Consider the following 40,649-nt stretch of genomic DNA (forward strand, 5'->3'; position numbering starts at 1 on the left):
CAAGGAGCTCCGCAACTCGAAGACGAAGGAAGAGCGCAAGGCCGACCGCGTCGCCCGCCGCGCCGACATGGATGCGCGCCGCGCCAAGATGATGGCGGGCGACGAGGCCTACCTGTTGCCCCGCGACAAGGGCCCGGTCAAGCGCTACGTCCGCGACCTCGTCGATTCCCGGCGCAACGTGCTGGGGCTGTTCATGCCGTCGGCACTGGTGCTGGTGTTCTTCATGATGGCGCTTCCGCCGGTGCAGACGCAGGGCCTGTTGTCGGTCGCGATGCTGGGTCTGATGGTGATCATGGCCATCGACGGTGTCCTGCTGAGCCGGCGCATCAACAAGCGGGTCGACGCCAAGTTCCCGGGCAACACCGAAAGTGGTTGGAAGCTGGGCTTCTACGCGTCCAGCCGGGCCTCGCAGCTGCGCCGCATGCGCGTGCCGAAGCCGCAGGTCAACCGCGGAGACAAGGTCGACTGAGCCCGGTGCGCACCCTGGTGCTCGGCGGCATCCGGTCGGGAAAGTCGCAGTGGGCCGAGGATTGGATCGCCCGTACGGCGGGTCCGAGCGGATCGGTGCGCTATGTCGCGACCGGGTCCGTCGACGGCGACGCCGACTTCGCCGCCCGGGTTTCGGCTCATCGGAACCGCCGGCCGGCGCACTGGTCGACCATCGAATCCGCTGACGTGGCAACCACTTTGCGTGCCGCCGGCGCCGCCACCATGGTCGACGACATCGGCGGCTGGCTGGTCGCCGCGATGGACCGGCGCGGCGCCTGGACCGGGGGCTCGATCCGGGCCGATATCGACGAATTGACCTCGGCAGTCAGCGCATTCACCGCGCCACTGGCCCTGGTCAGCCCGGAGGTCGGCCTGACCGTCGTCCCCGCCACGGAGTCGGGCCGCCGTTTCGCCGACGAACTGGGCTCGCTCAACCAGCGCCTGGCCGCGGTCTGCGACCGGGTGGTGCTCGTAGTGGCCGGCCAGCCTCTCACCGTCAAGGAGTCCTGATGAGCGATCCCCGCGCCCAGTTTCCCGATCTCAGCAAACCGGACGCCGACGTGCGGGAGGCCGCTCTCGCGCGCCAGAACACCCTGACGAAGCCGCCCGGCTCGCTGGGGCGCCTGGAGGAACTGTCGGTCTGGGTGTCGGCGTGCCAAGGCATCTGTCCGCCAAAGCAATTCGAGCGCGCCCGCATCGTGGTGTTCGCCGGCGACCACGGGGTAACGGCCTCGGGCGTCTCGGCGTTCCCGTCGGAGGTCACCGCGCAGATGGTGGCCAACTTCGACGCCGGCGGCGCTGCCATCAACGTGCTGGCCGAGGTGGCCGGCGCGACCGTGCGCGTCGCCGACATCGCCGTCGACGGCGAGGCCCACTCCCCCGCGATCGGCGCCCACAAGGTGCGGCGCGGCAGCGGCAACATCGCCGTCGAGGACGCGCTGTCGACGGAGGAGGCCGTCGCGGCGATCGCGGCGGGTCGCACCATTGCCGACCAGGAGGTCGACGCGGGCGCCGACCTCCTCATCGCCGGCGACATGGGCATCGGAAACACCACTCCGGCAACGACTCTGGTCGCCGCCCTCACCGCAACCGAACCCGTCGCCGTGGTCGGCCGTGGCACCGGCGTCGACGACGAGGGCTGGGCCCGAAAGACCGCGGCCATCCGCGACGCGCTGTTCCGCGCCCGTCAGGTCAAGGCCGATCCCGTTGCGCTGCTTGCCGTTTGCGGCGGCGCGGACCTGGCGGCCATGGCCGGCTTCCTGGCCCAGGCCGCGGTCCGGCGCACCCCCGTCCTGCTCGACGGCGTGGTGGTGACGGCCGCGGCGCTCGTCGCCGACCGGCTGGCCCCCGGCGCGAAGGCGTGGTGGCAGGCCGGCCACCTGTCGACCGAACCCGCTCACGCGGTGGCGCTGCAGCGCCTGCAGTTGACCCCGATCCTGGACCTGGGCATGCGCCTCGGCGAAGGCAGCGGTGCCGCGGTGGCACTGCCGGTGCTGCGGGCCGCGGTCGCGACGCTGGCGTCCATGGCCACGTTCGGCGAGGCGAACGTCAGCGACAAGCCGGCCGACAAGACATTGTGATCTCTTCCCTGGCTTCGGCTTTCGCATTCAGCACCGTCCTGCCGGTGCGCAGTAGCCTGCCGTTCGGTCGGGGCACACTGACCGCGCTGCCGGCGGTGGGCATCGTTCTCGGCGGTATCGCCGCGGCCGTCGTGTGGGGCGCGGGGCATGTGTACGTGACCGGCCCGCTCGCCGGGCTGCTCGCGGTGGCGGTGCTGCTCCTGCTGACCCGCGGACTGCACATCGACGGACTGTCCGACACCGTCGACGGCCTCGGCTGTTACGGCCCGCCCGAGCGAGCCCTGGCCGTCATGCGCGGCGGCACCGCGGGCCCGTTCGGGGTGGCCGCGATCGTGGTGGCGATCGGCGCGCAGAGCATGACGTTCGCTGCGCTGAGCCCGGTGGCGGTCGTCGTCGCCGTCACCGCCGGCCGGGTCGCCGCGCTGGCGGCCTGCCGCACGTCGGTACCGGCCGCGCCGGGCAGCACGTTGGGCGCGCTGGTCGCCGGTAGTCAGCCGGTGTGGGTGGTCGCGGCGTGGACGGTGGCGCTGGCCGCCGCGTCCGCGTGGGCGACGCCGCGACTGTGGCAGGGCCCCGTGGTCGTGCTCGTCGCGCTGGGAGTCACCGCGCTACTGGTGGCGCATTGCGTCCGCCGGTTCGGTGGGATCACCGGCGACGTACTGGGTGCGGCCGTCGAGGTCACGACGACACTGACCGCCCTGGGACTGGCCGTCCACTAGCCGCCGAATGTGAAGAAGATCGCGAGATTTCAGACTGGAATCTCGCGATCTTCTTCACGTTGGCCCTGGGTCAGCCCAGGCGGGTCATCCAGTTGTGGGTGTCGGCGAAGGTGCCGCGCTGAATACCGGTCAGGGTGTCGCGCAGTGCCATGGTGACCTCACCGGGCTGGCCGTCGCCGATGGTGAACTCGCCGGCCGATTCGCCGTGCCCGTACTTCACGTGCGCGACGGGCGTGATGACGGCCGCGGTCCCACAGGCGAACACCTCGGTGATCTCGCCCGCGGCGGCCTTCTTCTGCCACTCGTCGATGTCGATCTTACGTTCCTCGACGGCGAAGCCGGCGTCAACCGCCAACTGCAGCAACGAATCCCGTGTGATGCCGGGCAGCAGCGAGCCCGACAGCTCGGGGGTGACCAGGCGTGCCGAGCCACCGCTGCCGAACACGAAGAACAGGTTCATGCCACCCATTTCTTCGACGTACCGGCGCTCGATGGCGTCCAGCCAGACCACCTGGTCGCAGCCCATCTCGGCAGCCTGCGCCTGCGCCAGCAGCGAGGCGGCGTAGTTGCCGCCGAACTTGGCCGCACCGGTGCCGCCGGGGCTGGCCCGCACGTACTCGGTCGACAGGTACACCGACACCGGCTTGATGCCGCCCTTGAAGTACGCGCCGGCGGGCGAACCGATCACCAGGTAGCGGTACTCGTTGGCCGGGCGCACGCCCAGGCCGGGCTCGGTGGCGATGATGAACGGCCGCAGGTACAGCGACGCCTCGCCACCGGCGGCCGGCACCCATTCGTTGTCGACGGCGATCAGCTGGCGCAGTGACTCGACGAAGACGTCGCCGGGCAGCTCCGGGATGGCCAGGCGCCGGCACGACGACTGCAGCCGGGCGGCGTTGGCCTCCGGACGGAACGACACGATCGAACCGTCGTTCCAGCGGTACGCCTTCAGACCCTCGAAGACCTCCTGCGCGTAGTGCAGGACGATCGCCGACGGGTCCAGCTCGATGGGCCCGTATTCGGTGACCCGCGCGTCGTGCCAGCCACGGTCGACGGTGTAGTCGATGGCCACCATGTGGTCGGTGTGGAACCGCCCGAATCCGGGGTCGGCCAGTACCTGAGCCCTTACCTCGTCGCTCGCCGGGTTGCTCGCGCGCGAAACGGTGAATTCGAGGGGGCCATCGGTCATATGCCGATTGTATCGCCCGTGGCTAGCGCGTTTTCGCCGCGGCTAACGCGTCTTCGCCGCCACGAACGGCGGCGCCACGACCTCGCATTCGAGCGCCCGGCCGCGGACGTCGACGGTCACCCGCGCGCCGTCGGCGATGTCGGCCGCGGTGTCGAGCAGCGCCAGCGCGATGCCGACCTTGAGGCTCGGCGAGAAGGTGCCCGACGTGGTGATACCCACCGGGTTGTCGCCGTCCAAGACGGTGAGGTCGGCCCGCAGCACGCCACGGCCGACCGCCTTGAGGCCGCGCAGCGTCCGCTTCGGACCGGCTTCCTTCTCCGCGAGCAGGGCGTCGCGGCCCCAGAACGCATCCTTCTTCCAGCCGATGGCCCAGCCACAGCGGGCCTGCAGCGGCGAAATGTCCAGCGACAGTTCATGTCCGTGCAGCGGGTAGCCCATCTCGGTGCGCAGGGTGTCGCGCGAGCCCAGCCCGGCGAGTTCACCGCCGGCATCCTTGACCGCGGCGACGAGCGCGTCGAACACCACGCCCGCGCGGTCCCACTCGGGCAGCAATTCGTAGCCGTGCTCGCCGGTGTAGCCGGTGCGGCACACGCGGACCGGGACGCCGTTGTACTCGGCGTCGGCGTAGCCCATGTAGTCCATGTCGGTCGGCAACCCGAGCGCGGTGAGCACCTCGGTGGACTTCGGCCCCTGCACGGCCAGCACGGCGTAGGAGCGGTGCTCGTCGGTGATGGTCAGTTCGGGCGGGGCGACGCGCTGCAGCTCGGCGACCACCGCCGCGGTGTTGGCCGCGTTGGGCACCAGGAAGATCTCGTCGTCGGAGACGTAGTAGGCGATCAGATCGTCGATCACACCGCCGGACTCGTTGCAGCACAAAGTGTATTGCGCCTTGCCCGGGCCGATGCGGCGCAGGTCGTTGGTGAAGGCGGAGTTGACGAACTCGGCGGCGCCGGGGCCACGCACCAGTGCCTTGCCGAGGTGGCTGACGTCGAAGAGCCCGACGGTCTCGCGGGTGGCGTTGTGTTCGGCCACGGTGCCGGCGTACGACACCGGCATCAACCAGCCCCCGAATTCGGCGAAACTCGCCCCGAGTTCGCGGTGACGGTCTTCCAGCGGGCCCTGCAACAGTTCGCTCACGGCCGGAAAGCCTAGCTCGGCGGCCAGAGTTTCGGGGTATCGACGCTGGTTGTCATGGCTTCGGCGTCGATTGTGACGCCGTCAGCGGTCGTTCGATACGGAACCAAGACGTCGAGCGCCGGGCCGTCACGATGTTCGAGCCGAATGTTGATCGCGTCGCCATCGAATGGTGCGCGCACAGTGACATCCAAGACAGTGGCGCGTGCCCGCACCAGTTGAGCGTCGTCGTCGTTCTGGAGTGCCGACATGACGGCATCCGCAGTGTTACGGACGGACGTCCCCAAGGCGCGCATGGTGCGGTGGCCGCCAGAATCGATGACCAACATGAACGGCGCCAGGTTCTGAAAGCTCAATGCCGTGGCAGCCGCTTGTATGCTGGCCTGCAGCAGCTCGTTGAGATCAGCTTGGGTTGCAGGGCTGAATTGCGTATGCCAGTCCATCGGCGGATCTCGTACCTCGTGGGGGGGTGGGGATGGATAACAGTTTACGGGTGGATCCAGACGTACTGGATCACGGTGCGGCGCAGTTCCATGCGGCGCATAGCGCCATCCAAGCGGCATTGTCGAGGGCTCGCGACAGCCATGAAACGCTTCAGGGCGCGTGGCATGGCCGCGCCGCCGACGCGGGTGCACAAATCTGGGCCGATGTACACGACAAGTTCCGTCGGCACCTCGACGCGCTGGCGGACAACGCCACGAAACTGTCTGTCGCTGCTCGTCTTTACCGCGGTCAGGATGCGTCGTCTGGTGCCGACATCGCACAACGGATGTGAGACGACGTTGCCCACATACGAATACAACCTCGATGAGATGAACGAGTTCATCACAGCGCTTGACCGATCGATCGAGGAGATCACAACCCATTGCGACAACGCGAGATCCACGGTGGCGGCCGTACTTAATCACTACTCCGGTTCGGCTGCAACGGCTTTCACCGAGTTCCACGAGGGCTGGCAGGCCACCGCCCGCGAACATCTGGAATCGCTGAAGGCATACCGGACGCACGTGGCCACGGCGCGCGACAACTACGCCGAGGCGCGGCGCAAGAACATCGAAATGTTCCGATAGGGCGGGTCTGTTGACGAAGATCACGCCGGAGAACTACTACGCCGTGGCCGCCAAACTGTGTGCCGCATCCACGCAGCTCGCAACGGACGTAAAGAATCTCGACAACGCACTGGACGTCAGCCAGTCCGCGGGAACTTATGCCTCCGGAGGACCGACATGGGCCCAGAGTTTTGACCAGTCCGCCTCCGACGTCTTCGAACTTGGGTCAACCACTGCCATCGCTGCCCGCGAACTGGGTTACCTCGTTCATCAGGCTGGCCTCAACCACGCCCATGCCGAAAACGAATCTGGCGGTGGCGGGAACCAGCCAACCCCACCGACACCCCAGGGGTGCACGCTGGAGACAAATCTCCATCCGAGTCAGCATGCGGTTGGCGGAACGCACGAGAAGCCCGACCGATGGGAGTTGATTGCCGAGTACGTCACCAAGCAATGGGCTGACTGTGATGAAGGCCGAATCGACAGCGCCGGAAAACAATTCACGAGTTTTGCCAACAGCAAGGGCGCCACAGCCGTGCAGCTGTGGAACGACATCACCACAGTGTTCACCGACGACGCGCAACACCAGAGTCCCGAAGTCAACGGAATCGTTGACGAAGTCGCGGCCGTCTGCAGATCCTTGCGAGACACTGGCGACGCAGCCAGCGCTTTGGGCACGGCATGCTCGGAAGTTCACCGGGTTGCCAATATCGACAAGAGCACCGGCCGCACATCCCTGAAGATTCTCGATTTGATCATCAAGTCGTACGAGATCGACAAGATCGCCGCGCGCCGGCTTCCGTTCGGGTCCTGGATGGTCCGTCAGCTCGACGAATTGATCAAAACCAACAAGATCGCGTACGCCCGCGGTATGGACAAGCTGATCGAAGGCATCAACGGCACGGTCGACACTGCCGCGAAGTCCAATCAGGGCATCTATTCGCTCGCGACCGGCAGCACCCAGGGGCTGTCATCAATTCTGAACCGCACACCTCGGCAGACCAATCCGATTCGCAATCGGAACTGGAAGGACAACGACGCCGCCGGGAAACGCGGCGAAGATCGGGCCGGGGTGCCGGGGGACTATCCCAAGCGCCAGATCAAGGTTGTGGTCAACGGTCGCCAGGAAGTCGCGTTTCCCGACTACATCGACGACGCCAACCATAACGTCGTGGAAGTCAAGAACGCCAACGATCTTCGCGGTGATTACAAGCAGATCGCCGCGGAGGCCGAGTGGGCGCGCCAGCAGGGCTACACCATGACGTTGGTGGTCGACCATCGCACCGTGGTCAATGACCCGAGAATTCAGGCCATGATCGATTCTGGACAGATCCAATTGATCCGCAAAGAACTGGATGACAATAATGACCAATCGGTCGCCCGGCCCAGGTAACGCACGCGACGCCACCGTCGCCGCATTGCGCGAGGCCATCGGGGCAGTCGAGGCTACCAGCTCCGACTTGGTACGGAAGCCCCCGCAATTCCCCACGGCTCCCACACCAACCAAGCGACGGTCTCCACCCAAGAAGAATCCTGACGGTACCTGGGCACCCATCACTTACCCAGGCATGCCCGAGGGCGACGACTGGATGAAAAACCTGCCGGCGCGCTATCACGACGGCGAACGTGGATTCGACCGTAGAATCATGGAAGAACTCGCTGCCGTAGGCGTCCCCTGTTACACCCTCGGCGATCTATCGAACCGAGTACCGACCATCCCCCAAGGGATCCCCATCTTCGTAGACTGGCTCAACCACATTGAAGAACGGATCCCGGGACCGGAAACGAGCCACCGCACCGCAATCCGCGCGGGGCTCATCCGCAACCTCAACGACAGCGCCGCCCGCGGGAACCAAGCAGCCGTCGACGCTCTGGTAAACCAGCTTCGCAGGCAGCCTCCCCTCCCGAGGCCGCTCCCCGAGTACGCCGATTCCGCGCTCGGCCGCATCGCCACCAAGAGTGATTTCTCTACCATCGCCGCACTCATCAGAGATATGCCACCCGATTTCTCTCGATCGGGACTCATTTCATACCTCGGTCGAGTGAAGACTCCCGAAGCGCAGGCCATCGCGTTGGAATGGCTCGACACGGCGTACACCGGCTTTGCAATCAAGGCTCTTGTGGCCATGAAAGCCGCCGGTGTCCGCGACCGGATTGCCCCGTATGTCGAAGATGCCAACGCCTGGGTCAGGAAAAGCGCTCAGCGCGCCATGGAACGGCTCCCCGAATGACGTGCACCGCACCACCGCTCCAGAACTTCCGGGCACTCGACCGAGCTGCCCACCCGATTAAAGGAGAAATACGCCGATGACCTATGACGACGCTGGTTGGCACCAAGACACGGTCGGTGAACACGACCTGGACCCCGACTGCGCCGCCACCCACATCGGCATGTTCTTCGCATGGCTGGCCTACAACGATCTGGTCGACACCGGGAGAACGAATACCGCACCGCTCCTTGCCCGGTCGATCACTCCAGGAAAGTTCCTGATCGACCACTGCTGCGGAGAGATCAACTCGGCCGATGTCACCGCACGCGGCGCCGCGTTCTGCGAAGCGGCCTACCGTCAGTATCTGCGCGTCTACGACGCTATCCCCGAAATCGCCCGGTGCGAGGTCAGTTACGCCGCGCCAGACACGTGGGAGACGTACGACGCCGTGGCACCGGTAATTCAGGAGGCCTACGAAGTCTTCCGACATGGCGGCAACTGAGTACCCCTTGTCAATTCACGTCGAATGGTTACCCAAATGACCGACAACCGATTCATCGACATCGAAAGCCTTGAAGGCCAAGCCGAATTGATCGCACGTACTCGCCGAGCGGTCGACGAGATCGGCGAAGTTCAGGCCTGCTCCCCCGACGATTTGGTTCGCGTCACCGTCGCAGTCTCCGGTCTGGTAACTGATGTCGATCTGGCCGACGAGACCGTGCGCCTCGACCGCGAAGAACTCGGCCGACTGATCGCGGCCACCGCGCAGAAGGCCAGCCAACTCATGGCAGCCAAAGTCGCCGAGGCCATGGCCGAGGTCCATCGTCTTCAAGAACTGCTGCTCGCCGACTTCGACGGTGTCGACGCCTCTGCAGCTGAGGCTCTCCGCAGCATCGCTGCCAATTCTCGCGCTGACGAACTGCCAAACGACGTGGACCCATTCGACTTCTACGTCCCATACGACCAACCGTCGGACCAGGATCGAGACGACTGGTAACCACACATCCGCAAAGCCCAGTCCGCCCCATCACCGCCCGGTAGCTGTCAGACTCGTCTCGTGGTCGATTTCGACGCGTTGGAAGCCGCGGGCATCGCCGATGCGCGCCGGCGCGCGCCGCTCATCCAGTATCTGGACAGCCTGGGACTCACCGCTGAGCAGATGATCGAGGCCGAAAAACAGGGCCGGCTCTTCGGGCTGGCGGGCGACGTCGTGCAGTGGTCGGGGCAGCCCAGACACAGCTTGGCCGATGCCGCGAACACGCTCGGGGTACCGGTGGCCGACGTTCAACAGACGTGGGCGGTGCTGGGCCTGACAGCCTCCGACCCGACCGCGCCGACGCTCTCCGACGCCGACATCGAGGCACTGCGCACCTGGGCGGACCTGCGGACCACGATCGGCGACGATGCCGCGTGGGGATTCCTGCGGGTCGTCGGTACCAGCGTGGCACGGATGGCCGAGGCACTGGCGTCGATGAGCCGCACCGGTCTGCCCGACCTCGACCTGGCCCAGACCCACGACGAACTCGTCACCGCGCGCGCCTACCGGGCGGCGGCCCAGTTCATCCCGCGCATCGGCGGCATGATCGACGCCGTCCACCGCCACCATGTCGCCTCCGCCAGAGAGTATTTCGACGCGATCGACCACCGTGAAGCGTCAACGGTGGTGTGCGGCATCGGGTTTGCCGATCTGTCCAACTTCACGCAGCTCACGCAGCGCCTGACACCTGACGATCTGACCAGCCTGCTGAACGAGTTCAACGCCATCACCAACGATGTGGTGCACGCCGACGGTGGCCGGGTGATCAAGTTCATCGGCGATGCGGTGATGTGGGTCAGCGCGACACCCGAATCGCTTGCGCGGGTCGCGGTCGACCTGGTGCACCATCCCCGGCCGAAGATGGCCCACATCAGCGTGCGGGCGGGCCTGAGCTTCGGGCCGGTGGTGGCCACCGGCGGCGACTACTTCGGCAACGCCGTGAATCTGGCAGCCCGCCTGGTCGCCGCGGCCGAGCCCGGGCAGATTCTGGTGGCCGCGCCCTGGTACGACATGCCGGGCAAATGGCCGGTCGCGCCACGGGAGCCGTTGGTGCTCAAGGGCTTCAACGACCCCGTGACCGCGTTCGAGGTGTGCGCAGAGGCTGAGCAGGCGGCCCGACTGGCACAGTGACTAGGGTGGGCCTGGTGAGCAGCGCACCCGGTTACCAGTCCCCCGCCGTCACCGTCGCATCCGCCCTGCCGTCCGACCTGGACGCCGCGGTGCTGATCGTGCCGGTCATCACCGGCGACAACGACGAGGCCACTGTCCTGGCCAACCCCTTCCTCGACGCCGAAGCCACCGGCGAGATCGAGGTGGCGCTCAAGGCCCTGGGCGCGAAGGGCTCGACCGAGCAGGTGACCCGCGTGCTCGTCCCGTCGCTGCCGGTCGCCAGCGTGCTGACGGTCGGCCTCGGCAAGGACCGCGACGAGTGGCCGGCCGACGTCATCCGCCGCGCCGCGGGCGTGGCGGCGCGCTCCCTCAACGGCACCGAGACCGTCGTGACCACGCTGTCCGAGCTGGATGTGGCAGCAGCCGTCGAGGGCCTGGTCCTCGGCGCCTACCGTTTCTCCGAATTCCGCAGCGCCAAGACCGCCCCGAAGGAGGCCGGCCTGACGGCGCTGACGGTGCTGTCCACCGCTGACGACGCCGAGACCGCCGCGGCCCGGGGCGTCGACGTCGCGACCGCCGTGGCGACCGCCCGCGACTTCGTCAACACCCCGCCGAGCCACCTGTACCCGGGCGAATTCGCCAAGCGCGCAAAGGCTTTGGGCAAGTCGGCGGGCCTCGAGGTGGAGGTGCTGGGCAAGAAGGAACTGGAGGACGCCGGATTCGGCGGCATCGTGGGCGTCGGCAAGGGCTCGTCCCGCGGGCCGCGCCTGGTGCGGCTGACCTACCGTTCCGGCAAGAAGGACGCCAAGAAGGTGGCGCTGGTGGGCAAGGGCATCACCTTCGACACCGGCGGCATCTCGATCAAGCCGGCCGCCAACATGCACCACATGACCTCCGACATGGGCGGTGCCGCGGCCGTCATCGCGACCGTCGTGCTGGCGGCGCGCCAGAAGCTGGCGGTCGACGTCACCGCCACCGTGCCCATGGCCGAGAACATGCCGTCGTCGACGGCGCAGCGGCCCGGCGACGTCCTGACCCAATACGGCGGCACCACCATCGAGGTGCTCAACACCGACGCCGAGGGCCGGCTGATCCTGGCCGACGCCATCGTCCGCGCCTGCGAGGACAACCCCGACTATCTGATCGAGACGTCGACGCTGACCGGCGCGCAGCTCGTGGCGCTCGGCACGCGTACCCCGGGCGTCATGGGTAGCGACGAGTTCCGCGACCGGGTGGCCAAGCTGTCGCAGGGAGTCGGCGAGAACGCCTGGGCGATGCCGCTGCCCGAGGAGCTCAAGGACGACCTGAAGTCGACGGTCGCCGACCTGGCGAACGTCAGCGGCGCGCGCAACGCCGGCATGCTGGTGGCCGGGGTGTACCTGCGCGAGTTCGTCGCCGACGGCGTGCAGTGGGCGCACCTCGACGTCGCCGGCCCGGCCTACAACACCGGCGGCCCCTGGGGCTACACCGGCAAGGGCGGCACCGGCGTCCCGACCCGGACCATGTTCGCGGTCCTGGAGGACATCGCCGCCAACGGCTAGATCCGCCAAGACGGCGACAATGCGGTAGCTGGATCAGCTCCAGTTACCGCATTTTCGGCGCGCATGCCCGCTCAACGGCCCAAAATTCCTGCATGAATAAGTTGATTCAGGCGGCTGCCGTCACAGCCACCGTTATCGGCATGGAATTAGCCGGAGTAGGCGGCGCCGCGCAGGCGCTGGCCGATCCCGAAGACGAGGACATCATCGCCGACCAGTTGTGTCCCTTCCGGAACGTCATCGATCGGCTGGGCGGCGACGATCAGTGCGACCCCGGGTTCGACAACGGCGACAACAACGGTGGCGGGCTGTTCTACAACAACGGCATGCCGTGCGACAGCGTCGCGTTCCAGAACCCGGCCTGCAATCCCACCGTCAACGTGAACGTGAACCACGAGGGCGAGGTCACGCACAACGTCAACGTCAACGGCGACCACCCCTGACGCCGGCCGAACGGACCTAGCCGGCTTTGCTGCCGACCTGAGCCAGCTGCAGCTCCGGCGTGGGCGCGGCGCCGGTCACGTGCTCGGCGAGTTCACGGGCGGCGGTGGCGAGCAGCTCCGGATGCGACATCGGCGACCAGTGCCCCGACTCGATGTCCCGGCGCCACAGCTGCGAGACCCATTGGGGCGTCTCGTCGTACAGGTACGGGCGCACGAACTGGTCGCCGCGGTTGACGATCACCTGCACGGGAACCCTGACGTAGTGGTCGCGCCGGCCCTTGAACAGGGTGCGCCAGTAGTTGGCCGGGTACACCTTGAGGCTGTTCGCGGCGTCGGTCGCAAAGGTGTCCGAATGCCGAATCTGGTTGTCGGACATGCCATCGAGACGCTTGAGCAACTGGGGGATGATGGTCGGCACGCTGGCGCGCACCAGGACTCGAGCCACGAGCGGGATCGAGAAGAAACCCTGATACGTCAGCCGCAGGAACTGCGACACCGATTGCAGGAACCGCACCGGCCGATACGGGCGCTTGAGACCGTCCATGATGAAGCGCCGGGTGTGGTCGGCGCTCGGCCCCGAGGTCGAGGTGAACGACGCGACGCGGTCCACCGACTCCGGCCGCGACAGGTACTCCCAGATGCCGACCGAGCCCCAGTCGTGGGCCAGGACGTGGACCTTCTCGCCGGGCGCCAAGGCGGCGATGACGGCCGCGAAGTCGTCGGCGTAATGCGCCATGGTGTACGACGAAACCTTCTTGGGCACACCGGAATTGCGCGATCCGCGGTTGTCGTAGCGGATCACCCGGTACGTGTCGGCGAGGTGCGGCACCGTGGCGTCCCACATGTCGTGCGAGTCCGGCCAGCCGTGCACCAGCACCATCACCGGACCGTCGGGGTTGCCCTCTTCGTAGGTCGCGATCCGCGTCCCGTCGGCACTGTCCACAAACTCCATCGCCACACCTGCCTGACCTCAAAGTATCCCGTACCGCCGGTACTGGTTTGAATGCGACAGTAGCCTGCTCAGCGAGGGTGTCAACACAGCGGGACAAAGTCCCGACCCGCCCCTCCTCGACTGCGCGAGCATGACAGGATGGGCTCTGTAGACATTCGAAGTGACGAGCGACTTTTCGAGGAGTCAACGTAATGGCCATCTCCGTCCAGATGCCCGCACTCGGTGAGAGCGTTACCGAGGGGACCGTCACTCGATGGCTCAAGCAGGAGGGCGACACCGTCGCGGTCGACGAGCCCCTGCTCGAGGTGTCCACCGACAAGGTCGACACCGAAATCCCGTCGCCGGCAGCCGGTGTCCTGACCAAGATCGTCGCGCAGGAAGACGACGTGGTCGAGATCGGCGGCGAGCTCGCCGTCATCGGTGAGGCCGGAGAGGCCCCCGCACCGTCGGCCCCCGAGCCCGCCGCGGCGCCCGCGCCGGAGCCCACCCCGGCCCCCGCGCCCGCTGCAGCGGCTCCGGCTCCGGCCCCCGAAACTCCCGCTCCCGCGCCCGCTTCGGCTCCCGCCCCGGCAGCCTCCGACGCGACCGACGCCACCTCGATCGTGATGCCGACGCTCGGCGAGTCAGTCACCGAGGGCACCGTCACCCGCTGGCTCAAGAAGGTCGGCGACTCCGTCGAGGTCGACGAGCCGCTGGTCGAGGTCTCGACCGACAAGGTCGACACCGAAATCCCGTCGCCGGTCGCCGGCGTGTTGCTGTCCATCACCGCCGACGAGGACGACGTCGTGTCCATCGGTGGCGAGCTCGCCAAGATCGGTGCCGCCGGTTCGGCTCCGGCCGCCGCTCCAGCCCCGGCCGCTCCGGCGCCGGCTCCGGCACCAGAGCCCGCCGCCGCACCGACGCCGCCTCCGGCTCCCCCGGCCCCGGCCGCACCCACCCCGCCGCCGGCCCCCGCGCCCACTCCCGCCCCGGCTGCCCCGGCCCCCGCGGCCGCAGCTCCGGCCGCGCCGTCCGCCCCGTCCGACGACGCCAGCCCGTACGTCACCCCGCTGGTGCGAAAGTTGGCTGCCGAGAACAACGTTGACCTCGCTTCGGTGCAGGGCACCGGTGTCGGTGGTCGCATCCGCAAGCAGGACGTGCTCGCCGCGGCCGAGGCCGCCAAGGCGCCGGCCGCACCTGCCGCCGCCGCACCCGCTGCCGCCCCGGCAGCTCCGGCCGCCAAGGCCCCGGCCGCCGCGCCGGCACCGGCCCTGGCGCACCTGCGTGGCACCACGCAGAAGGCCACCCGCATCCGTCAGATCACGGCCAAGAAGACGCGCGAGTCGCTGCAGACCACGGCGCAGCTGACGCAGACCCACGAGGTCGACATGACGCGCATCGTCTCGCTGCGGGCGCGCGCCAAGAACTCGTTCGCCGAGCGCGAGGGTGTGAACCTGACCTACCTGCCGTTCATCGCCCGCGCGGTGATCGACGCGTTGAAGATCCACCCGAACGTCAACGCCAGCTACAACGAGGAAACCAAGGAGATCACCTACTACGACGCCGAGCACCTCGGCTTCGCGGTGGACACCGAGCAGGGCCTGCTGTCGCCGGTCGTGCACAACGCCGGTGACCTGTCCCTCGGTGGCCTCGCCCGCGCGATCGTCGACATCGCCGACCGTGCCCGCTCGGGCAACCTGCGGCCCGACGAGCTGGCCGGCGGCACCTTCACCATCACCAACATCGGCAGCCAGGGCGCCCTGTTCGACACCCCGATCCTGGTTCCGCCGCAGGCGGCCATGCTCGGCACCGGTGCCATCGTCAAGCGGCCGCGGGTCGTCGTGGACGAGGGCGGCAACGAGTCGATCGGTGTCCGGTCGGTCTGCTACCTGCCGCTGACCTACGACCACCGCCTGATCGACGGCGCCGACGCCGGACGGTTCGTGACCACCATCAAACGTCGTCTCGAAGAGGGTGCGTTCGAGGCCGACCTCGGTCTCTAGGCCGGGCTGTAATCGCATGCCGCACGCGGTCATAGCCATCGCGGGCTCGTCGGGACTCATCGGTTCCGCACTGGTGTCGGCGCTGCGCGCGACCGACCATCGGGTGGTGCGCATCGTGCGCCGCCAGCCGGCCAACGCCGACGAGGTGTACTGGAACCCCGACGCCGGAGACTTCGACTGGCGCGCACTGCGCGACGTCGATGCCGTGGTCAACCTGTGCGGGGTGAGCATCGGGTCCCGCCGTTGGTCGGGAGCGTTCAAGCAGAGCCTGCGTGACAGCCGGATCGTCCCGACCGAGGTGCTCACCGACGCCGTCGTCGACGCCGGGGTGCCCGTGCTCATCAACGCCAGTGCCGTTGGCTTCTATGGCAATACGCGGGACCGGATCGCCGACGAACAGTCCCCCGCCGGCACGGGCTTCCTGGCCCGGCTCTGCCTGGACTGGGAGGCCGCCACGCGGCCGGCCGCCGACGCCGGTGTCCGGGTCGTGCTCGCGCGCACCGGCCTGGTGCTGGCACCGGCGGGCGGCATGCTGGCCCGGCTCCGTCCGGTCTTCGGGCTCGGCCTCGGTGCCCGGCTGGGCAGTGGGCGCCAGTACATGCCGTGGATCACGCTCGAGGACGAGGTGCGGGCCTTGCTGTTCGCGCTGAATCACGACGACCTGTCCGGCCCGCTGAATCTGACGGGCCCGGCGCCGGTGACCAACGGCGAGTTCACCGAGGCACTGGGACGCGCCCTGCACCGCCCCACCCCGCTGCTGATGCCCGGTTTCGCGCTGCGCGCCGCGCTCGGCGAGTTCGCCGAGGAGGGACTGCTCGGCGGCCAGCGAGCCATCCCGGCCGCGCTGGAGGACGCCGGCTTCGAGTTCCATCAGCGGACCATCGGCGAGGCGCTGTCGTACGTCACCGCCCCCAACGCGGCCTGACTACGGCAGGCGTAGCGTCAATTCGGTGACGATCCGATCTGCCGGCGGCCCGATCGACGTGCGCCGCCTGGGCACCATCGACTACAACGACGCCTGGGACCTCCAGCGCGAGCTCGCCGCCGCCCGTTCCGACGAGCGCGGCAACGACACGCTGCTGCTGCTCGAGCACCCGCCCGTCTACACCGCCGGCCGCCGCACCGAACCGCACGAGCGGCCGGTCGACGGCACTCCCGTCATCGACACCGACCGCGGCGGCAAGATCACGTGGCACGGTCCCGGGCAGCTGGTGGGCTATCCGATCATCGGCCTGGCACAGCCGCTCGACGTGGTGAAATTCGTTCGGCTGCTTGAGGATGCGCTGATGTCGGTGTGTGCCGAGCTCGGTCTGGAGACCATCCGGGTGGACGGCCGGTCCGGCGTGTGGCTGGCGGCCGACGGCCTGCGGCCCGAACGCAAGATCGCCGCCATCGGCATCCGCGTCGCCCGCGGCACGACGCTGCACGGCTTCTCCCTGAACTGCAACTGCGACCTGCGCGCGTTCGGCGGCATCGTCCCGTGCGGCATCGCCGACGCGGGCGTCACGTCGCTGACGAAGGAGCTGGGCCGCGAGATCACGCCCGAGGACGTCATCGACCGGGTGGCATCGGCGGTGTGCGCGGCACTCGGCGCTACGTCCGACAAGGCGCTCGGCGCCGCGGCACTAACATCGACACCATGAGCGTCGATCCCGGTAACCGCAAGCTGCTCCGCCTGGAGGTCCGCAACGCGGAGACGCCGATCGAGCGCAAGCCGCCGTGGATCAAGACCAAGCTCAAGATGGGCCCCGAGTACAAGGACCTCAAGAGCCTGGTCAAGCGCGAGGGCCTGCACACGGTGTGCGAAGAGGCCGGCTGCCCCAACATCTACGAATGCTGGGAGGACCGTGAGGCCACCTTCCTGATCGGCGGTGAGCAGTGCACGCGCCGCTGCGACTTCTGCCAGATCGACACCGGCAAGCCCGCCGACCTGGACCGCGACGAGCCACGCCGGGTCGCCGAGAGCGTGCACACCATGGGCCTGCGGTACTCGACGATCACCGGCGTGGCCCGCGACGACCTGCCCGACGGCGGCGCCTGGCTGTACGCCGAGACGGTCCGCCAGATCCACGCACTCAACCCGAACACCGGTGTCGAGCTGCTGGCGCCCGACTTCAACGGCGTGCCCGCACTGCTCGAGGAGGTCTTCGACTCGCGCCCAGAGGTGTTCGCGCACAACGTCGAAACCGTGCCGCGCATCTTCAAGCGCATCCGCCCGGCGTTCCGCTACGAGCGGAGCCTGGGCGTCATCACCGCCGCCCGCGACTACGGCCTGGTGACCAAGAGCAACCTGATCCTCGGCATGGGTGAGACGCCCGAGGAAATCCGGGTGGCCCTGCAGGACCTGTACGACGCGGGCTGCGACATCGTCACCATCACGCAGTACCTGCGTCCGTCGCCGCGGCACCACCCCGTCGAGCGGTGGGTGCGGCCGGAGGAATTCGTCGAGCATCAGCAGTTCGCGGAGGGTCTCGGGTTCGCCGGTGTCCTGGCCGGACCGCTGGTCCGGTCGTCCTACCGGGCCGGGAAGCTGTACGCCCAGGCTGCCCGGTTACGGCCACCGGTTTCCTGAATCTATCCTGGTGGCATGGCGAAGACCACCAATCCTGCCGCTGTGAAGGCTGCGAAGGCCGAGGCGAAGGCGGCCCGCAAGGCCGCCTCGAAGCAGCGCCGCGCCCAGCTCTGGCAGGCGTTCCAGATTCAGCGCAAAGAGGACAAGCGGCTGCTGCCGTACATGATCGGCGCGTTCGTCCTGATCGTGGCGCTCGCCGTCGCGATGGCCGCGTACTCCGGCGGCATCTTCAGCTGGATCACGCTGCCCATCCTGGGTGTGCTGCTCGGCGCGCTGATCGCGTTCATCATCTTCGGCCGGCGGGCGCAGAAGTCGGTCTACAGCAAGGCTGACGGCCAGACCGGCGCGGCGGCCTGGGCGCTGGACAACATGCGGGGCCAGTGGCGCGTCACTCAGGGTGTCGCCGCCACCGGCAGCTTCGATGCCGTGCACCGGGTGGTCGGCCGGCCGGGTGTGATCTTCGTCGGCGAGGGTTCGCCGCAGCGTCTGAAACCGCTTCTGGCGCAGGAGAAGAAGCGCACCGCGCGGTTGGTGGGCGAGGTGCCGATCTACACCATCGTGGTCGGCAACGAGGAGGACCAGGTGCCGCTGGCCAAGCTGGAACGGCACCTGACCAAGCTGCCCGCCAACATCACCACCAAGCAGATGGACGCGCTCGAGTCGCGTCTCGCCGCCCTGGGTTCCAAGCTGGGCCCGGGCGGCCTGCCCAAGGGTCCGCTGCCCGCCGGCGCCAAGATGAAGGGCATGCAGCGCACCGCACGTCGTAAGTAGGGATTTGTGCACGATTTTCCGCGGTCAGCGCGGAAAATCGTGCACAAATCCCTCACCGGGAAGAGGCGGGACCGTGGACAAAGCAGCGCTGTGGCGGCACATCCACGCCGAGCGCGCGGCACTGGCGACGACGCTGGCGGAGCTGGACGACGGCGACTGGAGCCATGACACGCTCTGCCCCGGCTGGACCGTGCTGGACGTCGCGGCCCACGTGATCTCCACGCCGCAGATCGGCTGGCGCCAACTGGCCGAGATGACGATGCGCAACCTCGGCCGGAGCTACAACACCATGATCTTCCGCGAGGTGAAACGGCTGGGAGCCGAACAGACCGCCGGCAGCGTCCTGTCCGACTTCGCGACGTTCTCCTCGAGCACGCACCACGTACCCACGACGACAACGGTCGAGCCGCTCATCGACGCGCTGCTACATCACCAGGACATCGTCCGCCCGCTCGGCCGCTCGCGGGCGATGGATCCCGAGGCGGCGCTCGTCGCCACGGAGCGGGTGCGCCTGCTCGCACCGCTCATGGGCACGAGTCGGCTGCTCCGAAGCGTCCGAATGGAAGCGACCGACATCACCTGGTCGCGTGGCCGCGGCCCGACGATCCGCGGGCCGATCCAGGAACTGCTGATGATCGCGTCCGGGCGGCAGCCCGACCTGAGCCTGGTCGAGGGCGACGGTCGCGCGCTGCTCGATCAGCCGGGTTAACGGCGCAGGACGGCGGTGTTGGTCAGCCGGTCCTGCAGCCCGCGGCCGTCGGCGTCGGTGAGCAGCGCGGGCACGGCCAGCAGCACCAGCAGCATTCGCACGAAGGCGCGGCCGATTCCGACGTACTGGCTGCGGCCGACGGACACGACGCGCAGTCCCAGTGCGAACTGGCCCGGCGTGAAGGTGAAGAGCCGCACCGAAACCGTGCCGACGACGACCCAGGCGATCACCGCGGGCGTGCCGTGCCAGACGTATTGGTATTCGTATTCGCTGAGGCCGCCGAACACCACGCTCAGCGTGCCGAGGCCGTAGCAGATCAGCCAGTCCACCAACAACGCGGCGAATCGACGGCCGAATCGGGCGAGGGAACCGGGGCCGGATTCCGGCAGACCGAGGGCTTTACCCGGGTACGAAGACTCATCAACGGGGCGCTGCGATTCGGGCCCGGACAGCCACGAACCGAGCCGAAATTCATCAGCACCTGCCATGGTGTCAGGATAGGCGTGCGCGCTCGTGCAACCGAACCGCGCGGTGTGTGGTCGGAGGTTCCATGAACCACCGATCGCGTAACGTCCGCGAAACATACGGTTGATTGGCGTGCAACATCGTGTCCCTAGGTTCAACCGCGGGTAACACCAGTAAAGGAGATCACTTACGTGGCAGAAAAGACGTCTGACGACATTTTCAAGCTGATCAAGGACGAGAACGTCGAGTACGTCGACATCCGTTTCTGCGATCTGCCTGGTGTTGTCCAGCACTTCTCGATCCCGGCTTCGGCGTTCGACGAGAGCGTTTTCGAAGACGGCCTCGCGTTCGACGGTTCGTCCGTGCGCGGCTTCCAGTCGATCCACGAGTCCGACATGATGCTGCTGCCGGATGCCAACACCGCGCGCATCGACCCGTTCCGCGCCGCCAAGACGCTGAACCTGAACTTCTTCGTGCACGACCCGTTCACTCGCGAGGCGTACTCCCGCGACCCGCGTAACGTCGCGCGTAAGGCCGAGAACTACCTGAAGAGCACCGGCATCGCCGACACCGCGTACTTCGGTGCCGAGGCCGAGTTCTACATCTTCGACTCCGTGGCCTTCGACTCGAAGATCAACGGCACGTTCTACGAAGTCGACTCCGAGTCGGGCTGGTGGAACAGCGGCGAGCCCTTCGAGGCCGACGGCTCCCCCAACCGCGGTTACAAGGTCCGCCCCAAGGGCGGTTACTTCCCCGTCGCGCCGTACGACCACTACGTCGACCTGCGCGACGAGATGTCGACCAACCTGATCAACGCCGGGTTCACCCTCGAGCGCGGCCACCACGAGGTCGGCACCGCCGGCCAGGCCGAGATCAACTACAAGTTCGACACGCTGCTCGCCGCGGCCGATGACGTGCTGCTGTTCAAGTACATCATCAAGAACACCGCGTGGGCGAACGGCAAGACCGTCACCTTCATGCCGAAGCCGCTGTTCGGCGACAACGGCTCGGGCATGCACGCCCACCAGTCGCTGTGGAAGGACGGCAAGCCGCTGTTCCACGACGAGTCCGGCTACGCGGGCCTGTCCGACATGGCGCGCCACTACATCGGCGGCATCCTGCACCACGCCCCGTCGCTGCTGGCGTTCACCAACCCGACGGTGAACTCCTACAAGCGCCTGGTGCCGGGCTACGAGGCCCCGATCAACCTGGTGTACAGCCAGCGCAACCGCTCGGCGTGTGTGCGTATCCCGATCACCGGCAACAACCCGAAGGCCAAGCGCCTCGAGTTCCGTTGCCCGGACAGCTCGGGCAACCCGTACCTGGCCTTCTCGGCGATGCTCATGGCCGGTATCGACGGCATCAAGAAGAAGATCGAGCCGCTGGCCCCGGTCGACAAGGATCTCTACGAGCTGCCGCCGGACGAGGCCGCCAACATCCCGCAGGCCCCGACCTCGCTGGCCAGCGTCATCGACAAGCTCGAGGAAGACCACGACTACCTCACCGAGGGTGGCGTGTTCACCGAGGACCTGATCGAGACCTGGATCTCGTACAAGCGCGAGAACGAGATCCTGCCGGTGCAGATTCGCCCTCACCCGTACGAGTTCTCGCTCTACTACGACTGCTGAGTCGCGAGCACAAGAACTGCCCCTCTCCTCCGGGAGAGGGGCAGTTTTGCGTCTGTGGACTGTGCGGCCCGGCCGCACCCTTGCCCGACACCAACAAGTACGGTAGCCTAACCATCGCGAGCAGCACTGCTCGCGGTGCTGACAACCTCACAGGTCAACGGAGAGATTCGTTGGCCTTTTTCGTTTCTCTCCAGCCCTATTCACAAGCGAGAGAACGAGGTTCACCCATGTTCACGGTCTTCATGTTGGTCAAGACGAATCCCGAGTGGCTCGGTTTCCCGGTGGCCAAACGGTTCGACGAACTCACGCTGCACCTGCAGCCGATCCTCGACCGCCACCCGGCGGTCAACTTCAAGTGGATCGACACCGAGTTCTACACCGCCCGGGTCACCGACGTCTGGATATGGGAGGCTGCCGACCCACACCAGTACGAACTCGCGGTCGAAGAGCTCCGCGAATCACCCCTGTGGGACCGGTATTTCGCCGTCGTCGAGATCCTGCCCGGCGTCGCGAACGCCTACGCGGAAAACTACGGCAGGACCGCGGTCGGATAACCAAGGGCCCCAACAAAACTGTCCCTCTTCCGAAGAAGAGGGACAGTTTTGCGTCTGCTCACCAGTTTTCAGGCAGGCAACCGCTGCAGCAGCCGATCCATGGAATCGAGGAACGCGTTGTACCCCTGCTCCAGCGCGGCGCGACCCTCGGCGGGCCAGCCCGGCGTCGGCTGCACCAGGGTCAGTTCGGTGCCGCCGTCGGTCGGCCGCAGTGTCGCCGTGACCGGCAGCCGGTCCGGGTTCTCGGGTTCGTCGGTGAGGTCGAACACCACCCGGTTCGGCGCGTCGAGTTCGAGAAAGCTGCCCGCCCAGTGCTTGAGCGTGCCATCGGGCAGGTGCATGACGGCCCGCCACTGGCCACCGATCCGTACGTCCATCGTAAGCGTGTCCAGCGGCACGTCGACCTGGTCGGTGCCGAACCAGGTCGCGAAGTACTCGGGTGTGACGAACAGCGAATACACCTGCTCCGGGGGTGCAGCGAAGGCCCGGACGAGGGTCACCGCATCGGTCATACGTCTTCTCCTAGGTCGTGTCGGGTTTCGATACTGCCGCACGGGTCGGACACCAAACCGATGACGGTCCGATAACGCCACCGCCGCAAAGGCTGACGCACGTCGGCGCCACGGCGCGACGCCCCCTAGGATCAACCCATGGCTCAGACTGACATCGAATCCCGGCTCGACGCTGTCGCTCCCATCGTCCTGTCCGTTTTCCGGATAGTCATCGGCTTCCTGTTCACCATCCATGGCGCCACCACGCTGTTCAAATGGCCCGTCGACACGAATCCCGGCGTGGCCGCACCGGATTTCGGCAGTTTCCCGGGCTGGTACGCCGGCGCCATCGAGCTGATCGTCGGCATCCTGATCTTCACCGGCCTCGCCACCCGCATCGCGGCCTTCATCGGTTCCGGCGAAATGGCTTTCGCCTATTTCATGGCGCACCAGCCGAAGGGCCTGCTGCCCATCGAGAACGGCGGCGAGCCGGCAGTACTCTACTGCTTCGCGCTGTTCCTGCTGGTGTTCACCGGCGGCGGCGCGATCGCCCTGGACTCGCTGCGTAAACGCTAGTTACAGCCCCAGGTCCACACGAAACCGCTTGAGTCCCTCGATCTTCTCGGCCAGCGTGGCCGTGGGACCGCTGTAGAACATCCACGGCATCGTGACGTTGCCCGTGATGCCGGCCTGCGCGGCGCGCTCGAAATGCTCCGGCAGATAGGCATCGGCCAGCGGCGTCAGGATCTCGAAACCCTCCAGCGGTAAACCATTTTCGACGCGCAGTTCGCGCACCCGGGTCGCGGCGGCGACGGCCTGGTCGGTGGTGATCAGATCGCCGATCCAGCCGTCGTTGCGCGCGGCCCGGCGCAGGGCGATCTCACTGAGCCCGCCGACGTAGATGGGCACCGGCGGCGGCGTCGGCTCCATCTCGAGCCGCGGCACCTGGTAGAACTCCCCGTCGAACGATGTCCAGCCTGGTTGCCACAGCTGCCGGATCAGCTCCAGCATCTCGTCGGTGCGCGTGCCGCGACGCTCGAAAGGCTGACCCATCAAAGCGAATTCGTCGGCACACCAGCCCACGCCGACGCCGAACTCCACCCGGCCACCGGACAGACAGGCCGCGGTCCCGACCGACTTCGCGACCGAGAACGGGTCACGCATCCCCGGGATGTACACCGTCGTCACGAATTTCACCCGGCTGGTCACCTGCGAAAGAGCGCCGACCAGCACCCACGGATCCGGCCAGTGCGTGAACGGCTGCCACCGCCGCTGTCCGTCGGGGGTGTACGGGTAGGGCGTGCTCAGCGTCTCCAGGTTCACCACATGGTCCGGGATGGCGATGCCGTCGTAGCCGAGTTCGTCTGCAGCCCGGGCGATCTCGGTCAGCTCGCTGACGTCGAGGAACGCCAGGCTGACGTAGAACTTCACCCGCGCGCCCAGGAGGGCCTGATGAAGATGCCGTCGGCCTCGACGGTGACGCCGTCGGCATCCGACAGCGTGCCGCGGGCGAACGTCTTGACGCCGTCGACGCGGTCGATCCAGGCCTCGGCCCGCACCGGTCCCTGCTTGGTGCCCCGCAGGTACCGCAGTGTGATGGTGCCGGTGAAATGCGGCTTGGTCAGTCCGTCGCTGGCGGATTCGCCGAGAATGTGGTCGAGCACCAGCGCGCAGATGCCGCCGTGCACCAGGCCGGGCGGTCCTTCGTAGGGCAGGCCCAGTTCGAACTCTGCCCAGCACCGGCCGCCGGCCCCCTCCCCGCCCTCATGGTGGATCTCCATCGGCGGGGCGATCGCATTGCGCACGCCCACAGCAGGATTCGTGTAGGCAAGCGGACGTCCGGTGTCCGCGTTCCGCAGCGTCGAGGTGCTGTTGTGCTGCACCGTCACGAGCCGCTCGGTGACCCCTTCGATCGCCGCCTGCGCCTCGGCGATGGTGGCCTCGTCGACACCCGTCCGGATGCCGGCATCGATCAGCCGGCGCACCGCATCGGTGAACGGCCGGTAGACCGCCAGCTGACGCTCATATTCGGCATCGCTGATCACGTCGAACGGAAAATCACTCACGATGCCTACTCCCCAAACACCTTGCGCACCACGGTTTTGGCACGACGAGTCACGCGCAGATAGTTGTCCAGGAAGGCGCCGCCGTCGCCGCTCGGCCAGCCGGCCGCCACCGCGACCGCGTTGAGCTGACGGCCCGGCCCGGGCAGTTGGTCGGTCGGCTTGCCACGCACCAGCACCAAGGCGTTGCGCGCGCGGGTCGCGGTCAGCCAGGCCTGCCGCAGGATGTCCGCCTCGTCGCCCTCGATCAGCTGGGCCGCCTCGATGGCATCCAGCGCCTCGAGCGTCGAGGTGTTGTGCAGCGTGGGAACCTGGTGCGCGTAACGCAATTGGAGCAGCTGCACGGTCCACTCCACGTCGGCCAGACCACCGCGACCCAACTTCGTGTGGGTGTTGGGATCGGCGCCACGCGGCAACCGCTCGGCGTCGACGCGGGCCTTGATCCGCCGGATTTCGCGCACCGCGTCCGCCGAGAAGCCACTGGTCGGGTACCGGGTCTTGTCCACCATCAGCAGGAACCGCTCGCCCAGCTCCAGGTCACCCGCCACCCGGTGCGCCCGCAGCAGGGCCTGAATCTCCCACGGCTGCGCCCACTGGGCGTAGTACGACTCGTAGGACGCCAGCGTCCGCACCAGCGAACCGTTCCGGCCTTCCGGCCGCAGCCCGGCGTCGACCTCCAGCGGCGGGTCACTGCTGGGCTGTCCCAACAACGTCCGCACCTGTTCGGCGACCCCGATCGCCCAGCGCACGGCAGCGGACTCGTCCGCCCCGGCGGGGCCCTCGACGGGCTCGCACACGAACATCACGTCGGCGTCCGATCCGTAGCCCAGTTCGCCTCCGCCGAGCCGGCCCATGCCGATGACGGCGATGCGCGCCGGGGGGCCGTCCGGTCCCGAGCGCGCCCGGATCACCGCGTCGAGTGCGGCCTGCAGCACGGCGACCCACACCGAGGTCAGCGCCTTGCAGACGTCGACCACCGACAGCAGCCCCAGCAGGTCTGCCGATGCCACGCGCGCCAGCTCCCGACGACGCAGGGTGCGCGCCGCGGCGATGGCGCGGACCGGGTCGGCGTGCCGCCCGGCCGAGGCGACCAGCGCGCGGAACACCGCATCCGGTTCCACCTCAAGGAGTTTCGGCCCCTGCGGACCGTCGGCGTACTGCTGCAGGACCTCCGGTGCCCGCATCAACAGCTCCGGCACATAGGCCGACGTGCCGAGCACCCGCATCAGCCGCTTGGCGACGGCGCCCTCGTCACGCAGTGTGGACAGGAACCAGCGCTGGTCCCCCAGTTCCTCACTGATCCGCCGGTACGCCAGCAGACCCGCGTCCGGGTCCGGGGTGTCCGACAGCCAGTCCAGCAGTGTCGGCAGCAGCACCTGCTGCACCGTGCCGCGGCGGCCGCTGGCACTCGTCAGTGCGGCCAGGTGCGTCAGGGCGCTCTGCGGGCCTTCGTAACCCAGTGCGGCCAACTGTCTTTCGGCCGCGGCGGTGGTCAGGCTCGGGCCGAACTGGTTCCCCACTTCCAGCAGTGGCTGATAGAAGAGCTTGGCGTGCAGGCGGGACACCCGCATGTTCTGCCGCTTCAGGTCCTCGCGCAGCACGCCGAGTGCGTCGTGCTGGCCGTCGGGCCGGATGTGCGCCGCGCGCGCCAGCCAGCGCCACGCCTCGTCGTCGCCGTCCTCGGGCAGCAGATGCGTCCGCTTGAGTCGCTGCAACTGCAGCCGGTGTTCCAGCAGCCGCAGAAACTCATAGGACGCGGTGAGATTCGCGGTGTCGTCGCGGCCGATGTAACCGCCGGAGCCGAGCGCCGCCAGGGCGTCGACCGTCGAGGCGACGTGCAGCGACTCGTCGTTGCGGCCGTGCACGAGTTGCAACAGCTGCACTGCGAACTCGACGTCCCGGAGGCCGCCCTTGCCCAGTTTCAGTTCCCGGGTACGTACCCCGGCGGGCACGAGCTCCTCGACGCGACGGCGCATGGCCTGCACGTCGGGCACGAAATCCTCACGGTCACAAGCGGTCCAGACCATCGGCATCAGCGCGTCGATGTACTGCTCGCCCAGCTCGGCATCGCCGACGGCCGCCCGGGCCTTCAGAAGCGCCTGGAATTCCCAGGTTTTCGCCCAGCGCTGGTAGTAAGCGACGTGCGACTCCAGGGTGCGGACCAGCTGGCCGGCCTTGCCCTCGGGCCGCAGCGCCGCGTCGACCTCGAAGAAGGTCTCACCGGCGAACCGCATCATCTCGCCGGCCACCCGGGTGGTCACCGAGTCCGCCGCCTCCGCCACGAAGATGACGTCGACGTCGCTGACGTAATTCAGTTCGCGCGCACCGCATTTGCCCATCGCGATGACCGCGAGCCGGGGACCGGGTTCGTCGCCGCACACCGTCCGGGTGGCGACGACCAGTGCCGCCCCGAGCGCCGCGTCGGCCAGGTCGGACAGGTGCTCCCCCACCGTGACGTACGGCAGCACCGGCTCGTTCTCGACCGTCGGCGCGACGTCCAGCGCCGCCAGCACCAGGATGCGGTCCCGGTAGTAGGTCTGCAGTGTCGCGGAAGCCGTTGGGGTACCGGCGACTTCGGCCGCCAGCCGTTCGAAGTCCTCAAGCAGCTCGGCGCGCGATGGCAGCGTGATGTCGCCGCGCAGCAGTCGCCACGAAAGGGGATGCGCGACGAGGTGATCGCCCAGGGCCAGCGACGAACCCAGCACGGCGAACAGCCGGCCCCGCAGCGCCGTGTCGGTCACCAGCAGCGCGCTGAGTTCGGCCCAGTCGCCCTCGAGGGCGTCCGCGACCCGCACCATGGCGCGCAGGGCGCTGTCAGCGTCCGGGGCGCGCGACAGCGACCACAACAACGGGACGTGCGCGTCGGTGTTCCAGCCGAGCCGGTCGAGATCGGCCCGCGCCGTGGGCGCCACCAACCCGAGGCGCCCGACGCTGGGCTGTGTGGGGCGCTGCGTCGCGGGGTTGGGCACCACCCGACGTTAGCGCACCGTCACGGCGTTACAGCGACAGGTATTCCTTGAGTTCGAACGGCGTCACGTGGCTGCGGTAGGTCTCCCACTCGCTGCGCTTGTTCCGCAGGAAGTAGTCGAAGACGTGCTCTCCCAACGCCTCGGCGACGAGTTCGGACTTCTCCATCTCGGCGAGCGCCACACCGAGGCTGCTCGGCAGCTCCTTGTAACCCATCGCGCGCCGTTCCTCGGGCGTCAGGTTCCAGACGTTGTCCTCTGCCTGCGGCCCCAGCTCGTAGCCCTTCTCGATGCCGCGCAGGCCGGCAGCCAGCAGCACCGCGAACGCCAGGTACGGGTTGCATGCCGAGTCGGGGCTGCGCACCTCGATACGGCGCGACGACGCCTTGCGCGGCGTGTACATCGGGACCCGGACCAGAGCGGAGCGGTTGGCCGCACCCCACGACGCGGCCGTCGGGGCCTCGCCGCCGTGCACCAGACGCTTGTAGGAGTTCACCCACTGGTTGGTGACGGCGCTGATCTCACTGGCGTGCGTCAGGATGCCGGCGATGAAGGACTTCGCGACGTCCGACAGCTGCAGCGGGTCATCAGCGCTGTGGAAGGCGTTGGTGTCGCCCTCGAACAGGCTCATGTGCGTGTGCATCGCCGAGCCCGGGTACTGGCTGAACGGCTTGGGCATGAAGGTGGCCCGCACGCCTTCGTTGATCGCGACTTCCTTGACCAGGTACCGGAAGGTCATGACGTTGTCGGCCATCGACAGGGCGTCGGCGTACCGCAGGTCGATCTCCTGCTGGCCGGGTGCGCCCTCGTGGTGGCTGAACTCGACCGAGATGCCCATGGACTCGAGCGCCTCGATGGCGTGCCGGCGGAAGTTCGGGGCCGAGTCGTGCACGGCCTGGTCGAAGTAGCCGTTGTTGTCGGCCGGCACCGGCACCGAGCCGTCGTTGGGGCCGGGCTCCAGCAGGAAGAACTCGATCTCGGGGTGCACGTAGCAGGAGAAGCCGAGATCGCTGGCCTTGGCGAGCTGACGGCGCAGCACGTGCCGCGAGTCGGCCCACGACGGCGAGCCGTCGGGCATGGTGATGTCGCAGAACATGCGGGCCGAGTAGTGCTTGCCGGTGCTCTTGGTGGTCCACGGCAGCACCTGGAAAGTGGACGGATCCGGGCGGGCCACCATGTCCGCCTCGGAGACGCGGGCGAAGCCCTCGATGGCGGAACCGTCGAAGCCGATGCCCTCTTCGAAAGCGCCTTCCAGCTCGGCCGGCGCGATCGCCACGGACTTGAGGTATCCGAGCACGTCGGTGAACCACAGCCGGACAAAGCGAATGTCGCGTTCTTCCAGCGTGCGCAGCACGAATTCCTTCTGGCGATCCATGTCCGCAGCGTAGGCAGCAGCTGTTAAATCCGTGTTACCAAGTGGACTCTGTTCGGCATGTTTCACAGGTGAGACGCTCTGCTCAGCACCGCAACCCCGCGGCAGGCAGCACGGACTGCGTCAGGAACGCCACCACGGCCGTGTCGACGCACCGGTCGCCGTTGAAGACGACGGTGTGCTGGGTGCCCTCGTAGCTGATCAGTGAGGCGCCGAGTTCGCGCGCCAGGTTCACGCCGGCCTGATACGGCGTGGCGGGATCGTGCGTGGTCGACACGACGACGACCTTGCCCGGACCGGGCGACGCCGGTGCGTGCGGACGGGAGGTCGCGGGCACCGGCCACATGGCGCAGACGTCGCGCGGCGCGTAGCCGGTGTACTGGCCGTAGCTCATGAACGGCGCCAGCTGGCGCGCGCGCTGATCGGCGGCCGCCCACGTCGCGGGATCGGTCGGGAACGGCGCGTCGACGCACCGGATAGCGGTGAACGCGTCCTGCAGGGGCGCGTAGTGCCCGTTCTGATCACGGTGCTGATAATCGTCGGCCAGCAGCAGCAGATCGCCGGCGTCGCCGCCGCGCTGCAGTCCGATCAGCCCACTGGTCAGGAACTTCCAGTACTTTTTCGTATAGAGCGCGTTGATGGTGCCGGTGATCGCGTCGGAGTAGCTCAGGCCCCGCGGATCGGACGTCAGACCCGGGCGCACGGCGAGCGGATTGACCAGCTGCTGGTATCGCGCCACGAACTGCGTCGGGTCGGTGCCCAGCGGGCAGCCGACGGACTGCGCGCAGTCCGCCGCATAGTCGTTGAAAGCCGTTTGGAATCCGGCCAATTGGAGCAGGTTCTCGGTGACCGGATCGGCATTGGGGTCGACGGCGCCGTCGAGCACCATGGCGCGTACCCGGTCGGGGAACCGTTCGGCGTAGGCCGCACCCAGCTCGGTGCCGTAGGAGAAGCCCAGATAGTTGATCTGCGACTCTCCGAGCGCGGCCCGCACCACGTCCATATCCCTTGCCGCCGAGGCGGTTCCGACGTTGGCCAGGAAGCTGCTGCCCATCTGCTGCAGGCAGTCCTGCGCCGTGCGGCGGCTTACCGCTTCGATGTGCGCCACGCCGGCCGGGCTGTAGTCGACCATGGGGTCGCGGCGGTTGGCGTCGAATTCGGCGTCACTGCGGCAGCGCAACTGCGGCGTCGAATGCCCCACGCCGCGCGGGTCGAAGCCGACGAGATCGAAGCTGCGGCCGATCTCGGTGTCGGACAGGACAGCGCCCATACCCGCGACGGTGTTGACGGCCGACGCACCCGGACCACCGGGGTTGACCAGCAGCACACCGAGGCGCTGACCCGAGGCCGGGACCCGGATGACGGCCAGCTTCGCTTGCGGCCCTTGCGGATCCGCGTAGTCGACGGGGACGCTGATGTTGGCGCACCGCGCCGTCGGCAGGTCCGTGGTGTCACCGATGAAGGGTTCGCAGCCGGTCCAGGCCGGCGCCTGCTCGTAGAAGGACTGCAGGGATTCGGGGGCCGCGTGCGCGACCGATCCCGGCGCGGCGCTGATGGCCACCAGCAGTCCGACGACCCCTACCGCACGCCGTCGTCCACGACCGCCCACCCGCCACATGGCAAACATGGTCGCACGGCGCGCAGCCGAGCCGAAGCCCGGTTCCGGAGGGAGACAAGCCGGCAATCAGACGGTGACCGAACAGTTATCTCCCAGCGGCGCCGAGCTTTTCGCGACTCAGCATTTCGCGCCGGCCTCGGGCACGGTCCCGTTGACCAGATAGCCGGCCGCGTGCTCGTCGACGCAGCTGTTGCCCTGGAACACCACGGTGTGCTGGGTGCCGTCGAACGTCAGCAGGCTGCCACCGAGCTCCTTGGCCAGGTCCACACCCGCCTGGTACGGCGTGGCCGGGTCGTGGACCGTCGACACCACCAGTGTCGGCGCCAGGCCCTTGACCGAAATCTCGTGCGGCTTCGACGTCGGCGGTACGGGCCAGAACGCGCAGGTGCCCAGCGGGGCGTCGCCGGTGAACTGGCCGTAGCTCATGAACGGCGCCACCTCACGGGTGCGCTTGTCCTCCGCAATCACCTTGGCGCGGTCGGTGATCGGCGGTTCGTCGACACAGTTGACCGCCACCCGGGCATCGGTGGAGTTGTCGTAGTGGCCGTCGGCATCGCGCCCCATGTAGGCATCGGCGAGCCGCAGCATGATGTCGCCGTGGCCGCCCGCCAGCTCGGTGAGACCTGCGGTGAGGTCCTTCCACATCGCCGGCGAGTACAGCGGCAGGATGGTGCCGACCAACGCGTCGCTGTAGCTCAGACCACGCGGATCCTTTGTGGGAGCGGGCTTTTGGACCAGCGGGTCGACCAGGCTGTGGTAGACGTCGTTGACCTTGGCCGGGTCGGTCCCCAGCGGACAGTCCGGGCTGGTCGCGCAGTCGGCGGCGTAGTTGTTGAACGCGGTCTGGAACGCGGCGGCCTGGTTGATGTCGGCTTCGATCGGATCGGCATTGGGATCGACCGCGCCGTCGAGAATCATCGAGCGCACCTTGTCCGGATAGTCCTCGGCGTACTGGGCGCCGATCCGGGTGCCGTACGAGTAGCCCAGGTAGGTCAGCTTGTCGTCGCCGAGCGCGGCCCGGATGGCATCCAAATCCTTGGCGACGTTGGCGGTTCCGACGTTCTCCAGGAACTCCTTGCCCATCTTGTCGACGCAGCGCTGCACGAATTCCTTGGTCTGGGCCTCGATGTGGGCGACACCGGCGGGCGAGTAGTCGACCTGTGGGTCGGCGCGCTGCCGGTCGTTGTCGGCGTCGGAGTTGCACCACACCGCGGGCTTGGAGGACCCGACGCCGCGAGGGTCGAAGCCGACGAGGTCGAAGCGCTGGCGCACGGAGTCGGGAATGTTGTTGAGCAACGACACCGCCGCGCTGACGCCGGACTCCCCCGGACCGCCGGGGTTGATCACCAGGGAACCGATCTTGTCGCCGGTCGCCTTGATCCGCAGCAGCGCGAGCTGCGCGACGTCACCGTCGGGCTTGCTGTAGTCGACGGGCACCGACAGCATCGCGCACTCGGCGCCCTTGGGGATGCGCGACTGCGAGTCCGGGGACGTGGTCTGGCACGGCGACCATTGCAGGGGCGCACCCGGCTTCGGCACCGCGCGCGTGGCGCGTCCGTCGATCACCTGGCTGCAGCCCGACGCCAGCACCAGGACCATGGCCAATGCCGATGCGCGGGCGAGACTCCCCCGTCTGAGGTTCATGGTCGACCATGGTGCCATGTGGCCTGGTCTGACCTGATGAGGGCGTTGCCGCGCGCCATCAGACGGTCGCGGCGGCAACCAGTTCGTCCAACGCGGCGGCGAACTCGTCGGCCATGTCCCACAGGTCCGGGACCAGCTCCGGGCACGAGATCAGGCCGACGTCGAGCGTGCCGTTGAGCGACATCACGGTGATGTTGAGTCCGGAGCCGTGGAACAGCGGGCCGAGCGGGTACATCGCCTTGACCTCGGCGCCGAGCATGTACAGCGGATCCTGTGGGCCGGGCACGTTCGAGACGACGAGGTTGTGCACGGGCTTGGCCTCCGCCAGGCCGGACGCCGCGAAAACCCGCATCGCGGCCCCGAACACCGACGGCGCGGCGAACTGCGACCAGTCCTGCAATAGCGTCGCGCTGATGGCCGAACTGTGTTGTTTGGCAACGGTGCTCGAGTCGGCGATGGCGCGCAGGCGCTCGGCCGGGTCCTCGATGGTGGTCTCGAGTTTGGCGAACATGCCCGACACCTGATTGCGGCCCGGGCGGTCGGATTTGCCGTGTACCGACACCGGGCACATGGCCACGAGGGTGGAGTCCGGCAGCGCGTCGCGCTCGGCCAGGTAGCGCCGCAGCGCGCCCGACACCAGCGCCAGCACGACGTCGTTGACCTTGACGTGGAAGTGGTTCTTGACGGTCTTGATGTCCGCCAGGTCCAGCTGGGCGAAGGCCACGTTGCGGTGTGCGGTGACGTTGACGTTGAAGGCCGTCTTGGGCGCGGCGAACGGTGCCGCCATGGTCAGGCCCTTGGCCGCCCGGCGGACGGTGTCGATGACGGTCGTCGCCGTCGAGGGCAGCACGTTGGCCAGCTTCAGCGGCCGGGTGAAGTACTTGACCGCGCCGCCCACCGCGATCTCGAGTTCGGAGGCGGTGCCGGCGCCCGCGACGGGCTCGGGTGCCGGCGCGTCCGGCTCGAGCGTGCACAGCTGCGACATCAGGTTGGCGCCGGTGACGCCGTCGATGCCGGAATGGTGCATCTTGGTCATCACGGCGAGCCGGCCGCCGTCGTGGGCGTCGGTGCCGGCGATGTTCTCGATCACCCACATCTCCCACAGCGGGCGGCTGCGGTCCAGCTGCAGCGCGGCGATGTGCCCGCAGATCTCGGACAGCTCGACACGCCCGCCAGGGCCCGGCAGCCCGATCCGGTGCAGGTGCCGGTCGATGTCGAAATCCGGGTCCTCCACCCACACCGGGTGGTCGAGGTTCAGCGGCGAGTCCGCCAGCTTCTCGCGAAACTGCGGCATGGCGGCGATGCGCTCGCTCAGCATCTGCCGCATCTTGTCGAAGGTGTAGCCGCCCGGAATGGTGGCGGCGTCGAGTTCCAGCACGGCGCACACGTGCAGCGGCTGCGCGGCGGTCTCCAGATAGAGGAAGCTGGCGTCAAGTCCGCTGAGCCGTTGATATCCGGGCATGGGCGTGATCGTAGGCGGCTCTCTTTACCCAATGTGAGGCATTCCACTTCACGTGTCGTTCACCTTGGGGGTGTGGTGGTGGCAGACTTGACCCCGTCAAACGTCCCGGGGACCCGATATGGGCCTCGAGGTTCGTACCGACCAACACATTTGAGGACGACGATGTCTGATCAGGTTTACGGCGCTGCCCCGGAGTCTGTCTGTAAGACCCCGCGAACCAAGATTCGTACCCACCACCTGGCGAAATGGAAGGCCGAAGGCCACAAGTGGGCAATGCTCACGGCCTACGACTACTCCTCTGCCCGCATTTTCGACGACGCCGAGATTCCCGTCCTGCTCGTCGGCGATTCGGCGGCCAACGTGGTCTACGGCTACGACACCACCCTCCCCATCACCATCGACGAGCTGATCCCCCTGGCCCGCGCGGTCGTCAAGGGTGCCCCGCACGCGCTGGTGGTCGCCGACCTGCCGTTCGGCAGCTACGAAGAAAGCCCGCGGCAGGCCCTCGCGACCGCGACGCGCTTCATGAAGGAGACCGGCGCCCACGCGGTCAAGCTGGAGGGCGGTGAGCGGATGGTCGAGCAGATCGCCGCACTGACCCAGGCCGGCATCCCCGTCGTGGCCCACATCGGCTTCACCCCGCAGAGCGTCAACGGGCTCGGCGGCTTCCGGGTCCAGGGCCGCGGTGAAGCCGGCGACCAGACCATCCACGACGCCATCGCCGTCGCCGAGGCCGGCGCCATCGCCGTCGTCCTCGAGATGGTGCCGGCCGAGCTGGCCACCCAGATCACCGGCAAGCTGACCATCCCGACCGTCGGCATCGGCGCCGGCGCCAACTGCGACGCGCAGGTGCTGGTGTGGCAGGACATGGCAGGCATGACGGCAGGTAAGACCGCCAAGTTCGTCAAGCGCTTCGGCGACGTCGGGGCCGAATTGGGCCGCGCCGCACGGCAATACGCCGCCGAGGTGGCCTCCAGCGTGTTTCCCGCCGAGGAACACTCCTACTGAGTACGGACTGTGAGGGCTGTGCAGGCAATTCCGCGAAAATGCCTGCACAGCCCTCACACTCGTCGTCAAGCGAATTCCGGCTTGCGCTTGCCGACGAAGGCGCCGACGCCCTCTTTGCCGTCCGGTGACCCGGCGCACTTGGCGATCAGCCGGCCCTCGCGTTCGAGCTGGGTCTCGTAGTCGGCGCCGTAGGTCGTCAGCAGCAGCTGCTTGACGGCGGCATTCGAGCCGCGGGCCTGCGTGGCGACGTCGGCAGCCAGGGCGTCGAGCGCGGCGGGCAGGTCGGCGTCCGGCACGACGCGCGTCACCAGACCCCAATCGGCGGCCTCGGCCGCGGTGAGCACACGGTTGGTGATCATGAGTTCCTGGGTGCGGCGCAGACCGATCAGCCGCGGCAGGACGTACGACGATCCGCCGTCGGGGCTCAGACCGGCCTTGGTGTACGCCATGGTGAACGACGCAGACTCCGCGGCGAGCACCAGATCGCCCGAGACACCCAGCGGGAAGCCCGCACCGGCGGCGACGCCGTTGACGGCGGTGATCAGCACGGCGTCCATGCGGGCGAACGTCGACATGGCGCGGTGCAGGTCGTCGGCGATGCCCTTGACGAACGCGCCCGGATCCTCGGCGGCAGCCATCGCCTTGAGGTCGCCACCGGCGCAGAAGAACCGGCCGGCACCGGTCAGGGTGACGACCTTCACCGCGGCGGTGTCGCACAGCGCGGCAGCGGCCGCGAGGTCGCGGGTGAGCGCGTCGTTCATGCCGTTGGCGGCCTCGGGCCGGTCGAGCACGATATTCACGACGGCGCCGGACTGGGCGAACTTCAGGGTCTCGAATTCGGTCATGGGTCAAGACGTTATCGGCAGCCGATCACGCACAGCGATATGGCAGGCTGATGGCAGCGTTGGTACTGCCCGTCCCGGGTCGCAAATGAAGGTGAACATGGCCGCTGGCAAGCGTAAACCGTCCCGCCACACCGAGATTGAACGCAAGTTCGCGGTGGTCGACAGCACGGTGTCCCCGTCGTTCGACGGATTGTCCGCCGTCGGCCGGGTCGAGCAACTGCCCGTCGCGCATCTCGACGCGGTGTACTTCGACACCCCCGATCATGATCTGGCGGCACACAAGATCACCCTGCGCCGGCGCACCGGCGGCACCGACGCGGGCTGGCACCTGAAGCTGCCCGCCGGCGCCGACGCGCGCACGGAGGTTCGGCTGCCGATCACCGCGGCGCGCGAGAGCGTGCCCGACGAACTGCGCGACATCGTGCTGGCCATCGTGCGCGACCGCGCACTGCAGCCCGTCGCCCGCATCGAGACCCAGCGCACCGTCTCGATGCTGCACGCGCCCGACGACACCGAGCTGGCCGAGTTCTGCGACGACCGCGTGACCGCCACAGCGGGCGAGTCGCTGCAGAACTGGCGCGAGTGGGAGCTTGAGCTGGTCGGCGACGGTTCGGAGGGCGCCGAGTCGGGCCCCGAGCTGCTCGACCGGCTGGCCAACCGGCTCTTCGACGCGGGCGCGAAGCCGGCCGGGCACGGGTCGAAGCTGGCCAAGGTGCTCGCCGCGGCGCGGGGCGCGGATGCGCCGCAGCAGCAGGCCCCCGAGCCGACGGACAAGGTGCACCGGGCCATCGCAGCGCACGTGTCCGAGCTGATCGACTGGGACCGCGCGGTGCGCGCGGACACCTTCGACTCTGTGCACCAGATGCGCGTCACCATCCGCAAGATCCGCAGCCTGCTGCAGGAAACCGGCAATCTGGGCGACCGCGAGTGGGTGCTCGAGGAGCTCAAGCTGCTGGCCGCCGTGCTGGGCACGGCGCGCGACGCCGAGGTGCTGGCCCAGCGGTACGACGACGCGTTGAAGGGACTGGCGCCGGAGCTGGTTCGTGGGCAGGTGCGCGAGCGTCTGGTCGACGGGTCGCAGCGGCGCTACCAGTCCGGGCTGCGGCGGTCGCTCGCGGCCATGCGGTCGGAGCGGTACTTCCGGCTGCTCGACGCGCTCGACGCGATCGTTGTCGACAACACCCAACCGGCCACCGCCGACGAGGACAACCAGCCGGTGACCGTCGGCGGTGCCTACCGCCGCATCCGCAAATCGGTGCGGCGGGCCGAGGCCGCGGAGGCTGCCGGCGCCGAGGACAGCGAGGAGGCGCTGCACCGAATCCGCAAGGGCGCCAAGCGGCTTCGCTACACCGCCGCCGCCATGGGCGAGTCGAAGGTGGCCGACTGCGCCAAGGACATCCAGACGCTCCTGGGTGACCACCAGGACAGCTACGTCAGCCGCGGGCATCTGGTGCAGCAGGCCGAGGCCGCGCACGCCGCGGGCGAGGACACCTTCACCTACGGCATCCTGTACCAGCAGGAGGCCGAGGTCGCCGAGTACGCCCGGCTGCAATTGGACGCCTCGCTCAAGGCCCTCGCGCGGGCGATGCGCAAGGTGAAGAAGTAGCGGGGCGGACGAGCTGGCCTGTAAGCCGGATTCTGTTCCCCGCCACCATTACTGGTGGCGAGGCGGCGACCATCCATCTGGGTACACCGTCGCCGGGTACCTCGAGCGGCCTACCCGCAGGCTCGGGCGAGCAGCCCTCGGGCACCTGCGCGGGCCGCAACCAGGTTGCGGCCTTCTTGGCCTTGCTTCGGGTGGGGTTTACCTAGCCACTCCGGTCACCCGGAATGCTGGTGCGCTCTTACCGCACCGTTTCACCCTTACCGTCTGAGTCCTACGGCTCAGACGGCGGTCTGTTTTCTGTGGCACTGTCCCGCGAGTCACCTCGGATTGCCGTTAGCAATCACCCTGCTCTGTGAAGTCCGGACTTTCCTCGAAACCTCTCGGTCCCGCGGCCGCCCGGCCAACTCGTCCGCGCCGATACGATATCAGCTGGTCAGAGCGCCGCGACCAGCGAGTCCAGCACGACGACCGCGCCGTACACCAGGAGCACCTGCTTCAGCCAGCGCGGCCCGTCCCGATGGGTGCGGGCGACGGCCAGGGCCAGGCCGAACACCACGATCACCGGCACCGTGATCGCCCAGGCCGACCACACCTTCTGCGGTCCGTACACCAGCAGTGCCGCGGCCGGCCCCAGCGACCAGTCGCCGGAGGTGGCCAGTGAGTTGCCCATGGCGTCGGTCAGGACCTGCACCGCCTCGACGCTGCCCCACAGCAGGCACAGACAGGCGGTCACCAACAGCATCGACTCCGCGGCCAGTCGGATGTCGAGCCGGTGTTTGACCACCTGGTGACCTCCGATCAGTGCGTGCGGCGCAGGACGATCAGATTGTCCCGCAAGACGGCGGATTCGCCGGTAGGGCCGATCGCCTCGCGTTCCACAGTACCGACGTGCTGCGGCTGCCAGCCTTCGTCGGGCAGGCCGAGCTCGGCGACGACCTCGTCCGCGGACTGAAAGTGGTGGTCATGGATGTGCTGGGACGCCCAGGGCGGCGCCTCACCATGGTCGACGATCAGCAGCGTGCCGCCCGGAGCGACGGCCGCTGCCGCCTGCTGCAGTATTTGCCGGCGCTCCAGATGAACCGTGGAATGCAGGAACTGCGCCGACACCAGATCGAAGCTGCCCGCCGGGAAACTGTGCGACAGGTCGTGGTGCTGAAAGTCGATGCGCCCGGCCACTCCCCTGGCCTCGGCCGCGCTGCGCGCCCGGTCGAGGGCGTTGGTGGCGATGTCGACCGCCACCACCTCCCAGCCCTGGGTGGCCAGCCAGATCGCGTCGGCGCCCTCGCCGCACCCCAGATCCAGTGCGCGGCCCGGGGACAGCTCGCCGGCGATCTTCGCGAAGTTGGCGTTGACCCGGCCGCTCCACATCTGCGGCTTCTCGGCGTACCGGCTTTCCCAGTGCTCTTGCGGCGTTTCAGTTGCGGACATCGGACTCCTCCTGCTGATCGAAGACGGGCCAGGGCATGACGGGTAGGCCGAACTTGTCGTGCAGCAGACTCTGCACGATCGCGGCGGCCGCGGCGGAACCGGCGGCGATCGCCGAGGCCACCTGGGGCATCTGTGCGCAGACGTCGCCCGCGGCGAAGACGCCGGGGACCGAGGTGCGGCCGAACTGGTCGACCGTCACGGCGTCGACGACGACCGGGCCGGGCGGGGCGATCCGCACGCCGAGCTGTTCCGCCAGGTCGGTCCGCTGCCGCAGTGCGCTGACCACCAGCGCGCCCTCGCGTTTCAGTTCGTCGCCGTCGGCGAACACGATGGCCGCCAATGCGCCGTCGCGCGAGGCGAATTCGACGATCTTGCGCTCATCGACCTGCACACCGGCGTCGGCCAGCGCGCGGTACTGGTCGTCGTCCAGTCCGGAGGGACCGTTCGTGACGACGACGATGTCGTCGGTCCAGCCGCGCAGCATGAGGGCCATGTGCACGGCCCGGTCGCCGTCGGCGAGGACGGCCAGCGCCTGATCGCGCGCTTCCCAGCCGTGGCAGAACGGACAGTGGAACACCGACTGCCCCCAGTGGTCGTTCAACCCGGGGATGTCGGGTGCCTCGTAGTGCATGCCGCCGGCCAGGAGTATCCGCTGGGCGTGGTGCGCGGAGCCGTCGGCGAGTTCGAGCCGGAACGTCGTGCCGTCGTGCGCCGTTGCGCCGGTCACCAGACCGTCGACGACTTGGACCGACGGGTACTCGGCAAGCTCGCGGCGGCCGTCGGCGTACAGTTCCGCCGGCGGTCGTCCGTCGTGGCCCAGCAGTCCCCCGATGCCGTGTGCCGCGCGATTGCTCTGCTCGCCGGCGTCGATGACCAGCGTTCGTCGCCGGGCGCGGCCGAGCACCAACGCGGCGCTCAGCCCCGCCGCGCCGCCCCCGACGACGACGCATTCCCATTCGTTGTTCATGACACCGACCTTGCCGGGCGATGCCGAAAATGCCAAGCTGATTTGCCATGCAGGCAAACCCTGAGGACGACGACATCGAGGCGCGCGTTCGGCGGCGGCTGCGGGAACTGCGCACGCAACGCGGCATGACGCTGGAAGACGTTGCGCGCGCGGCCGATATCGACATCTCGACGTTGAGCCGTCTGGAATCGGGCAAGCGCCGGTTCGCGCTCGACCATCTGCCCCGGCTCGCCGCGGCGCTGTCGATCAGCACCGACGAACTCATGCGCGCACCCGAGGCCGAGGACCCGCGGGTTCGTGGGTCATCACACACCCGCGGCGGCATCACCTACTGGCCGCTGACCCGCGGCGGGCCGGCGGGCGGTCTGCACACGTTCAAGATCCGCGTGAGCGCGCGGCGGCGCACGCCACCGGCCGAGCTGCCGGTGCACGACGGCCAGGAGTGGCTCTACGTGCTGTCCGGGAACCTTCGGCTACTGCTGGGCGAACGCGACTTCACCATCAAACCCGGTGAGGCAGTGGAGTTCTCGACCTGGACACCGCACTGGTTCGGCACCGTCGACGGCCCGGTCGAGGCGATCGCCATCTTCGGGCCGCACGGCGAGAAGCTGCACGTGCGGAACTGAGCCAGATGGCCGAGGTGCGTTCCAGGACGCGAGGCGGCCGGCTGACGACCTCTCCCTACACAACTCTCGCCGGGAGCCGTCAACTTTCCTGGCTCTGTTGACGTATGTGTGGGTGATTTTGGGGTTTGAATAGCCGAACGCCGTTCTCGGTCTAGGTTTCTGGCTTGTCGAAGGTCAGTCACCAATAGAGCGGAGAACGGCGTGCGGGATGCCAGCTTATGGCGGGTCTTGTTGTGCGTCCAGAACACGGTCGTCGAGGACGTCGAGTTCGACGAGATGGCGCAGGTGTTGGTGGCCCATGTCCGGCCGCTGCGCGCCGCGGCGGGGCGGTGTGGCCTGTGCGGTGCGCGGGCCCGCTGGTACGACCAGGGCCGGGGCCGACGACGGTGGCGTTCACTGGATATGGGCACCACTGAGGTGTTC

Annotated in this window: 43 protein-coding genes and 1 other RNA gene (1 of these 44 cut by a window edge); 26 read left to right on the forward strand and 18 right to left on the reverse strand. The window is 68.1% G+C overall.

Annotation, left to right across the window (positions count from 1 at the left end):
* The 4 genes in view from BR47_RS0103385 to BR47_RS0103400 are tightly spaced (at most 5 nt apart) and all read left to right on the forward strand, a layout consistent with a single transcriptional unit that may run on beyond the window.
* Positions 1 to 469, forward strand: the 3' portion of a protein-coding gene (locus tag BR47_RS0103385; protein ID WP_029118576.1) for a DUF3043 domain-containing protein. It extends 212 nt beyond the left edge of the window; only the last 469 of its 681 coding nucleotides appear in the window; the start codon falls outside the window, past its left edge; it ends in the stop codon at positions 467 to 469.
* A gap of 5 nt (positions 470 to 474) precedes the next feature.
* The gene (locus tag BR47_RS0103390) at positions 475 to 999 is read left to right on the forward strand and encodes a bifunctional adenosylcobinamide kinase/adenosylcobinamide-phosphate guanylyltransferase (RefSeq protein WP_029118577.1); all 525 of its coding nucleotides are present in this window, start codon (positions 475 to 477) and stop codon (positions 997 to 999) included.
* Entirely contained in the window at positions 999 to 2,069 is a 1,071-nt protein-coding gene (gene cobT / locus BR47_RS0103395; protein ID WP_029118578.1) for a nicotinate-nucleotide--dimethylbenzimidazole phosphoribosyltransferase, read from the forward strand. Before BR47_RS0103390 ends, cobT begins: the two co-directional genes overlap by 1 nt.
* Positions 2,066 to 2,788 (forward strand): adenosylcobinamide-GDP ribazoletransferase, encoded by a 723-nt coding sequence (locus BR47_RS0103400; RefSeq protein ID WP_029118579.1) that lies wholly within the window; start codon positions 2,066 to 2,068, stop codon positions 2,786 to 2,788. The genes cobT and BR47_RS0103400 overlap by 4 nt, the downstream gene beginning before the upstream one ends.
* Before the next feature lie 70 nt (positions 2,789 to 2,858).
* Here BR47_RS0103400 and BR47_RS0103405 read toward each other — a convergent pair whose 3' ends face one another.
* Genes BR47_RS0103405 through BR47_RS32915 form a run of 3 tightly spaced genes read right to left on the reverse strand, consistent with a single transcriptional unit; the run spans position 2,859 to position 5,554 of the window.
* Positions 2,859 to 3,977 (reverse strand): branched-chain amino acid aminotransferase, encoded by a 1,119-nt coding sequence (locus tag BR47_RS0103405; protein WP_020103558.1) that lies wholly within the window; start codon positions 3,975 to 3,977, stop codon positions 2,859 to 2,861.
* 42 nt (positions 3,978 to 4,019) lie between these two features.
* Entirely contained in the window at positions 4,020 to 5,114 is a 1,095-nt protein-coding gene (gene gcvT, locus BR47_RS0103410) for a glycine cleavage system aminomethyltransferase GcvT (RefSeq protein ID WP_029118580.1), read from the reverse strand.
* Positions 5,115 to 5,125: 11 nt separating this feature from the next.
* Entirely contained in the window at positions 5,126 to 5,554 is a 429-nt protein-coding gene (locus BR47_RS32915; protein WP_051634574.1) for a hypothetical protein, read from the reverse strand.
* A 32-nt stretch (positions 5,555 to 5,586) separates the two neighbouring features.
* Here BR47_RS32915 and BR47_RS32415 point away from each other — a divergent pair, with 32 nt between their 5' ends.
* The 9 genes from BR47_RS32415 (at position 5,587) to BR47_RS0103460 (ending at position 12,497) form a co-directional block, all read left to right on the forward strand.
* Complete coding sequence (locus BR47_RS32415; RefSeq protein WP_081831176.1) at positions 5,587 to 5,886, forward strand: WXG100 family type VII secretion target; 300 nt, start codon at positions 5,587 to 5,589, stop codon at positions 5,884 to 5,886.
* A complete protein-coding gene (locus BR47_RS33440) occupies positions 5,849 to 6,181 on the forward strand; it encodes a WXG100 family type VII secretion target (protein ID WP_286154332.1) in 333 nt (110 codons plus the stop codon). The genes BR47_RS32415 and BR47_RS33440 overlap by 38 nt, the downstream gene beginning before the upstream one ends.
* 10 nt (positions 6,182 to 6,191) lie before the next feature.
* Positions 6,192 to 7,553, forward strand: coding sequence for a putative toxin (locus BR47_RS0103430; protein ID WP_029118582.1), 1,362 nt, complete (start codon positions 6,192 to 6,194; stop codon positions 7,551 to 7,553).
* Between the two features lie 175 nt (positions 7,554 to 7,728).
* The gene (locus BR47_RS0103435; RefSeq protein ID WP_090562335.1) at positions 7,729 to 8,391 is read left to right on the forward strand and encodes a HEAT repeat domain-containing protein; all 663 of its coding nucleotides are present in this window, start codon (positions 7,729 to 7,731) and stop codon (positions 8,389 to 8,391) included.
* A 76-nt stretch (positions 8,392 to 8,467) separates the two neighbouring features.
* Entirely contained in the window at positions 8,468 to 8,872 is a 405-nt protein-coding gene (locus BR47_RS0103440; RefSeq protein WP_029118584.1) for a DUF7832 domain-containing protein, read from the forward strand.
* A 36-nt stretch (positions 8,873 to 8,908) separates the two neighbouring features.
* The gene (locus tag BR47_RS0103445) at positions 8,909 to 9,367 is read left to right on the forward strand and encodes a YbaB/EbfC family nucleoid-associated protein (protein ID WP_029118585.1); all 459 of its coding nucleotides are present in this window, start codon (positions 8,909 to 8,911) and stop codon (positions 9,365 to 9,367) included.
* A gap of 60 nt (positions 9,368 to 9,427) precedes the next feature.
* Positions 9,428 to 10,537, forward strand: coding sequence for an adenylate/guanylate cyclase domain-containing protein (locus BR47_RS0103450; RefSeq protein WP_029118586.1), 1,110 nt, complete (start codon positions 9,428 to 9,430; stop codon positions 10,535 to 10,537).
* 14 nt (positions 10,538 to 10,551) lie between these two features.
* Positions 10,552 to 12,057, forward strand: a complete 1,506-nt coding sequence (locus BR47_RS0103455) for a leucyl aminopeptidase (RefSeq protein ID WP_029118587.1) — start codon at positions 10,552 to 10,554, stop codon at positions 12,055 to 12,057.
* 92 nt (positions 12,058 to 12,149) lie between these two features.
* On the forward strand, positions 12,150 to 12,497 hold the full coding sequence (locus tag BR47_RS0103460) for a hypothetical protein (protein ID WP_029118588.1): 348 nt from the start codon (positions 12,150 to 12,152) through the stop codon (positions 12,495 to 12,497).
* A 16-nt stretch (positions 12,498 to 12,513) separates the two neighbouring features.
* Here BR47_RS0103460 and BR47_RS29570 read toward each other — a convergent pair whose 3' ends face one another.
* Positions 12,514 to 13,449, reverse strand: coding sequence for an alpha/beta fold hydrolase (locus BR47_RS29570; RefSeq protein WP_051634575.1), 936 nt, complete (start codon positions 13,447 to 13,449; stop codon positions 12,514 to 12,516).
* A gap of 191 nt (positions 13,450 to 13,640) precedes the next feature.
* On the opposite strand from BR47_RS29570, the gene sucB reads away from it, so the two are divergent.
* The 6 genes from sucB (at position 13,641) to BR47_RS29580 (ending at position 19,483) form a co-directional block, all read left to right on the forward strand.
* Positions 13,641 to 15,431 (forward strand): 2-oxoglutarate dehydrogenase, E2 component, dihydrolipoamide succinyltransferase, encoded by a 1,791-nt coding sequence (sucB, locus tag BR47_RS0103470; protein WP_029118589.1) that lies wholly within the window; start codon positions 13,641 to 13,643, stop codon positions 15,429 to 15,431.
* Between the two features lie 16 nt (positions 15,432 to 15,447).
* Positions 15,448 to 16,356, forward strand: a complete 909-nt coding sequence (locus BR47_RS0103475; RefSeq protein WP_029118590.1) for a TIGR01777 family oxidoreductase — start codon at positions 15,448 to 15,450, stop codon at positions 16,354 to 16,356.
* A gap of 25 nt (positions 16,357 to 16,381) precedes the next feature.
* Positions 16,382 to 17,074, forward strand: coding sequence for a lipoyl(octanoyl) transferase LipB (gene lipB, locus BR47_RS29575; protein WP_036426557.1), 693 nt, complete (start codon positions 16,382 to 16,384; stop codon positions 17,072 to 17,074).
* Positions 17,071 to 18,003 (forward strand): lipoyl synthase, encoded by a 933-nt coding sequence (lipA, locus tag BR47_RS0103490; RefSeq protein ID WP_020103549.1) that lies wholly within the window; start codon positions 17,071 to 17,073, stop codon positions 18,001 to 18,003. Before lipB ends, lipA begins: the two co-directional genes overlap by 4 nt.
* 15 nt (positions 18,004 to 18,018) lie before the next feature.
* A complete protein-coding gene (locus tag BR47_RS0103495; RefSeq protein ID WP_029118592.1) occupies positions 18,019 to 18,774 on the forward strand; it encodes a DUF4191 domain-containing protein in 756 nt (251 codons plus the stop codon).
* A 73-nt stretch (positions 18,775 to 18,847) separates the two neighbouring features.
* Positions 18,848 to 19,483 carry a maleylpyruvate isomerase family mycothiol-dependent enzyme gene (locus tag BR47_RS29580; protein ID WP_036426558.1) on the forward strand — a complete coding sequence of 212 codons (636 nt, stop codon included), beginning with the start codon at positions 18,848 to 18,850 and terminating at the stop codon, positions 19,481 to 19,483.
* On the opposite strand, the gene BR47_RS0103505 is transcribed toward BR47_RS29580, so the two are convergent.
* Entirely contained in the window at positions 19,480 to 19,971 is a 492-nt protein-coding gene (locus tag BR47_RS0103505) for an RDD family protein (protein WP_029118593.1), read from the reverse strand. The two genes, BR47_RS29580 and BR47_RS0103505, sit on opposite strands and share 4 nt — an antisense overlap.
* A 168-nt stretch (positions 19,972 to 20,139) precedes the next feature.
* On the opposite strand from BR47_RS0103505, the gene glnA (BR47_RS0103510) reads away from it, so the two are divergent.
* Both glnA (BR47_RS0103510) and BR47_RS0103515 read left to right on the forward strand, forming a co-directional pair.
* Positions 20,140 to 21,576 (forward strand): type I glutamate--ammonia ligase, encoded by a 1,437-nt coding sequence (gene glnA, locus BR47_RS0103510; protein ID WP_020103546.1) that lies wholly within the window; start codon positions 20,140 to 20,142, stop codon positions 21,574 to 21,576.
* Positions 21,577 to 21,803: 227 nt separating this feature from the next.
* Positions 21,804 to 22,130: a darcynin family protein gene (locus BR47_RS0103515; RefSeq protein WP_029118594.1), complete on the forward strand. Its 327-nt coding sequence runs from the start codon at positions 21,804 to 21,806 to the stop codon at positions 22,128 to 22,130.
* Between the two features lie 68 nt (positions 22,131 to 22,198).
* Here the strand turns inward: BR47_RS0103515 and BR47_RS0103520 are convergent, their stop codons facing one another.
* Positions 22,199 to 22,642: an SRPBCC family protein gene (locus BR47_RS0103520; RefSeq protein WP_029118595.1), complete on the reverse strand. Its 444-nt coding sequence runs from the start codon at positions 22,640 to 22,642 to the stop codon at positions 22,199 to 22,201.
* Positions 22,643 to 22,780: 138 nt separating this feature from the next.
* Between BR47_RS0103520 and BR47_RS0103525 the strand changes: the two genes are divergently transcribed.
* Positions 22,781 to 23,197: a DoxX family protein gene (locus BR47_RS0103525; protein WP_020103543.1), complete on the forward strand. Its 417-nt coding sequence runs from the start codon at positions 22,781 to 22,783 to the stop codon at positions 23,195 to 23,197.
* On the opposite strand, the gene BR47_RS0103530 is transcribed toward BR47_RS0103525, so the two are convergent.
* The 7 genes from BR47_RS0103530 to BR47_RS0103560 form a co-directional block, all read right to left on the reverse strand.
* Positions 23,198 to 24,052 carry a TIGR03619 family F420-dependent LLM class oxidoreductase gene (locus BR47_RS0103530; RefSeq protein WP_029118596.1) on the reverse strand — a complete coding sequence of 285 codons (855 nt, stop codon included), beginning with the start codon at positions 24,050 to 24,052 and terminating at the stop codon, positions 23,198 to 23,200.
* Entirely contained in the window at positions 24,049 to 24,690 is a 642-nt protein-coding gene (locus BR47_RS0103535; protein ID WP_029118597.1) for a PaaI family thioesterase, read from the reverse strand. Before BR47_RS0103535 ends, BR47_RS0103530 begins: the two co-directional genes overlap by 4 nt.
* Positions 24,691 to 24,692: 2 nt before the next feature.
* Positions 24,693 to 27,653 carry a bifunctional [glutamine synthetase] adenylyltransferase/[glutamine synthetase]-adenylyl-L-tyrosine phosphorylase gene (locus BR47_RS0103540; RefSeq protein ID WP_036426649.1) on the reverse strand — a complete coding sequence of 987 codons (2,961 nt, stop codon included), beginning with the start codon at positions 27,651 to 27,653 and terminating at the stop codon, positions 24,693 to 24,695.
* 28 nt (positions 27,654 to 27,681) lie between these two features.
* Positions 27,682 to 29,025 carry a type I glutamate--ammonia ligase gene (glnA, locus tag BR47_RS0103545; RefSeq protein WP_020103539.1) on the reverse strand — a complete coding sequence of 448 codons (1,344 nt, stop codon included), beginning with the start codon at positions 29,023 to 29,025 and terminating at the stop codon, positions 27,682 to 27,684.
* 82 nt (positions 29,026 to 29,107) lie between these two features.
* Complete coding sequence (locus BR47_RS0103550; protein ID WP_051634576.1) at positions 29,108 to 30,649, reverse strand: alpha/beta hydrolase; 1,542 nt, start codon at positions 30,647 to 30,649, stop codon at positions 29,108 to 29,110.
* Between the two features lie 108 nt (positions 30,650 to 30,757).
* A complete protein-coding gene (locus BR47_RS0103555; protein ID WP_036421801.1) occupies positions 30,758 to 32,284 on the reverse strand; it encodes an alpha/beta hydrolase in 1,527 nt (508 codons plus the stop codon).
* Positions 32,285 to 32,342: 58 nt separating this feature from the next.
* Complete coding sequence (locus BR47_RS0103560) at positions 32,343 to 33,746, reverse strand: WS/DGAT/MGAT family O-acyltransferase (protein WP_036426560.1); 1,404 nt, start codon at positions 33,744 to 33,746, stop codon at positions 32,343 to 32,345.
* A 162-nt stretch (positions 33,747 to 33,908) separates the two neighbouring features.
* Here BR47_RS0103560 and panB point away from each other — a divergent pair, with 162 nt between their 5' ends.
* Complete coding sequence (panB, locus tag BR47_RS0103565) at positions 33,909 to 34,754, forward strand: 3-methyl-2-oxobutanoate hydroxymethyltransferase (RefSeq protein ID WP_020104426.1); 846 nt, start codon at positions 33,909 to 33,911, stop codon at positions 34,752 to 34,754.
* A 65-nt stretch (positions 34,755 to 34,819) separates the two neighbouring features.
* On the opposite strand, the gene BR47_RS0103570 is transcribed toward panB, so the two are convergent.
* The gene (locus tag BR47_RS0103570; protein ID WP_029118601.1) at positions 34,820 to 35,599 is read right to left on the reverse strand and encodes an enoyl-CoA hydratase/isomerase family protein; all 780 of its coding nucleotides are present in this window, start codon (positions 35,597 to 35,599) and stop codon (positions 34,820 to 34,822) included.
* 97 nt (positions 35,600 to 35,696) lie between these two features.
* On the opposite strand from BR47_RS0103570, the gene BR47_RS0103575 reads away from it, so the two are divergent.
* A complete protein-coding gene (locus BR47_RS0103575) occupies positions 35,697 to 37,205 on the forward strand; it encodes a CYTH and CHAD domain-containing protein (RefSeq protein WP_029118602.1) in 1,509 nt (502 codons plus the stop codon).
* Between the two features lie 5 nt (positions 37,206 to 37,210).
* Here the strand turns inward: BR47_RS0103575 and rnpB are convergent.
* The 4 genes from rnpB to BR47_RS0103590 all read right to left on the reverse strand — a co-directional run bounded on the left by rnpB (position 37,211) and on the right by BR47_RS0103590 (position 39,600).
* Positions 37,211 to 37,613: RNase P RNA component class A (gene rnpB / locus BR47_RS31890), an RNA gene on the reverse strand.
* A gap of 25 nt (positions 37,614 to 37,638) precedes the next feature.
* A complete protein-coding gene (locus tag BR47_RS0103580; RefSeq protein WP_029118603.1) occupies positions 37,639 to 37,989 on the reverse strand; it encodes a hypothetical protein in 351 nt (116 codons plus the stop codon).
* 14 nt (positions 37,990 to 38,003) lie between these two features.
* Positions 38,004 to 38,633 carry a class I SAM-dependent methyltransferase gene (locus tag BR47_RS0103585; protein WP_029118604.1) on the reverse strand — a complete coding sequence of 210 codons (630 nt, stop codon included), beginning with the start codon at positions 38,631 to 38,633 and terminating at the stop codon, positions 38,004 to 38,006.
* On the reverse strand, positions 38,620 to 39,600 hold the full coding sequence (locus BR47_RS0103590; RefSeq protein WP_029118605.1) for an NAD(P)/FAD-dependent oxidoreductase: 981 nt from the start codon (positions 39,598 to 39,600) through the stop codon (positions 38,620 to 38,622). Before BR47_RS0103590 ends, BR47_RS0103585 begins: the two co-directional genes overlap by 14 nt.
* 47 nt (positions 39,601 to 39,647) lie before the next feature.
* Here BR47_RS0103590 and BR47_RS0103595 point away from each other — a divergent pair, with 47 nt between their 5' ends.
* Both BR47_RS0103595 and BR47_RS0103600 read left to right on the forward strand, forming a co-directional pair.
* The gene (locus BR47_RS0103595; RefSeq protein WP_020104419.1) at positions 39,648 to 40,226 is read left to right on the forward strand and encodes a helix-turn-helix domain-containing protein; all 579 of its coding nucleotides are present in this window, start codon (positions 39,648 to 39,650) and stop codon (positions 40,224 to 40,226) included.
* Between the two features lie 201 nt (positions 40,227 to 40,427).
* Positions 40,428 to 40,649, forward strand: a 222-nt coding sequence (locus BR47_RS0103600; protein WP_029118606.1) for a transposase family protein, incomplete at its 3' end; no start/stop codon positions are given.

Source organism: Mycobacterium sp. UNC410CL29Cvi84 (genome assembly GCF_000686745.1).
GTDB lineage: Bacteria > Actinomycetota > Actinomycetes > Mycobacteriales > Mycobacteriaceae > Mycobacterium > Mycobacterium mucogenicum_B.

Excerpts from the sequence above, each read along its gene's own strand:
- cobT (WP_029118578.1), top strand. The coding sequence starts at position 999 with ATGAGCGATCCCCGCGCCCAGTTTCCCGATCTCAGCAAACCGGACGCC.
- BR47_RS0103405 (WP_020103558.1), bottom strand. The coding sequence starts at position 3,977 with ATGACCGATGGCCCCCTCGAATTCACCGTTTCGCGCGCGAGCAACCCG.
- BR47_RS32915 (WP_051634574.1), bottom strand. The coding sequence starts at position 5,554 with ATGGACTGGCATACGCAATTCAGCCCTGCAACCCAAGCTGATCTCAAC.
- BR47_RS32415 (WP_081831176.1), top strand. The coding sequence starts at position 5,587 with ATGGATAACAGTTTACGGGTGGATCCAGACGTACTGGATCACGGTGCG.
- BR47_RS33440 (WP_286154332.1), top strand. The coding sequence starts at position 5,849 with ATGCGTCGTCTGGTGCCGACATCGCACAACGGATGTGAGACGACGTTG.
- BR47_RS0103435 (WP_090562335.1), top strand. The coding sequence starts at position 7,729 with ATGCCCGAGGGCGACGACTGGATGAAAAACCTGCCGGCGCGCTATCAC.
- BR47_RS0103440 (WP_029118584.1), top strand. The coding sequence starts at position 8,468 with ATGACCTATGACGACGCTGGTTGGCACCAAGACACGGTCGGTGAACAC.
- BR47_RS0103445 (WP_029118585.1), top strand. The coding sequence starts at position 8,909 with ATGACCGACAACCGATTCATCGACATCGAAAGCCTTGAAGGCCAAGCC.
- BR47_RS0103460 (WP_029118588.1), top strand. The coding sequence starts at position 12,150 with ATGAATAAGTTGATTCAGGCGGCTGCCGTCACAGCCACCGTTATCGGC.
- BR47_RS29570 (WP_051634575.1), bottom strand. The coding sequence starts at position 13,449 with ATGGAGTTTGTGGACAGTGCCGACGGGACGCGGATCGCGACCTACGAA.
- sucB (WP_029118589.1), top strand. The coding sequence starts at position 13,641 with ATGGCCATCTCCGTCCAGATGCCCGCACTCGGTGAGAGCGTTACCGAG.
- BR47_RS0103475 (WP_029118590.1), top strand. The coding sequence starts at position 15,448 with ATGCCGCACGCGGTCATAGCCATCGCGGGCTCGTCGGGACTCATCGGT.
- lipA (WP_020103549.1), top strand. The coding sequence starts at position 17,071 with ATGAGCGTCGATCCCGGTAACCGCAAGCTGCTCCGCCTGGAGGTCCGC.
- BR47_RS0103495 (WP_029118592.1), top strand. The coding sequence starts at position 18,019 with ATGGCGAAGACCACCAATCCTGCCGCTGTGAAGGCTGCGAAGGCCGAG.
- BR47_RS0103505 (WP_029118593.1), bottom strand. The coding sequence starts at position 19,971 with ATGGCAGGTGCTGATGAATTTCGGCTCGGTTCGTGGCTGTCCGGGCCC.
- BR47_RS0103515 (WP_029118594.1), top strand. The coding sequence starts at position 21,804 with ATGTTCACGGTCTTCATGTTGGTCAAGACGAATCCCGAGTGGCTCGGT.
- BR47_RS0103520 (WP_029118595.1), bottom strand. The coding sequence starts at position 22,642 with ATGACCGATGCGGTGACCCTCGTCCGGGCCTTCGCTGCACCCCCGGAG.
- BR47_RS0103525 (WP_020103543.1), top strand. The coding sequence starts at position 22,781 with ATGGCTCAGACTGACATCGAATCCCGGCTCGACGCTGTCGCTCCCATC.
- glnA (WP_020103539.1), bottom strand. The coding sequence starts at position 29,025 with ATGGATCGCCAGAAGGAATTCGTGCTGCGCACGCTGGAAGAACGCGAC.
- BR47_RS0103550 (WP_051634576.1), bottom strand. The coding sequence starts at position 30,649 with ATGTTTGCCATGTGGCGGGTGGGCGGTCGTGGACGACGGCGTGCGGTA.
- BR47_RS0103555 (WP_036421801.1), bottom strand. The coding sequence starts at position 32,284 with ATGAACCTCAGACGGGGGAGTCTCGCCCGCGCATCGGCATTGGCCATG.
- BR47_RS0103560 (WP_036426560.1), bottom strand. The coding sequence starts at position 33,746 with ATGCCCGGATATCAACGGCTCAGCGGACTTGACGCCAGCTTCCTCTAT.
- panB (WP_020104426.1), top strand. The coding sequence starts at position 33,909 with ATGTCTGATCAGGTTTACGGCGCTGCCCCGGAGTCTGTCTGTAAGACC.
- BR47_RS0103570 (WP_029118601.1), bottom strand. The coding sequence starts at position 35,599 with ATGACCGAATTCGAGACCCTGAAGTTCGCCCAGTCCGGCGCCGTCGTG.
- BR47_RS0103575 (WP_029118602.1), top strand. The coding sequence starts at position 35,697 with ATGGCCGCTGGCAAGCGTAAACCGTCCCGCCACACCGAGATTGAACGC.
- BR47_RS0103585 (WP_029118604.1), bottom strand. The coding sequence starts at position 38,633 with ATGTCCGCAACTGAAACGCCGCAAGAGCACTGGGAAAGCCGGTACGCC.
- BR47_RS0103590 (WP_029118605.1), bottom strand. The coding sequence starts at position 39,600 with ATGAACAACGAATGGGAATGCGTCGTCGTCGGGGGCGGCGCGGCGGGG.
- BR47_RS0103595 (WP_020104419.1), top strand. The coding sequence starts at position 39,648 with ATGCAGGCAAACCCTGAGGACGACGACATCGAGGCGCGCGTTCGGCGG.